This window comes from Streptomyces aureus (assembly GCF_000725495.1).
GTDB lineage: Bacteria > Actinomycetota > Actinomycetes > Streptomycetales > Streptomycetaceae > Streptomyces > Streptomyces aureus_B.
This window is the reverse complement of the sequence record NZ_KL647039.1, coordinates 86287-143957: the sequence shown is the minus strand read 5'-3', so window position 1 is coordinate 143957 and position 57671 is coordinate 86287. Positions and strand designations below refer to the sequence as shown.

The window sequence follows — 57671 nt, the reverse complement described above, 5'->3', positions numbered from 1 at the left end:
GGATCGTCAGTGAGCTGGTGCCCGCCCGGCCGCTGGCCGCGCTCCTCGCCGAGAGGCCGCTCAGCCCCTATCGCGCCGCCGAGGTCGCCGCCGACGTCCTGACCGCGCTGCGGGTCCTGCACGCCCACGGCTGGGTGCACCGCAACATCACCGCGCGCACGGTGCTCGTCTGCGACGACGGACGGGTCCTGCTCACCGGACTGGCGGCCGGGGCCGCCGAAGAGGCGCTGTGCGGATACGACCCCGTACCGGCGCCCGAGGAAGACGTCACGGCCGGTCCCCGCACCGGCCGGCCCGGGGACGGCGGCCCGGCAGCGGCGGGCACCGCTCCGGGTGCCTCCGCCGGTGCGCGCGGTCCCGCCGTCGGCGGGACCGGATTCGGGGGTGCCCCGCGCGGTGTCGCGGTGGCGGCCACGAGCGGCGCCGACGCCGAGGCGGCCCGGCGGGCGGCGATCGAGGCCCGCGCCGAGCAGGGAACACCCGTCCCCGGGGCACCGGTCCCCGGGGCCCCCGCGGCGGGCCGTGGCCCGCGCGCGCTCGAAGCCGCCGGTCCGGCGGTCCCCGGCGGTCCCGCGGGCGCGCCCGCGGCGGACGGCGGAGGGCGGACCCGTGAGGGCGGCGAGGACGCCGGGGACGACATCCGTGCCGCCCGCGCCGGAGCGATCGCCGCGTACCGCGCCGGAGCGCGGGCCGCCGCCCGGGTGCAGGGGGAGCGGCGGGGCGACCCGCTCGCCCTTCCGGCACCCCGTCCCGCGGCGCCCGGCGAGCGGACCGGCCAGGACGGCGGGTACGGCACCTCCCCGGGCACCCGGGCGCCCGTCCCGCCGCAGCTGCCCGCACAGACCGGCCACCCCGGCGGCACCGGTCAGGACGGCCGCCGGCACCCGGACGGCGCGCCCCCGGGCCAGATAGCCGACCCGTACGGGGTCGGCGGCACCGGCAGGTACGGAACGCGGCCGGGGCCCGCCGGAACCCTCGGCGGCGACGGCCGGACCCACCCGACGCTCCCCCCGGGACCCGGCGCCGGACCCGCGCCCGGGGACCCGCTGTACGGCCCCTCTGCGCTCGCACCCGGACAGGCCCCCCGCGGCCCGGGGCACGGCTCCCGTCCCGGTGTCCCCGCACCCGGGGGACCCTTCGGAGACTCCGGAGCCGCGGACGGCGGCCGGACCCACGGCGGATTCCAGGTGCCCGGCGGCACCCAGGTGCCCGTACCCCCCGGCGGTTTCGCCGACCCCGGGCACCGTCCGCCCGGCCTCTCCCCGGCCACCGGCCCCGCCCGGGCGCCGGGCGTCCCGGGAAGTCCCGTTCCCGCCCCGCACGGCTCCGGCCGCGGCGGCTGGGACGGCCCGGCCGCCGGGGCACCGCCGCGCCGGGGACCGGCCACCGCGCTCGCGGCCGAGCGGGCCCGGCAGGCGCGCATGGCCCTGGTCGGACCGGTCACCGAACGCTGGGCCCCGGAGCAGGCCGGACCGGTGCACGAGAACTGGCAGCTGGCCGCCCCGATCGGCCCGGCGACGGACCTGTGGGCGCTCGGCGCGCTGCTCTTCCGCGCCGTGCAGGGACACGCCCCCTATCCGGAGGAGAACACCGCCGAGCTGGTCCAGCTGGTGTGCGCGGAGCCGCCGGCCTTCGCCGAGGAGTGCGGGCCGCTGCGGCCCGTCGTCGAGTCGCTGCTGCGCCAGGACCCCACCGAGCGCCTGGACTTCGAGGAACTGCGCGGCTGGCTGCGCTCGTTGGTGCGCTCCGCGCCCGAGCCCGAGGCCGGGACGCACGTCGTGCCCGTGCCGCCCGTGGACCCGAGCCGGCTGCCGATCGTCAGGCGCCGGGGCGAGATCGTCCGCAGGCGCCGCGCCGGGCTGCCCGCGACCAGCCCGCACGCCCGCCACAAGCGGGCCCGGCAGGAGAACGAGGCCCCCCGCAGGCTGGGCCGGAACCTGCTCCTGCTGGTCCTGGTCCTGCTGGCCGCGGCGGTCGCGTACGCGGTCGTCTTCATGCCGAAGGCGGATCGCGACGGCGCCGCCGACGAGCGGACCGGCAACGCGGGGCAGGCGGGCCCCGCCTCGCCGTCCGGCGGGGACCCGTCGGCGAGCAGCGCGCCCTCCTCCGACCAGTCCTCGCCCGACCCCGGCACGAGTCCCTCGAAGACGGCCGGTTCGAGCTCGCACACCGCCTCCGACCCCGACGTCGCCCAGGGGTTCACGCTCCGCAAGGACCCGGAGGGCTTCCAGGTCGCGGTGGCGAGCGGCTGGACCCGCTCGCCGAAGAACGGGCGCGGCCAGGTCGTCTACTCCCAGGGGGACTTCGAGCTCATCGTCGTCCCCGGACGGGACGGGACGGCCACGTACGGCAGCGACCCGATGACCTACCAGCGCGAGAGCGAGAAGGAGTTGCAGCCCTTCCGCGACTCCACCTGGGCCACCTCCAGCGGGATGCGGCGCATCGACGTGGGCGGCAGGTCCATGGCCGAGGGCCAGTTCACCTGGCAGGACTCCGCGGGGCACTCGCTCTATGTGCGCAACCTCGCGATCCTCGTCTCCGGGCACTACCACGTGGTGCAGGTCCGCGGTCCGGACGCGGAGCGCGACGAGGTGACCCGGCTCTACGAACAGGCGTCGTCGACGTACCAAGTCACCCGCTGAACAACCGTTTTGCGCGCCGCAGGCCGTGTTTGGGCAGGCGGGGGCGCTTGAACACCAAACGGTTCCCTTCCGTAGAGGGAAGCGACAACCGTCACAGTGCGGTCTCCGTAGGACCCCGCTTGTTCCCAGGGTGGGTACCGCTCTTTAGTCTGACCCTGTCAAGACCATTGCGGGGAAACGTGAATCAGATGCAGGGCCTGCTCCTCGCGGGCCGCTACCGGCTTGTCGAATCCATCGGCAGCGGTGGCATGGGCCGGGTTTGGCGCGCCCATGATGAGGTGCTGCACCGCGCCGTCGCGGTCAAGGAGCTGACGGCCGCGCTGTACGTCGCCGAGAGCGACCTCGCCCGGCTGCTCGCCCGGACCCACGCCGAGGCGCGGGCGGCGGCCCGGATCAACCACTCGGCCGTCGTCACCATCCACGACGTGCTGGAGCACGACAGCCGGCCGTGGATCGTCATGGAGCTGGTCGAGGGCAACTCGCTGGCCGACGAGGTCAAGGAGCAGGGACGGCTCGAACCCGCCGAGGCGGCACGGATCGGCCTGTGGGTGCTGCGCGCGCTGCGCGCCGCCCACGCGGCCGGTGTGCTGCACCGCGACGTGAAGCCGGGCAACGTCCTGCTGTCGCCCGACCGCCGTGTCCTGCTCACCGACTTCGGGATCGCCCAGGTCGAGGGCGACACGACGATCACGCGCACCGGCGAGATCGTCGGTTCCGTCGACTACCTCGCCCCCGAGCGGGTCCGCGGCCACGACCCCGGCCCGTCCTCCGACCTCTGGGCCCTGGGCGCCACGCTCTACACGGCCGTGGAGGGCCGCTCCCCGTTCCGCCGCACGTCCCCCATCGGCACCATGCAGGCCGTGGTGGACGAGGAGCCCGCGGAAGCGGTCAACGCGGGTGTGCTGGCGCCCGTCCTCGCCGCGCTGCTGCGCAAGGATCCGGCCGAGCGGCCCAGTGCCGAGCAGGCCGAGCACATGCTCGCCGAGGCGGCGGAGGGACGGCTGCCGGGCGGGGTGCAGTCCTACGCGCCGACCGTGCGGACGCCGTACCGCGGCCCGGAGCGGAGGACCGGCACCGGTACCCGTGTGCAGACGGCCTCCGTCACGCCCTATCCGCCGGAGTCCTACGGATCCGTGACCGCTCCGCCCAAGCGGCACCGGTTGCGGACGTTCGCCCTGGTGGTCGCCCTCGCGGCGACCGTCGGCGGGGGTGTCGCGATCGCGCTCCAGCACTTCGGCACGGGCGGCCTCGGCGGTCCCGGCGACCCCGCCTCCTCCAGCGACTCCACCTCCGGATCCTCGACCCGCAGCGCCGACCCCAAGCCGAGCGGCAAGGGCGGTCAGGGGGTCCCCGCGGGCTGGGAACGCCGTGACGATCCGGTGGGCTTCAGCATCTCCCTGCCCAAGGGGTGGACCCGGTCCGTCTCCATCGACAAGGACGGCCTCCAGCAGGTCGACTTCACACCCGACAACGGCAAGCACCTCGTGCGGGTCGCCGTCGACACCGATCCGGACTTCAGCTCCTCGTACAAGCACATGGTCAACCTGGACGAGAAGCTTGCCGGGCGGCTGCGGGACTACAGCCAACTGCTCCTCAAGGAGGAACTCTTCCGCGACCAGCCGGGTGCCCGCTGGGAGTACACGTGGGACGCCCGGGCGCAGGACCCGCCGCACTACTTCGCGAGTCCCTACCACGCGATCGACGTCGGATACATGAAGAGCGACGGCACCGAGTACGCCGTCTACGAGTCCTCGCCGGCCGGTGAATGGACCGCCACCAAGAAGCAGTTCGACGTGATCCTGCGGAGCTTCCAGGAGGGCTGATCCGGGCCCGAACCCCGGAGCGTGCCACCGGCCGTCCTCGGCCGGCGGCACAGTTGGCCGGTCGGTGCCACGGAGGGGGTTCGTCCGGTGGGGCATGATGAGACCCATGGGGACCGAGGGGGAGAACGTCCGTGTGATCGCGGGGCGTTACCGGCTGGAGAGCAGGATCGGCCGGGGCGGCATGGGCGTCGTCTGGCGTGCCACCGACCAACTGCTCGGCCGCCAGGTCGCGGTGAAGGAGCTCGGCCTCGACGACTCGCTCTCGGGCGAGGAGTCCCGGCAGCAGCGCGACCGCACCCTGCGCGAGGCCCGGGCCGTCGCCCAGCTGCACCACCCGCACATCATCGTCGTCCACGACGTCGTCGAGGACGACGAACGCCCGTACATCGTCATGGAACTGATCGACGGCGGCTCCCTCGCCGAACGGATCTCCGCGAACGGTCCGGTCGACGCGCGCGAGGCCGCCCGGATCGGCATCGACCTGCTCGGCGCGCTGCGCCGCGCCCACGAGGCGGGGGTCCTGCACCGCGACCTCAAGCCCGCCAACGTCCTCGTCGAGGCGGGCACCGACCGCGTCGTGCTCACCGACTTCGGGATCGCCCAGGTCGCGGGCGCGACGACGCTCACCGAGACCGGTGCGTTCGTCGGCTCGCCCGAGTACACCGCCCCCGAACGGATGGCCGGGGCCCGCACCGGCCCCGAGTCCGACCTGTGGTCGCTCGGCGTGCTGCTGTGCGCGGTGCTGAGCGGGGCGTCCCCCTTCCGGCGCGACTCGCTCGGCGGCATCCTGCACGCCGTCGTTGTCGACGAGATCCGCCCGCCGGCCCAGGCCGCCCCGCTGCTGCCCGTCGTCCGCGGACTGCTGGAGCGCGATCCGGAGCGGCGACTCGACGCGGCGGAGGCGGAGCGGATGCTGCGCGCCTACCGCGACACCGGCCGCACCCCGCGGCTGCTGGTCCCGTACACGCCGACGCGCCGGGACGTGCCCAAGGTGTCCCTGCGCAGGCCCGCGCCGGAACCCTCGCCCGGCTCCGCCACCGCGGCGAACCCCCCGGCCCGGCAGTCCACGCGCGGCATCCTGGTCGCCGCCGCGCTGGTCGCGGCGATGGCCGGCGCGGGCGTGTCCGCCGCCGCGCTGCTGGTGGGCGGCGGGGACGGGCGACCCGCCGCGTCGGACACGCCCAGCACCCCGGGCACCTCCTCCTCCGCGGCCCCGGCGTCCGGCCCGCGGTCGGCGCCGCCCACCGCGGCCGGGCCCACGGTCACCGTGACCGGCGACCGCACACCGTCCGGCGGCGCCCGCACCGCGCCCTCGGGCTACCGCATCGCCTCCGACGCGAACGGCTTCTCGCTCGCCGTGCCCCACGGCTTCACCCGCGACCCGCAGGGGGAGCGGATCTTCTACATGTCGCCGGGGGACACCTTCCGCATCGGCATCAAGGTCGCCGATCCCGCGCCGGGCGGCCCGCTCGGCGTGATGCGGCGCTCGGACGCCTCCGGACCGGCCAACAACCCCGGCTACCGCGACGGCACGGTCGCCCGCACGGTGCACGACGGACACACCGCCGCCCTCTGGGAGTTCACCTGGAACGGCTTCAGCACGGCGGAGGGCCCCCGGCACACCTACGACCTGTGCTGGGAGCAGGGCGGCCGGATGTACGACGTCTGGGTCTCCGCGCCGGTGGGCCGGGTGACGGAGGCGAAGGAGTACTTCGACGTCGCCGTGGACACGTTCGCCGTCTCGTGACGGGGGACCGCGCAAAACGGGAGATAAGCGGGAGACGAGGAGTGCCCGCGTCACGGGTCTGTGACCGGTGGGCGCAGGGGCTGGTTGACGTGGCGTCCGCCGCGATACAGATGGACGCATGAGCGAGGACGGGGGAGTCCCTCACCGGGGCGACGAGCCTACGAGTTTCAGTCTGCAACCGCCGAGACCCGTGACACGGGAGCTGCCGCCGGAGGCCGTGGTGCCGGACCGGCCGGCGGAAACCCCGGTACCCGGGCAGCAGCCGGTACGGGGCCAGGCGCCGGGACGGCCGGCGGAGGGTCAGGCGTCGGGACGGTGGGCGGAGGGACCGGCGTCGGGACGGCCGGCGGAGGGCTTGGCGCCGGGACGGCCGGCGGAGGGACACGGGCGGGGCCGACCGCATCCGGCCGTCGGGCCCGACCGGGATCCGCGCATCCCGGTCGCCGTCCCGCACCCGGGCAACCCCTACGCCACGCCCGCCGCCACTGCCACGTCCGCTGCCGCCGCCGCGCCCGGAGTCCCCGCGTCGCCGGGTGCCACCGCCACGCCCGGCGTCACCACCTCGCCGGGTGTCACCGTCTCGCCGGGTGCCACCGTCCCACCCGGCGCCACCGCCACGCCCGGTGCCACCCTCCCGGCGTCCGGCCCTGTGCCGGCCGGGACCGACGCGACCGCGCCGGTGTCCTCTCCCGCGCCGGTGTCCTCGGACGAGCCGGGGGCGGGCCGGCTCGTCGCCGGGCGCTACCGCCTGCTGGCGCGGCTCGGACACGGCGGCATGGGCACGGTCTGGCGGGCCCGGGACGAGACCGTGGACCGCGAGGTGGCGGTCAAGGAGCCCCGGGTCCCGGACCACCTTCCCGAGCGCGAACGGGACAACGCCCACGAGCGGATGCGGCGCGAGGCACGCGCCGCCGCCCGGCTCGACCACCCCGCCGTGGTGACCGTCCACGACGTCGCCGTCGTGGACGGCCGGCCCTGGATCGTCATGGAGCTGGTGCGGGGCCGCTCGCTGGGCGACGCCCTCAAGGAGGGCACGCTCGGGAGCCGCGAGGCCGCCCGCGTCGGCCTGGAGGTCCTCGGCGCCCTGGAGGCGGCGCACGCGGCGGGCGTCCTGCACCGGGACGTCAAGCCCGACAACGTGCTGCTCGGCCCGCACGGCCGCGTCGTGCTCACCGACTTCGGGATCGCCCGGATCGAGGGCGACACGAGCCTGACGGACACCGGAGGCTTCGTCGGCTCGCCCGAGTACGTCGCCCCGGAGCGGGTGCTCGGCGTGCGCCCCGGTCCCGCCTCCGACCTCTGGTCGCTCGGCGTGGTGCTCTACGCCGCCACCGAGGGCGTCTCGCCGTTCCGGCGGAGCAACACGCCCGCCACGCTCCAGTCGGTCCTCAACGCGACCCCGGCGGCGCCCGCCTCGGCGGGCGCGCCACTCACGGAGGCGATCAACGGACTGCTCGCCAAGGAACCGTCCCACCGTCCCGCGGCCGCCGAGGTCCGGCGGCTGCTGGAAGAGGCCGCCCGGCCGCCGGCCCCGGCGCCGACCCGGGTCGTGGGGGCCGGGGACACGGGCCCCGGCGGAGCCGTGCCGTCCGCCGGCGGCATCCGGATCGGCCGCAGGACCCTGATCGGCCTCGCGGCCTCGGCCGCCGCGGTGGTCGTCGCGGCCGCGGTGGGGGCCTACCTGGTGATCGCGGACCCGTTCGCCGGTCCGCTCCCCGACGGCTGGAGGAAGCGGCACGTGGCGGACGTCGCCGCGACGCTGGCGGTGCCCGCCGAGTACGAGAAGGGGACGCCGGACCGGGCGTCGGACAAGGGGCACTGGGTCACGTACACCGACCCGAGCGGGAGCATCTCGATCGGACTGACCCTCGCCAGGAAGTCCGAGGACGCGGCCAAGGAGATCAAGGACTCGGCACGGGCCGAGATGTACGCGGACGACGGCGAGTTCAAGGCGAGCGGCGCCTACGCCCTGAACATGCCGGCGGGCCCCCGGACGGCGCCGGACGCCAGGACGACGTACCGCGGCAGGGAGTCCGCTCAGAACACGGTGGTCTACAAGACCGACGACAGCCAGAACCCCCGCCCCCGCGAGGTGAGGTTCTTCTACTACAAATCCAAGGCTGGTGACATGTACCGGCTCACGGTCGCCTATCCGGGCAAGGGCGACTTCACCGCGCGCGGCAGGGAGGTCGCCGAGGCCGCGATCGCCAACCTGGACATCGACACCCCGTGACCGGCCGGGAGGGCCGTACCCCGTGACGGGCGGCGGCCCTCATCCTCCCGGTCGACCGGACCGCCACCGAAAAAACGATCCCCCGGTGATCGTCGGACCGACAACGCCCTGATCAGCGCATTTGCTGCCAGTGATCACTGGCAGTGTGTGAGTACTCCGTGAAAGGCCATTACCGACGGGTACCCAAAGGGAGCGAGGGGGCATACCCTGCGGCTCATGACGGACTCGCAGGCCGCTGAGCAGGCCACGGACAGCACCGGCGCCGAAGAGACGGCCGGCACCGACGCGGCGGTCGGCACGGCCGCCGCGCCGGCCGCACTCGGCACCAACCCCCGCGCCGCCGCCCCGGCCGGCGCCCGTACCGCCGCCGACGTGGTCACCCCCGAGCTCGTCGCCCAGCTCACCAAGGGCGTGGCCGGGTCCGGGCGGACCGTCAACCACACGCCGTTCACCGGCGAGAAGCTCGCCGACGTGCCCGAGTCCACCCCGGAGGATGTCGAGAAGGCCTTCGAGCGGGCCCGCGCCGCCCAGGCCGCCTGGGCCGCCACCCCGGTCCGGCGCCGCGCCGCGGTCCTGCTGCGCTTCCACGACCTCGTGCTCGCCCGCCAGGCCGAGGTCCTCGACCTCGTCCAGCTGGAGACGGGCAAGACCCGGCTGCACGCCCACGAGGAGGTCCAGGCCGTCCTCGTTGCCGCACGGCACTACGGACTCAAGGCGCCCTCCTACCTGCGCCCCAAGCGCCACGCGGGCGCGATGCCCACGCTGACCAAGGTCACCGAGCTGCGCCACCCGCGCGGTGTCGTCGGGCAGATCGCGCCCTGGAACTATCCGCTGGAGCTGTCGGTCGGCGACGCGCTGCCGGCCTTCGTCGCGGGCAACGCGGTCGTCATGAAGCCCGACACCGAGACCTGTCTGACCGCCCTGTGGGCGCGCGACCTGCTGATAGAGGCCGGTCTGCCCGCGGAGGTCTTCCAGGTCGTCATCGGCGACGGCCCGGTCGTCGGACCCGAGATCGTCCGGCACGCCGACTACGTCTCCTTCACCGGGTCGACCCGCACCGGCCGCGAGGTCGCCCAGGGCGCCGCCGCCCGTCTGGTCGGCGTGTCCCTGGAACTCGGCGGCAAGAACGCCATGGTGGTCCTGGAGGACGCCGACCTGGAGAAGGCCGCCGCCGGCGCCGTCCGCGCGTGCTTCTCCTCCGCCGGCCAGCTGTGCATCTCCATCGAGCGGCTGTTCGTCCACGAGTCGGTCGCCGACGCCTTCATCGAGCGCTTCGCCGCCAAGACCCGGGCGCTGCGCCTCGGCACGTCCCTCGCGTACGGCGCGGACATGGGCTCGCTGGTCGGGGAGCGCCAGCTGGAGACCGTCACCCGGCACGTCGAGGAGGCCGTCGCCAAGGGGGCCCGGGTCGTCGCCGGCGGTGTCGCCCGGCCCGACATCGGCCCCTACTTCTACGAGCCCACCATCCTCGACGGAGTGGAGGCCCCGATGGCCGTCTGCGCCGAGGAGACCTTCGGGCCGGTCGTCTCCGTCTACCGTTTCAAGACCGAGGACGAGGTCGTCGAGCGCGCCAACTCCACGGCGTACGGCCTCAATTCCTCCGTCTGGACGAAGAACGGGCGGCGCGGCCGTGCCGTCGCGGCCCGGCTGCGGACCGGCACGGTCAACGTCAACGAGGGCTACGCGCCCGCGTACGGCAGCGTCCAGTCGCCGATGGGCGGCATGAAGGACTCCGGCCTCGGCCGCCGCCACGGCTCCGAGGGCATCCTCAAGTACACCGAGGCGCAGACCGTCGCCCACCAGCGGCTGCTGCCGATGGCGCCGTCCCTCGGCATGGACGACGAGAAGTACGCGGCGTTCATGAGCCGGAGCCTGAAGGTCATGAAGGCGATCCGGCTCCGGTAGGGCGTCCCCTCGCGGGCCCGCGCCAACGCCCCACGCATCCCAACCGGTTCTCGACGAGGAGAGCGGCACGTGTCACAGGAGAACTCTGTCCAGGAACAGCCGGACGAGGGAACGGACGAGGCGGTCCCCGAGGTGCCGGCCGCGGCGGCCGGCGCGACGCCGGACCAGGAGCCCGCGACCCGGGACCAGGTCGCGGGGGACGCCGACCAGCACGACTACGACTACGACGTCGTGGTCGTCGGCTCCGGCTTCGGCGGCTCCGTCACCGCCCTGCGGCTGACGGAGAAGGGGTACCGGGTCGGTGTCCTGGAGGCCGGCCGGCGCTTCACCCGCGACACGCTCCCGAAGAACTCCTGGGACCTCAAGAACTATCTCTGGGCCCCGCGGCTCGGCATGTACGGCATCCAGCGCATCCATCTGCTGGGCAACGTCATGGTGCTCGCCGGTGCGGGCGTGGGCGGCGGCTCCCTCAACTACGCCAACACCCTCTACGTACCGCCGAAGCCGTTCTTCGAGGACCCCCAGTGGAAGGACATCACCGACTGGGAGGAGGAGCTGCGGCCGTACTACGACCAGGCGCGGCGCATGCTGGGCGTGCGGCTCAACCCGACCATGACCCCGTCGGACGTGCACCTGAAGGCGGCGGCCGAGCGGATGGGCGTCGGCGACACCTTCCACATGGCCCCCGTCGGCGTCTTCTTCGGCGACGGGCAGGACGCGGACGGCAAGGCCGGGGCGAAGCCGGGCGAGGAGGTCGCCGACCCGTACTTCGGCGGTGTCGGGCCCGCGCGCAAGGCCTGCACCGAGTGCGGCGAGTGCATGACCGGCTGCCGTCACGGCGCCAAGAACACCCTCAACGAGAACTATCTCCACCTGGCCGAGAAGGCGGGCGCCGTCGTCCATCCCATGACGACCGTCGTGTCCGTCACCGACGACTCGCGCGGCGGCTACGCGGTCCAGACCCTGCCGACGGACGACCGGCGCAAGGGCCGGGGACGGACGTTCACCGCCCGCAGGGTCGTTCTCGCGGCCGGCACCTACGGCACCCAGACGCTGCTGCACCGCATGAAGGCCGGCGGGCAGCTGCCGTACCTCTCGCAGCGGCTGGGCGAGCTGACCCGCACCAACTCCGAGGCGCTGGTGGGCGCGCAGACCGACGACCGCCGCTACCGCCGGGCGCACGGGACGAAGGCCGACTTCACCCGGGGCGTGGCCATCACCTCCTCCGTCCACCCGGACGGGGACACCCACATCGAACCCGTCCGCTACGGCAAGGGATCCAACGCGATGGGCGGCATGTCCATCCTCCAAGTCCCTTACGCCGAGGGCTCGTCGAGGGTGGCCGGATGGGTCGCCAACGCGGCCCGGCACCCGATGCTCGTGCTCCGTTCGCTGTCCAACCGCCGCTGGTCCGAACGCACCATCATCGGTCTTGTGATGCAGTCCCTCGACAACTCGCTGACGACCTATCTCAAGCCGAAGGGCGCGGGCAAGGGATTGTTGACGGCGCGTCAGGGACACGGCGCGCCCAACCCCAAGCAGATCGAGGCCGCTTCGAGGGCCGCCTCGGCGCTCGCCGAGGAGATCAACGGCTTCCCGGGCAGCAACGTCGGCGAGCTGATGGGCACCCCGCTCACCGCGCACTTCCTCGGCGGCTGCCCGATCGGCGCCGCCGCCGACGAGGGGGTCATCGACCCGTACCACCGGCTCTTCGGCCACCCGGGCATCTCGGTCGTCGACGGTGCCGCCGTCTCGGCGAACCTCGGCGTCAATCCGTCGCTCACCATCACCGCGCAGGCCGAACGGGCCATGTCGTTCTGGCCCAACAAGGGCGAGGCCGATCCGCGTCCCGAGCCGGGGGCCTCGTACGAGCGGCTCGAGGCGGTCGAGCCGCACCACCCCGCCGTCCCCGCGGACGCCTTCGGAGCGCTGCGGCTGCCGTTCCTCGGCATGCCGTCGGTACCGCCGAAGAAGTAGCCCGCCGCGCGGACTGCGGTCCGGCACGAAGAAGGACCTGCGCCCCCCTCCGAGCGCAGGTCCTTCTCTTCGTACGGGAGCGACCCGGCGGAGGCCGGGTCCCACCGCGGTGTTACGCGTTCGCGCCGGACTTGCGGCGGCGGACGACGACCAGCGCACCGGCACCGGCGACCACGGCGATACCGCCCGCGAGGCCGATCATCGGCAGCGCGGAGCTGGAGCCCGTCTCGGCGAGGCTGCCGTCGACCTGCGGCGTGTTGCTCTTGTCGGCCGGCTTGTCCGAGACCGGGACCTTGCCGCCTTCCTGCGGCTTGGTGCCGTCGGTGTCCGTGCCGGACTTGACGATCTGGAACTTGTACGCGACCTCGCCGAAGCCGGTGCACTCCGCGTCGGCGTCGCCGTAGATGCTGGCGCCCAGCGAGAAGCCCGCGCCGACCGGTGCGTTGGAGTGCACGTTGATGCGCAGCGGGATGTCGACCTCGTAGTCGGGCTTCAGCTCGTCCGTGTAGCCGACGTAGCCGACCGCGTAGCCCTCGGAGTCGACGTCCTCCCAGACCTTGTCGTCCGGGTTGTAGGCCTGGAGCTGGACCTTCTTGCTCTCGAAGAGGTTCTCGCCGGCCTTGTCCGAGGACGCGCCGGCGAAGAAGCCGAGGTCGCTCAGGGTGGAGTCGGAGTTGTTCAGGACGTTCAGGGAGAACTTGTGCCATCCGCTGCCCGCCGCGATCTTGCCGGCCAGGCCCGTGATGGAGACGTCGACCTTGGAGTCCGAGCACTCGGAGGGCTCGGGGTCGGGGGACTCCGACGCGGACGCCGACGCCGAGGCCGACGCGGAGGTGCTCGGCGCGGGCGCCGACTCCGAGGCGGAACCGCTCGGGGCCGGGGCGGAGGCGGAGGTGCTCGGCGCGGGAGCCGACTGCGAGGCCGAGTTGCCCGGCTCGGGGTCCGACTCGGACGGGCTCGGCGACACCGACTCGGTGGCGGACTCGGACACGCTCGCACTCGGGGACGGTTCTTCCGCGAACGCGGCCGGCGCGACCGACAGCAACGCGAGCGGGGCTATGACAGCCGTCGCGGCCGCGGTGGCCATGGCACGGCGAAGCTTCATGAAGACCTCGGAAGTCCAGTGCGCCGTGAACTCGCGGCGCGATTATGGCGTTTGTGGGTGAGGCCGCCGCGTGGGGGCGCGGATGTGGCCGTTGGTTCTGCAGAGGAGACCGGCGGAGCCCGGAAATGGTTGTCCTGAACCTCACGCAATTCTTATGTGGGCTGGGTCACATCGATGTCCGGCTTGCGCACGTCCGTTCGAGCCGCCTAGAAATGGTGCTCGTGTCTGATCAACAGTCCGGGGAAGCCGGTGAGCCGACGGTTCCTGACGAGGTGTGGGAGCGGTTCGCGCGCGACAGTGAACGCGACATCCGCGCCTCGGCGCCCAAGGAACCCTCCGCCCGTGCCCGCATGGTGACGGAACGGCTGCGCCTGCAGGACCAGCGGGAGGCCGAGCAGGCCTCCCGCCGGGGCATCCGCAGGAAGGGCGCGCGGCCGGCCGTGCAGCCCGAGGGCTGGCGGACGGGCCCCACCCGGCACGAGGCCGACCGGCGGGCCGCCCGCCGCCGCAGGGTGTGGGCGTTCCTCGGGGTCCCGCTCGCGGTCGCCGTGGCCGTCGTCGCGATGAAGCCCTCCCTGCTCCCCGGCCACCTCTTCGGCGGCTCGGGCACGCCCGCCTCGGCCGGCCCCGAACTGCCCGCCGAGACCTCCGCCCCGACCACGCCGCCCTCCGCCCAGGCCTCCCAAGTTCCCACCCGGAAGCGGCCGTTCGCCGGATCGCCGGCCGAACGCTGGGCCGACGGCGCCGACGCGATCGTCGTCCCCGACGCCACCCCGGTCGGTGCGCTGACCAGGAAGCAGGTGGCCACCGCGCTGCGGGACACCAAGGACCTGCTCGTCGGGGCCAACCTCGACCCGGCGACCCTGCGCGGCGAGCGCCCCGTGGCGGCCATCGCCGTCCTCGACCCCCAGCAGCCCCACATGATGGACGACGTCGAACGCAAGCTGCGCGCGCCGGACGAGAAGCACGACCCGCTCACCCTGTTCAGCCGTTTCGACCCGCGCGAGGTGCGCCTGGTCGGGAACGTGGTCAAGACGCGCGGCCGGATCACGTTCGAGGCCGGCAAGGAAGGGTCCGTCGCCATCCATGCCGACTACACCTTCGTCTACCCGGTCTCCTCGGCGAAGGGGAACGCGGACGAGGTGACGCGCACCATCGTGCGCCGCGTCCTCGACATCGACTTCCTGAACCCGGGGAAATTCCGGGTCACGCCGGGCAAGGTGACGATCCGCCGCCACGAGCAGGAGATCGGCAACACGGCCTGCTACGTCCACGACGGTTTCCTGCACCCGCTGTTCGACTCGACCGCGTCCACCAGTGCGCCGCCGACCGGACCGACCACCGACCCGTACGACCGCAGCCGTGACATCCGGGACTCGCCCGCGGGAGAGTGCGGGGCGCTGTCCCGCACCTGACGGCGTCCGTACCCCCGCGTCCGCGCCCCGGGCACGGCGAAGGGCCCCGCGGGACGCGTGTCCGCGGGGCCCTTCCTGCGACGGCACCGGCGTCAGGGCGGGCCGGTGCCTCGAAGCGGCGTCGGGGGAGGGGCCGCCGGGCGTGCGCGCCGGCCCGCGGGAGCACGCACGGGGCGGCGGCCCGGAGAGGTTCCGTCGGACGGCCCCGGGCGTCCCCGGGGCCGACCGTTTCCTTCAGCGACCGGGCTGCTGTCCCCTGCCGTCCGGTCGCACGACCTGGAGCGAGGTCCCACGACGCACGGCACGATCCGTACGTCTCATCGCTCCAGTGAAGCCACGCGTGGTTCTTTCGGGCCCGCCCCTGGCTGACACGGACACCAGAAGAAACGAAGCCCGCGGCACCCGGGATGCGCGCCGTACGGGTGACAGGCGATGCGTACGTGCGTGCGCCGGGTCCGCCGGAGGCGCGGGGGTGCCGACGGCGGGACCGCTCGGCGTGCGGGGGTGTGCCGGTCAGATCCGGCCGCGGCACAGTTCGAGCAGCGTCATCGCCAGCGCGGTGCCCGGCTTGCCGAGCGCGTCCCGGTAGTGGCCGAGGACCTCCATCTCCCGGGAGAGGTTCACGCGGCGGCCGCCGGAGGTGATCCGCGCCTCCTGGATCACGGCCGAGACGGCCATCCGTTCCTGCACGAGGCCGATGATCCGGTCGTCGAGGGCGTCGATGCGCTCACGGGCACCGGTGATCACATCGGCGGCCTCGTCGGTGCGCGCGCCGGTCTTGTCGAGTACGTCGGCCATGGTGGGGCTCCTCTGCGGAAGGGGTGCCCCGGGGCGGCAGGGCCCGGAAACGGCAGACGCCCCGGGCCTTGTCGGCCCGGGGCGCCTGGGAAGTCGCTTGTCAGTTGCTCAAGCAGCACGACCATGGCAGCCGGTGGGCCGGTTGCCATAGGTAAACAGGAAGGTCGTCTGCGTGAGCATGACGGCAGTATGCACGCCCGCGGCCGGGCCGGCCAAGCCGGTTCGGATGGTGAGACCGGGGGCCGGAAACCCCGCGGGGGCCGGGCCCGCCGCGGCCCCCGGTAGAATCGGCCGTACACACCCTTTTGCTCACCGCCGGAAGGCAGACCGTGCCAGAAGCGTCCCCCGCCGCCCCCGACACCGTCCTGGTCGTCGACTTCGGTGCGCAGTACGCCCAGCTCATCGCCCGTCGCGTCCGTGAGGCCCGGGTCTACAGCGAGATCGTGCCGAGCACCATGCCGGTCCGGGAGATGCTCGCCAAGAACCCCGCCGCGATCATCCTCTCCGGCGGCCCCTCGTCGGTCTACGCCGAGGGCGCCCCGCGCCTGGACCGCGAGATCTTCGAGGCGGGCGTCCCCGTCTTCGGCATGTGCTACGGCTTCCAGCTGATGGCCACGACCCTCGGCGGCACGGTCGACAACACCGGCGCCCGCGAGTACGGCCGCACCCCGCTGCACGTCTCGAAGTCCGGCTCGACCCTGTTCGAGGGCACCCCGGACGAGCAGCCCGTGTGGATGTCGCACGGCGACGCCTGCTCCGCCGCCCCCGAGGGCTTCACCGTCACGGCCTCCACGGACGTCGTCCCGGTCGCCGCCTTCGAGAACGACGAGAAGAAGCTCTACGGCGTCCAGTACCACCCCGAGGTCATGCACTCCACGCACGGCCAGCAGGTGCTTGAGCACTTCCTGTACCGCGGCGCGGGTCTCACCCCGTCCTGGACCACCGGCAACGTCATCGACGAGCAGGTCGCCCTGATCCGCGAGCAGGTCGGCACCAAGCGCGCGATCTGCGGTCTGTCCGGCGGCGTGGACTCGGCGGTCGCCGCGGCCCTCGTGCAGAAGGCCATCGGCTCGCAGCTCACCTGTGTGTACGTCGACCACGGTCTGATGCGCCAGGGCGAGACCGAGCAGGTCGAGAAGGACTTCGTCGCCGCGACCGGCGTGCAGCTGAAGGTCGTGGACGCGGAGGAGCGCTTCCTCACCGCGCTCAAGGGCGTCTCGGACCCCGAGGAGAAGCGGAAGATCATCGGACGCGAGTTCATCCGCGTCTTCGAGCAGGCCCAGGCGGAGATCATCGCCGAGGCCGCCGAGGGCGAGGACGTCGCGTTCCTGGTCCAGGGCACGCTCTACCCGGACGTCGTCGAGTCCGGCGGCGGCACCGGCACCGCCAACATCAAGTCCCACCACAACGTGGGCGGTCTTCCCGAGGACCTGGAGTTCGAGCTCGTCGAGCCGCTGCGCAAGCTGTTCAAGGACGAGGTCCGGATGGTCGGCCAGGAGCTCGGCCTGCCGGAGGAGATCGTCCAGCGCCAGCCGTTCCCCGGCCCCGGCCTCGGCATCCGCATCGTCGGCGAGGTGACCAAGGAGCGTCTGGACCTGCTCCGCCAGGCCGACGCCATCGCCCGCGAGGAGCTCACCGCCGCCGGTCTCGACCGTGACATCTGGCAGTGCCCGGTGGTCCTGCTCGCGGACGTGCGCAGCGTCGGCGTCCAGGGCGACGGCCGGACCTACGGCCACCCGATCGTGCTCCGTCCGGTGTCCAGCGAGGACGCCATGACAGCCGACTGGTCGCGGCTGCCCTACGAGACGCTGGCGAAGATCTCGACCCGCATCACGAACGAGGTCGCGGACGTCAACCGCGTCGTGCTCGACGTGACGAGCAAGCCCCCGGGCACCATCGAGTGGGAGTAGCCCTCCCGACGGCGGGAGCGGCCCTCCCGCCTCAGGTCCGCTTGAGCGTGCGCACCGGCACGCCGGGCTTCCAGACCTGGACGACCAGATACGTGTCGTCCTCCACGTAGGTCCGTGTGACCTCCGTCAGCTCGGTGCGGAAGAGGTGGAACGGCTCCGGCGGTTCCACCTCTTTCACGTACACGGCCTTGGCGGGATCGCCGTCACCCACCTCGACGGCCCGCCCGCTGATCCGTACGTCGCCGCCGCCCATGTCCGTGCCCGCGCCCGGGTTCGCCTGGAGCGCGAACCGCGGGTCGCGGCGCAGGTCGAGCGCCTTGAGCGAGTCCGGCATCATGCCGAGCCACAGCTCACCGCCGAGGAAGCGCACCTCGATGCCACAGGTGCGGGGCGAGCCGTCCTTGCGGAGGGTCGCGAGGACGTGATGGGTGAAGGCGCCGAAGCGCCGTTCGACGGTGCCGGCGAGGTCCGGTTCGGTGGTGGAGAGCGCTGCCCAGTTCATGGCCCCGAGTCTGGCGGGTATACCCGACATCTCCTGTCCGGTATGGCCCGTGTCCGTCGTCCGGCCTGATTTTTCTCTCCCCGAACACCCCTGTTCTCCTGCGCTGACCCCGGGTAACTTCCGCTCGTACCGAACACGCCAGTGCTGGAGGACAGATGCACGGGCCCACTCCGCCGCTGCCCCGCCCCACCGACCAGCTGCGCTTCGCCATGCCGCCGATGCACGAGTCGACCGACGACGAACGGCGCCACCGCAAGGAGCGGCTGGCCGGCGCGCTGCGGCTGTTCGGACGGCTCGGCTTCGAGGACGGCGTCTCCGGGCACATCACGGCACGCGACCCGGAGTACAGCGACTGCTTCTGGGTCAATCCGTTCGGCATGCCCTTCAAGCACGTCACCGTGAGCGACCTCGTCATGGCCAACCAGGACGGGCAGGTGATCGAGGGTCGCTACCACGTGAACCAGGCCGCGTTCACCGTGCACTCACAGGTCCACGCGGCCCGCCCGGACGTCGTCGCCGTCGCCCACTGCCACTCCGTGCACGGCCGCGCCCTCGCCGCCCTCGGCGACCTGCTCGACCCGATCACCCAGGAGAGCTGCGCCTTCTACGAGGACCACGCCCTCTACGACGCATACTCCGGGGTCGCCGTCGACGCCGAGGAGGGGCGCAGGATCGCGTCCGCGCTGGGCAGCCGCAAGGCGCTGGTGCTGCGCAACCACGGGCTGCTGACCGTCGGGGACTCGGTGGACGCGGCGGCCTGGTGGTTCCTGTCCATGGAGCGGTCCAGTCAGGTCCAGCTCACCGCGAAGGCCGCGGGCCGGCCCGTCCTCATCGACCACAAACAGGCGGCCGCCACCCGTGAGCAGCTCGGCGGGGACCTGGTGGCGTGGATCAACTACCAGCCGCTGTGGCAGGACATCAGCCGCTCCGAGCCGGATCTGCTGAGCTAGGGGCGCGGGGGCGAGCTGTTCCGTCGGGCCGATGCGCTGTCGGGCCGATCTGCTGTCGGGCCGATCTGCTCCGTCGGGCTGCTGGGTGGTTGTGGGGGGGGCGGTGCGTCGGGGAGGGGCAGGCCGCCGGGGCCTGGTGCCGGTCGGTTGTGGTTTGGTCAATGCGGGGGCGCCTACTTCACTCGTACGGGGTCTACCTGGCGCATGGGAGCCCCGCTTCGTACGGCACAATTCGCTGTCATCACAGGAGAGTTGTCGGGTGGGGGCGCGGCAGCCGGATATTCATGACATCAACGGCTTTACGGATTCATTTCCGGCGCGGGAAGGGCGGCAGTGGGCGTGGCGGTGCAGGAGGCGAGACACGGTGCGGGGCACGGTGCCGGACCGGGGGCCGGTTCGGGCACCGGGCGGAGCGGTGTGTCCGGCGGCGGTCCGGGCGGCGAGCCCGGTGGGGGACCGGGGGGCCACGAGGGCAGCTGCACGTGCGGGGACTGTCCGCACGGGGCGCGTACGGGGCACCGGCGGGCCGTCGCCGCGTTCCTCGCCCAGCGTGACGCGCTGGCGGCCGGGCAGGGGCTGCCCGCCGGTCTCGCGCACTCCGCCTCCGCGTCCCGGCAGTGGGTCTCCGACGAGCTCACCCAGTCCGCGGACCTCGTGTCCGAGCGCGCCCGCCTGGAGGGCGGAGCATGGCTGGGCCGGCTGTGGCGCTACACCGCCTGCACCGTATGGGCCGCCGTCCTCGTCCTGCTGCTCGTCCAGGCGCTCACCGCGATCGGGACCGGCTGGACGGCCGCGCGGACCGCGGGGCTGCTGGCCGCGGTCGTCCTGGCCGGACTGGTGAGCGGGGCGGCGCGGCTGCACCGGGCGCGGGGCGGGGCCCTCGCGCCGGTCATCGGCGAGGACAACCGGCTCTCCACCTCCCGCGCGGTCGCGGCCGGCTGGGTGCTGCTCGTGGCGTACGCGGTGCTCGTGCTGGTGGGGCAGCTGGCGGTCGCCTCGGCGCACGGGCGCCGGGACGAGCTCATCGCCGGGCTCGAGCTCGCCCGGGCGGCCGGGGTCGTGACCGTTGTCGCTGTCGTCTGCGGGGTCGCCGTGCTGGTGCGGCGGGTGGTCGGGCTGAGGGTGCTGGGGCAGCGGCTTCAGAAGGTCCGGGCGGACCGGCCGCGGGCCGCGGATCTGCTGACCGACGACTCCGGGCGGGGTGCGTTCGCCGACATCCAGTACGTCGTGATCAACGGGGTCGCGCTCGTCTTCGCCGTGGTCCGGCTGGCCCGGCGGCCCGCGCAGCTGCCCGATCTTCCGTGGGGGCTGGCGCTGCTGGTGCTGGTCTCTGCCGCGACGTATCTCGCCGGGAAGTACGCCGAGGGCGGGCGGCCGGTGATCCTTTCCGTGGTCCGGTCCCGTGAGGCGGGTGACCTGGACGCGCCGATCCGGACCGGGGACGACATCGAGATCCGCGGGGCGGGGTTCGTGCCGGCGGGGGCGCAGGCTGCTGACCGGTTGTCGCGGATGGTCGTGCGGATAGGGGCGGTGCATGTGCATGTGCCGCTGGTGCCGGTGTCCGGGGGGTTCAGCAATCCGACGGACGCGGTGCTGGTCGTGCCGGTGCCGGTGGATGTGGAGCCGGGGCGGGTGGAGGTGCAGGTGGTGACGGCGGCGGGCGTCGAGACGAACCGGTACGAGATCGATGTGACCGACTGACCGTCCGTGCGGCGCCGGGTCCCGGCCGGTGGGTGGGTCGGGGCCGTGCCGGTGCATCAGCCCGTCGCCGTTGGACAGAGATGTGGACGTTAGTGGCGACGGGCATCGATGTACCGGCACGGCCCCTCGCGCCGAGTCCCGGGTGCGGGTGCGCTGTGGTTTGGGTTCCGTCCCTCACTGGCGTGACTTTCAGCCCCTCCGGCGTTTGAGGAGCGGGGGTCTGGGGCGGAGCCCCCGGTACGGGACGGGTAGGGGCGGAGGGGGCGGAAGAAGGCTGTGGTTGGGGGGACCGGGGCCTGGGGGAAGTGGGGAGGTCGCGGGGCGGAAAAGGGGTTCCCGGGGGTGAGTCGGGGAACCGATTCGTACGTATGGTCTGGTGAGTGGTCAACCACACGCGGCTGAGAGGTGGCGGAGAACCATGACTCACGGTATGCGGACGGATACTCACACCCAGTATCTGGAGGAGCGACGCGGCTGGCGGGAGATCGCCACGCGTTACTCCCTGTTGCCACTGCGGGTCTTCCTGGGTGTCACCTTCATCTACGCCGGCCTGGACAAACTCACGAACAGCGCCTTCATGAAGGACTCCGGCTCGGGCTCGATCGGCGACATGATGCGCGCGGTGCGCGACTCCTCCGCCATACCCGCCCTCGTCGACCTGTCCCTGAAGAACCCCGTCGGCTTCGGCTACGCCATCGCCTTCGGTGAACTGGCCGTCGGCATCGGCACCCTGATCGGCCTGCTGGCCCGCCTCGCCGCCCTCGGCGGCGCGCTGATCTCGCTCAGCCTGTGGCTGACCGTGAGCTGGGCGTCCGACCCGTACTACTACGGCAACGACCTCCCGTACCTGTTCTGCTGGACCCCGCTCGTGCTGGCGGGCGCGTCCTACTGGTCGCTGGACGCCGTGATCAGCCGACGGCGACGGCAACGGAGTGCCTACTAGGAGCTCCGGCTCGACCGGCGTCTGCGGACCGCGTGGTTCACGGACGCCGCCGCTCCGGCGAGGCACAGGCCGACGAACACCACGGGGATGATGGCGAACCACTCGGTCTCCCACCAGCCGCCCGCGTCACCGGCGTAGGCGATGCCCCCGGCGGTCAGGAACAGGCCCGCGACCAGCTTTCCGGGCTGGAACTCATGACGTGGCACGGGCCACCTCCGCCTGGCCGACGCCGACCTGAAGATCGAGATCCACGGTGCCGCCCTTCTCGACGCCCGCCGCCGGCGGCAGGGTCGCCTGTTCGTGCCTGTCCGGTGCCACGTCCACGTCCTTCTTGTCGTCGCCCGGCAGTTGGATGTCCCCGACGCCCACCTCGGCGGTCAGCCGCACGGTCACGTCCTTGGGGACGATCACCTTCAGCCGGCCGGCGCCCACCTCGGCGCTCGTCTTCAGGGTCTGCCCCTTGGCGAGATCGATCCTGCTGAGGTCGAGCGTGCCCACGCCCGTGCCCAGGTCGTATCTCGGCCTGACGTCGGCCGCGGTCGCCGGGGTCCAGTTCGTCCGGACCCAGTGCGTGCCGATGTCCTTCGGCAGGGCCGCGGAGGCCGCGAGGAGTCCGGCCGTGATCACCGCGAGGAAGACGGTGCCCGCGCCCGTGCGGCCGCGGAACGAGCTCACGGCGATCCCCAGGCCGAACACGATGAGCGCGGCGGCCAGTCCGGCCTGGAGGCTGGTGCCGAGCGCGTGGCCGTGCCAGTTCGCACCGGTGGTCAGGCCGCCCGCGAGGAGCGCGAGCAGGAAGATCCGGCCGCCGATCGGGCGGGGGCCGCGCGGTCCGCGCGAGCGTTCCGTGCGCGGGTCGGGGCGGGAGGTGCCGCGGGCGATGTTCAGGGCGGCGGCGACGTCCCGGTCGCGGGTCTCCACGGGACCCCACATGTAACCGGTGCCGCCGACGTGCGAACCGTCCTTGACGATCGGGTCCCGCCACCACGAGGGATAGGAGTCCGGGACGGGCGGGGCCTTCGCCTCGGGCGGCGCGTCCGCGGCGGCCTGCGCGGCCAGCGGGTCCGGGTCCGCGGCGCCGCGGTTCTGCGACCAGTAGCCCGCGCCCGCCAGGAGCAGCGAGAGGACCACGGCGAACGTCAGCACGCTGCCGTTCTTCAGCATGGACAGGAACACTCCGCAGCCGACCAGCGCGAACAGCACGGCCGTCAGCGCGGGGCCGTCGACCCGGCCGGTCAGCAGCTTGCGGACCTCGTTCTCCTCCTCGTCGTCGTACGGGACGAAGAGCCAGGCGAAGCCGTAGAAGATGAGGCCGATGCCACCGGTCGCGGCGAGCACCGCGAGCACGATCCGGAAGATCACCGGGTCCATGTCGCACTGCCGGCCGAGCCCCGCGCACACCCCGCCGAGCACCTTCTGCCGGCGGTCGCGCCGGAACCTGTGCGGCACGCCGGCGGGGGCGACGCCGTCGGCGTCCGCCCGTCCCGCCGTGGCCGGCTCCCCGGGAGCGCGCGGCTCGTCGCCCGGAGCGGTGTCCGGGTCCGGGCCCGCCGCCGCGTGCTGCTGATCTGTCATGCGTCCATGGTGACGGGCGGGGCGGCGCGGCGGCAGTCGGGATGACCCTGGCCGAACCCTGATATCCGCCCGGAGTCGGGGGCGGGGACCGTTCGAACGCCGATTCGTGAAGATCAGGGGAGTATCCGGGGGCGACCCTGATGCTCCGGTACGCCGGGCGTGTGAACATCGGTGGCATGCCGGAAGCCGCAGTCCTGCCCACTGACGACCCGAGGCCCCCGCGCAAGCTCTACCGCAGCAGCGACGGACGCTGGCTCGGTGGTGTGGCGCGCGGGCTCGCCGGGCACCTCGGCCTGCCCGTGGTCTGGGTGCGGCTGGTGTTCGCCGGCCTGTTCATGGCGGACGGTCTGGGCGCTCTGCTGTACGCCGCGTTCTGGTTCTTCGTACCGCTCGGCGTCGGCGGCGTCGGCTCCGGCCGCACCCCGGCGTTCACCACCGAGACCTCGCCCGACGGCCGGCGCCGGCTCGTGGCCCGCAAGCCGGACAAGGGCCAGATCGTCGCCCTCCTCCTCATGGTCGTCGTGGCCATGGTCTTCGTCGGCAACGTGAACCTCGGCGGCGGCACGAAGGCGTACCTGTGGCCGACGGTCCTCGTCGGCGCGGGCGTCGCCCTGGTCTGGCGCCAGGCGGACAACGCGCGGCGGGCCCGCTGGGCCGAGGTCGGACGCCGGCGCCGCACGCTCACGCTCCTGCGGTCCGCGGCGGGCGTCCTGCTCGTCACCGCCGGCGTCTCCGGGATCTTCGTCCTCCAGGGTTCCGCGGCCCATCTCGGCTCGGTGCTGCAGGCGGCCCTCGCGGTCCTCGTCGGCATCGCGCTGCTCGCCGGCCCCTATCTGATCCGCATGACCCAGGACCTGTCCGAGGAGCGCCTGATGCGCATCCGCGCGCAGGAGAGGGCCGAAGTCGCCGCCCACGTCCACGACTCGGTGCTGCACACCCTGACTCTGATCCAGCGCAACGCGGAGAACGCGAACGAGGTGCGGCGCCTGGCCCGCGCCCAGGAGCGCGACCTGCGGGCCTGGCTCTACAAACCGGACGGCAGCGGCAAGGAGGAGGACGAGGAGCCGGACACCGTCGCCGAGGCGGTCCGCGGTCACGCCGCCGAGGTCGAGGACAAGCACGGCGTCCCCATCGAGGTCGTCGTCGTGGGCGACTGCCCGCTCGACGACCGGCTGACCGCGCAGATGCAGGCCGCGAGGGAAGCGATGGTGAACGCGGCCAAGTACGGTGGCGAGGGCGGCGCCGTACAGGTCTACGCCGAAGTCGAGGGCAGGACGGTCTTCGTGTCCGTCCGCGACCGCGGCCCCGGCTTCGACCTCGACGCGATACCCGCCGACCGCATGGGCGTCAGAGAATCGATCATCGGCCGCATGGAGCGCAACGGCGGTACGGCGCGGCTGCGCGCGGTACCGGACGGCGGCACCGAGGTCGAGCTGGAGATGGAGAGGGCGGAGAAAACGTCATGAGCGACACGAACGAGCCTGTGGAGTCCGGCGGTTCGGCCGGGGAGACCCCCGCGGCCGGCGCCGAGGGCGGGCGCCGGGTGCGCGTCGTGCTCGTCGACGACCACCGCATGTTCCGTACGGGCGTCCAGGCCGAGATCGGGGAGACCGGGCGGACCGGCGTCGAGGTGGTCGGCGAGGCCGCGGACGTCGACCAGGCGGTCACGGTCATCACCGCCACCCGCCCCGAGGTCGTCCTCCTGGACGTCCACCTTCCCGGCGGCGGCGGGGTCGAAGTGCTGCGCCGCTGCGCCCCGTTGATGGCCGACGCCGAGCGGCCGGTCCGTTTCCTCGCGCTGTCCGTGTCGGACGCCGCGGAGGACGTGATCGGCGTGATCCGCGGCGGCGCCCGGGGATATGTGACCAAGACGATCACCGGCACGGATCTCGTGGACTCGGTCTTCCGGGTCCAGGACGGGGACGCGGTGTTCTCCCCGCGCCTCGCCGGGTTCGTCCTCGACGCCTTCGCCTCCACCGACGCCCCGCCGGTCGACGAGGACATGGACCGCCTCACCCAGCGCGAGCGCGAGGTCCTGCGCCTCATCGCCCGGGGGTACGCGTACAAGGAGATCGCCAAGCAGCTGTTCATCTCCGTCAAGACGGTCGAGTCGCACGTCTCGGCCGTCCTGCGCAAGCTCCAGCTCTCCAACCGCCACGAGCTGACCCGCTGGGCGACGGCGCGCCGGCTGGTGTGACCCGGGGTGCTGGGCGGTCCCGGTGATCACGCGACCCGGGTGGCCCCCGCGAAGGGCATCTCGCTGATCGGGGCCACCCGCACGGGCGCCGAGGGGTTCGGGGCGTGGATCATCTGGCCGTTGCCGATGTAGATGCCCACATGGGTGATGCCCGCGTAGAAGAACACCAGGTCGCCCGGCTGGAGTTCGGACTGGGTGACCCGCCGGCCCGCGTTGATCTGCGAGTAGGTCGTACGGGGCAGGGAGACGCCCGCGGAACGGTAGGCGGCCTGGGCGAGCCCGGAGCAGTCGAAGGCGTTGGGACCGGTGGCCCCCCACACATAGGGGCTGCCGAGCTTGGAGTACGCGTAGGCGACGGCCGCCGCCGCACGGGAGTTGGGGGCCGCGACGCCCGTGCCCCCGGAAGCGCCGGAGGACCCGGACGACGCGACCGGTGCGGGGTCGCGGGCCGTGTCGCGCGAGACGTGCTGCGTGTCGCCCGCGCCGCCCCGCTGCGCGTACTGCGTGCGCTGCGCCGGAGTGAGCCGGTCCAGCAACTGCCGTGCCGCGCCCAGCTTTTCGTTGATGGTCTTCTTCTGCTTCTTCAGCTCGGCCTGGCGCGACCTGAGCGTGGTCAGTTCGCCGTCCGCCGTGCTCCGGAGCTGGTCCAGCTCACGCAGTTGCTGCCGCACCCCGGCGATCTCGGCCGACTGCCGGGTGCCGACCCGCTCGGCGAACGCGGCCCCGTCCAGATACCGGTCGGGGTGGTCGGAGAGCGCGAGCTGCACCACGGGGTCGAGGCCGCCGCTGCGGTACTGCGCCGCGGCCATCGAACCTAGGGCGTCCCGGGCCGTGTTGAGCCGGTCCTCGCGACGGGCGGCCTCGTCGCGGAGCTTGCCCAGGCGGGCCTCCGCCTGGCCGGCCTTCTCCTTGGCGCCGTCGTACTTCTGGGTGGCGGCCTCCGCCTCCTCGTACAGCTTGTCGACCCGGGCCTTCACCTGCGCCGGGGACAGCTGGGGGTCGGCGTGCCCGACCCCGTCGAAGCCGGTGGCCGTCGCCGCGCCCGCGAGGGCGATGGTGACCGCTGTGCGTGCTGTGTTTCCGCCGATCGAGCGCTGTCTGGCCTTGCGGTGCGCTGCCACGAGGGCCCACATCCTTCCGTGCGACCGCCCTTGCGGTGCGGTCAAGCGGTGACACGTCCGGCGGCGGCTCACAAAGGGGGAGCGGCCGCCGCCGGACCTTCTCGGCGGTGGTGTCCGACTGCCGTCCCTGGCCCGGACGGTGGTGGGGAGCCGGCCACCTGGTGGAGGACGCTAAACCTGCGCATGCGCGGTTGGTAACGCTATGTACGGAACTATCTGGATTGGATCGTCGAGTGACCGTATGTGGTGGAGTTGCCGACCGGGTCGCGGCGACTTCACGGGGAGTGATGACCGATGCGGAGAATCCCGGACGTCACGCGCGATACCGGTGCTATGCGTGACACGCGAGGGCCGCGTGGAGAGAGAGTGACGGAGGGGTGACCCGGGCGGGAGGAGCCTCAGGGGGTGCGGTTAGGCTCCGGCCCCATGGGCGTACTCATCCATCTCCTCGTCGGCCTGCACATCATCGGCATCGCCGCGCTCCTCGGCGGCTTCCTCACCCAGATGAAGGCGATGGGCCAGGGCGCCGCCCGCTTCGTCCCCGCGATGCTGCACGGCGCCGCGACCATGCTGGTGACGGGCGTCGCCCTGGTCGGGCTCAACCAGGCCGACGGCAACACCGTGAACACGGTCAAGATCGGTGTGAAGCTGGCGCTGCTGATCGTGATCCTCGGACTCGTCTATGTGAAGCGTGACGACGAGACGGTCGACAAGCGCCTCTTCGGTCTGGTCGGCCTGCTGACCGTCGCGAACATCTTCATCGCCGTCCTGTGGACCTGAGTGCCTGAGGGCTCACGGGCCTGAGGGCCCAAGGGGCTGAGTATCCGAGGGTCCGGAGATCCGGGGGTCCGAGAGGCCGGTCAGCGGGCCGGGCGCCGTACGGCGGACCTGAAGGCGAGCACGGTGCCCACGACCGCCGCGAGCCACGCCGCCACCGCGATCCACAGGAGCACCTGTCCCGGCCCCCTGAGCCGGAAGACGTCGAGGGCGTCCGCGACCGCGAGCGTCGCCACCGCCGTCATCCCCATCGGAAACACGGACGACCAGCGCCGCACGTCGTAGCGCGGGCGCGGCCACACCAGCTCCGCGACGGCCAGCAGGACGTAGGAGACGAGGGCGAGCACCAGCAGCGCGCCGGTCGTGGCGCGCAGGACGCCCTGGTCGTCGTTGTTCCACAGGTACGGATCCACGTCGCGCGCCGCGACGAGTCCCGCCCCGGCCAGTGCCGAGATGCCGAGCGCCCCGGCCGCCACCCAGTGGTCCCCGGCCCCCCGCCGCACCTCCCGCAGGTCGAAGTTCGCGAACGAGACCACGTAGAGCGCGATCCCCACCCAGTACAGGGTCATGGCGGCGTGCGCGAGCCAGTCCGAGCCCGCCTCGGTGGCGATCGCCGACCCGAGGACCGAGAGCCCCTGCGTGGCCACGCAGACGAGGAACACGTCTCCGGCCATGCGGCGGCGCCAGTGCCGCAGGACGGCCGGCAGCAGGACCGGCCAGAGCACGGCCGACAGCGCGAGCAGGACCTCGGCGAGCCCCCTCCAGCCCAGGGCGGAGAACCGGGTGCCGAGCACGGTGGTCGCCGCCACGGCGTCGAGTCCGGCGGGAGTGCCGGCCCGGCGCGTCCACTGCTTCCGGTCGCCCACCAGCCGGGCGAGGAAGTCCGAGGCGAGCCCGACCCAGGCCAGCGACGCCAGGACCAGCGCGATCCGGGACAGGGCCTCGTGGTCGGTCAGGTGCAGCCCGATCGAGAGGATGCCGGTGGCCATGACGGCGGCCCCGACGGCGGGCGCCCACCCCGCCCACCAGGCGCGGAGCGGAATGGTGTCCGGCATGTCCGGTGTGTCTGGCATGCGCCCGATGCTAGGGACCTGTGGAGCGGTTGCGGGCGGGGCACGCTCGGGCGGGCCGAAAACGCGGGCACCCGCGCGGGAACGGGAACGAGGGGCGCGCGGGGTACGAGAGACGGGGAACGGGGCGCCGGGGAACGGGAATGAGGGGCGCCTGGGAATGGGAACGCGGGGCACGTGCGCGGGACCGGTGGCCCCGCGCACGTGGCCCGCGGGAGTGCGCGGTGTTCCGCACTACCCCGGGCGCACCACGCTGTGGATCGCCGACGTGCCGTCGTAGTAGATCGACTCCTCGCGGACGTACGCACCCGGCTTCGGCGCGTGGATCATCATGCCGTCGCCGATGTAGAGGCCGACGTGGCTGATGTCGTCGTAGAAGAAGACGAGGTCGCCGGGGCGGGCGTCGGCGAGGGAGACGGTCGTGCCGGCGTTCACCTGGTCGTAGGTGACGCGGGGGAGACTGACACCGGCGGCCTTCCAGGCGGCCTGGGTCAGGCCCGAGCAGTCGTAGGAGTCCGGGCCGGTGGCGCCCCAGACGTACGGCTTGCCGATCTGCGCGCGGGCGAACGCGAGCGCCTGGGCCGCCTTCGAGGAGTCCGTGGACGTCGACCCCGAAGTGGACTCGGACGTGGACCCGGAGGAGGACCCGGACGAGCCGGACGCGGTGCCCGACGAGGACTGCTGCTGGGCGGCCTTCTCCGCCGCGGCCTGCTGCCGCGCCAGCTCGGCGGCCTTGGCCGCGGCCTGCTCCTGCTTCTTCTTCTCGATCGCCGCCAGCCGCGCCTTGTCCTCGGCGTTCAGCTTCGAGAGCAGGTCGCGGGCCTCGGTGAGCTTCTGCTGCACGGCGGCCTTGGACGTCTTGAGCGCCTTCTGCGAGGCGGTCAGCGTCTCCAGGCTCTCGGTGGCCTCCGTCCGCTTCTTGGTGGTCGCGGCCTGCTCGGTGATGTAGTCGTCGACGGCCGCCTTCTGGCGGGTCGTCAGCCGGCTCATCAGCTGGGTCTGGTCGAAGTAGTCCTGCGGGTTGTCCGCGAGCAGCAGGGTCGCGGTGTCGGGCGCGGCGGCCCCGGTGCGGTACTGCGCCGCCGCGAACGAACCCAGCTCCTCGCGCGCGGTGTTGAGCTTGTCGGTGCGCCGGGCGACGTCGTCGAGCAGGGTGTCGACGCGCTTGCGCTGCTGGGCGGCCTTCTCCCGGGTCGCGTTGTACTTGTCCGTGGCCGTCTCGGCCTGGTGATAGAGGTCGTCGACCTTCTTCGAGACCTCTTCGATGCTGGGCCTCGGTTCGGCCGACGGGGCCGCGTTGGCCGTCTGGGAGAGCAGGGCGACGGATGTGAGGGCGGCCGTGGCGAGGGCCGGGGTCCGTATGCCTGCGACGCGCGTGCCCGAGGGACGCGCCTTGCGGTGTGACGCCAAGAGAGGCGACTCCTTCCGTCATCCGCCTACCGAGTTAGCTGTCGGGTTCGGGCGGACGGTTCCGGAAGGTTGCCCTACGGTCCGTGCCCCACAAGGCGGTTGGACCGATTCACCCCAAGGTCGGTGGGTCCCCGGCTCCGGCTGCCTCGCGGCGCACCGGACTCGGCGGAGGCCGCTCGGCCCGGCGAGGTTCGCCGGTTGTGGTCGAGCGGCCTTCCGGCACGCTAGCCAACGGGTGTGGCCCCTGTGAAGGTTGATGTGCGATATGCCCGATACATTTTCGTGACCTTTGCCTCGTGTTCCGCGCCGGACGGGTCGAGAGCGGTTCGAGAGCCGTGCGCGGCGGCGCGAGCGGACCTCGGACCCTCCGAGCCCGAACCCCCCGCCCGGCCGCTGGGCCCCGACCCTCCCGGCGCCCCGGCGTCGCCCCACGATCCGTCGATCCCTCCTCGCTCCCCGTGACCGCATGGGTGCTGTCGTCACGGACCGTGAGGCGTCAAGCGGTGGAGCGCTCTCCTTCCGGGGCCCGCCGCCGGGACCCTTGTCACACTTCCGGCGGAGTTCCCGAGGCGGGGGCGGGCTGTCGGTGGGGCGGCCTAGACTCGGAGAGCGATGAGCAGCCTCTTTGACGACAGCTTCCTGGCGAACCTCCAGCCCTCCGCGGCCCACGAGGACGAGCACCCGCCGCCGCCCGAGGACGATCACGTACCGGAGCCGGTTCCGGACGATCTGTTCGGCGGGAAGTTCGACGTGCCGCCGAGCCGCGACCCGTACTACCGCGACGGCGCGGCCCGGCCCGCCGTGGACCCCGCGGCCCTGCTGGACGGGCTGAACGAGAACCAGCGCGCGGCCGTGGTGCACTCCGGCTCCCCGCTGCTCATCGTGGCCGGCGCCGGCTCCGGCAAGACCCGGGTGCTCACCCACCGGATCGCGCACCTGCTCGGCGAGCGCGACGTCCACCCCGGCCAGATCCTCGCGATCACCTTCACCAACAAGGCCGCCGGTGAGATGAAGGAGCGCGTCGAGTCGCTCGTGGGCCCGCGCGCCAACGCGATGTGGGTGATGACCTTCCACAGCGCCTGTGTGCGCATCCTGCGCCGCGAAAGCAAGACCCTCGGCTTCACCTCCTCGTTCTCGATCTACGACGCCGCCGACTCCAAGCGTCTGATGGCGCTCGTCTGCCGTGACCTCGACCTCGACCCCAAGCGGTTCCCGCCGAAGTCGTTCAGCGCCAAGATCTCGAACCTGAAGAACGAGCTGATCGACGAGGAGGACTTCGCCGCCCAGGCCTCCGACGGCTTCGAGAAGACCCTCGCCCAGGCGTACGCGATGTACCAGTCGAGGCTGCGCGAGGCCAACGCGCTCGACTTCGACGACCTGATCATGACCACGGTCAACCTGCTGCGCGCCTTCCCGGACGTCGCCGAGCACTACCGCCGCCGCTTCCGGCACGTCCTCGTCGACGAGTACCAGGACACCAACCACGCCCAGTACGCGCTCGTCCGTGAGCTCGTCGGGACCTCCGAGCACCCCGTGGACGTACCGCCCAGCGAGTACGACCTGCCTCCGGCCGAGCTGTGCGTCGTGGGTGACGCGGACCAGTCGATCTACGCCTTCCGGGGCGCGACCATCCGCAACATCCTCCAGTTCGAGGAGGACTACCCGAACGCGACGACGATCCTCCTGGAGCAGAACTACCGCTCCACCCAGACGATCCTGTCCGCCGCCAACGCGGTCATCGAGCGCAACGAGTCCCGCCGCCCCAAGAACCTGTGGACCAACGCGGGCGCGGGCTCGAACATCACGGGCTACGTCGCGGACACCGAGCACGACGAGGCCCAGTTCGTCGCCGACGAGATAGACCGTCTCACCGACGCCGGCGAGGCCCGGGCCGGCGACGTCGCGGTCTTCTACCGCACGAACGCGCAGTCCCGTGTCTTCGAAGAGGTCTTCATCCGCGTCGGGCTGCCCTACAAGGTCGTCGGCGGCGTCCGCTTCTACGAGCGCAAGGAGGTCCGGGACGTCCTCGCGTACCTCAGGGTGCTGTCCAACCCCGAGGACTCGGTCCCGATGCGCCGCATCCTGAACGTGCCCAAGCGCGGCATCGGCGACCGGGCCGAGGCGATGATCGACGCCCTCGCGCAGCGCGAGAAGATCAGCTTCCCGCAGGCGCTGCGCCGGGTCGACGAGGCCTACGGCATGGCCGCGCGCTCCACCAACGCGGTCAAGCGGTTCAACACGCTCATGGAGGACCTCCGCACGATCGTCGAGTCCGGCGCGGGCCCGGCCACCATCCTGGAGGCCGTCCTCGAACGCACCGGCTATCTCGCCGAGTTGCAGGCCTCGACGGATCCGCAGGACGAGACCCGGATCGAGAACCTCCAGGAACTCGCCGCCGTGGCCCTGGAGTTCGAGCAGGAGACCGGAGAGGGCGAGACCCCGCCCGGGCTCGCCGCGTTCCTGGAGCGGGTCGCGCTCGTCGCCGACTCCGACCAGATCCCGGACGAGGAGGACGGCAACGGCGTCATCACCCTGATGACCCTGCACACCGCCAAGGGCCTCGAGTTCCCCGTGGTCTTCCTGACCGGCATGGAGGACGGCGTCTTCCCGCACATGCGCGCGCTCGGTCAGGTCAAGGAGCTGGAGGAGGAGCGGCGCCTGGCGTACGTCGGCATCACGCGGGCACGGGAGCGGCTCTACCTCACCCGGTCCTCGATGCGCAGCGCATGGGGCCAGCCCTCGTACAACCCGCCCTCCCGCTTCCTGGAGGAGATCCCGGCGACCCATCTGGACTGGAAGCGCACGGGGGCGATGGCCCCGGTGTCCGCCGGTCCGGTCTCCGGTGTCGCCGCCTCCCTCTCGTCCACGCGTTCACGGTCCGCGGCCTCGGGTGCCTCCGGGTTCGCGACCCGCCGCGGCGCGACCGAGAAGCCGGTGGTCGCGCTGGCCGTCGGGGACCGGGTCACGCACGACCAGTTCGGCCTCGGCACCGTGGTCGGGGTGAAGGGTACGGGCGCGAACGCGGAGGCGACGGTCGACTTCGGAGAGCCCAAGCCGAAGCGGCTGCTGCTGCGGTACGCGCCGGTCGAGAAGCTGTAGTCCCGTCCCGGGAGGCCGTCCGCGCGATCCGCTCGCGCGGCCGGTCTCGCGGTGCCGGGCTGCGTCGTTCCCGGCGGCCGTTCCGCTACGTGGGGTCCAGGCCGTGGCTGCGCAGCCACGGCAGCGGGTCGATCGCCGCGCCGCCGGCCGGGCGGACCTCGAAGTGCAGGTGCGGGCCGGTCGAGTTGCCGGAGTTCCCGGAGAAGGCGATCTGGTCACCGGCCTTGACGGTGGTGCCGGAGGGGACCTTGTACGTCGAGAGGTGGCAGTACCACGTCTCGGTGCCGTCCATCGCGGTCACGATCATCATGTTGCCGTAGGCGCTGTTCCACTGCGTCCGGACGGTGCCGTCGGTCGCGGCCATCACCGGAGTCCCGTAGGAGACGGGGAAGTCGATGCCCGTGTGCACGGACATCCAGTTGACGCCGGCCTGGCCGAAGTAGGCGCTCAGGCCCCGCTGTGTGACGGGGAGGACGAACTTCGGACGCAGCCGCTCCTTGCGGGCCGCCTCCTCTGCCGCCTTCTTCTTCTCCGTCGCCTGCGCGGCCTTGAGGTCGATACGTTCCTGCGTGCGGCTCGCCCGGTCGGCGAAGTCGTCCGCGCCCGCGGACAGGCTCTGGAGCTGGGAGTCGAGCTTGACGTTGGCGGCCGACGGCTTCACCGCGGTCGCGTCGGAGGCGCTGGCCGTCGTGTCCTTGGAGTCGTTCCCGCCGAGGCCGCCCACACCGCCCACGGAGGCCGCGGCGATACCGGCGACTCCCATCACACAGGCGGAGGGCACCGCGACCGTCAGCAGAGCGGAACGTTTCGCGGGGCTGCGGCGCCGGGAGCGGGAGCCCTTCCGGGGCGCGGGGCGCCGGACCGGGGTGACCTCTTCCACGCCGTCGAGCAGCGGCCGTTCGCCGTTCTCGTCGTACGGGTCGTACTCGCCGTCGTCCGGGCCGTCCGTGTCCGCGAAGTCCTCGGCGGCGTCGAACTCGTCCTCGTCCCCGTCGGGCCGGCCGTGCACCGCCTGGTCGAAGGTGGCGGTCGCCTGCTGGTCGAAGGGGACCGGCTCCGCCGCGTCGGCCGACGCCTCGTAGGTCCCGTCGACCGGGGCCTCGTACGTCATGTCGAGCTGGGTGAGGTCATGGCCGTACGGCGCGGGCTCCGTCTGCGGCTGCTGGTACGACTCGCCGTGCGCGTGCTCGTACGTCTCGCCCGTGGCGTGCTCGTACGTCTCGGTCACCGGGTGGTCGTAAGCCTGGTACGGGTCCGGCCCGCCGCTGTTCCACTGCGTCGCGTCGTACGCACCCGTGTCCTGGGCCGGCACGCTCCACTGCTGGGTTCCGCCGAGCGGCTGCTCGGGCTGGTTCCAGGCGTTCGCGTCCCACTGGCCCGAGGCGCCGGGGCCCGGGTGCTGCGCGGGGATGTCCGCGAGCTGCTGGTATCCGTCGGTCCAGCCGCCGGTCGCGGCGTGGGCGCCGTTGTCGTAGCCGGTGTGCTGCGCCGCGTACGGGTCGGGGCCCTGCTGCTGATAGCCGCCGTTCCACTGGGTGGCGTCGTACGAGCCGGTGCCCGCCCCGCCCGGCATGCCGCCGAAGAGCGGGTCGCCGGCGAAGTCCGTCTGGGGGTAGCCGCCCGCGCCGGTGCCCGGGTCGTAGGCCGTACCGGCGTAGTCGCCGTACGCGGTGAAGTCGCCGTACTGGGCTTCTTGCGCGCCATAGGGCGCGTAGAGCGCCGAGGCGGCGTCGGAAGCCGGGGCCGGGGGAGTCACGATCCCCGACGGGTGACGGTCGTTCACCAACTTCTCTTTCGCCTCGACAACAGGGGCTGGCAGAGCAGTGCGGCGACTGTACCCGGCGGTATGCGGGCGCGACAATCTTCGGCAGGTTTCCCCCGCACAGGAAACGGGCATTCGGCCGTGTTTCGGGGGCGGGCGGGCAAGGCCTTGGCCTGGCGTTCGATAAGTGTTCGAGATTTTGGGTCCCGGAAAGCGCCGGGGAGCGGCCGTCAGCCCTCCCGACGGCCGCTCCCCGGGCTGCTTCGTGCGGCCCTCACGCCACCGTGAGGCCGCCCCGCCGGGCCGCGGAACGCGAGTCCGGCATCTCGATGTCGAGCGCCTGCCGGATTCCGGTCGCGACGGCCGGGTGCACGGGCAGGGCCAGATGTCCGACACCGCTCACTCGCACGTTCTGGGCGAGCAGGTCGGGGTGCTCGACGCAGGCCGTCTCCAGCGGGTCCATCAGATGGTCCAGATCGCTCCAGAAGCTGACGAACTGCGTCCGGCAGCCCGGAGCGGGCCCGGTCAGTTCCTCGATCACCGCGGAACCGGGGCGCATCTGGCGCACGATCGGGTGCGCGTTCATCAGGGGCGCCACGCGGGTGCCCGAGTGCGGGGTGCCGAGCGTGACGAGGGTGCGGACGTGGGTGTCGCCGCCGAGGCACTGCACGTAGTAGCGGGCGATCAGCCCGCCGAGGCTGTGCCCGACGATGTCCACCCGGTCGTGCCCGGTGCGCTCGCAGATCTCCTCGATGTGCCGGCCGAGCAGCTCAGCCGCCGTACGGATGTCGCACGTCAGCGGCGAGTAGTTGAGGGACTCGACGTGCTGCCTGCCGTGCTGGGCGAGGTTGCGCCGCAGGAGGACGAAGACGGAGCGATTGTCGATGAAGCCGTGCAGCAGGACGACCGGGGGCTTGGCCTCGGTGGGCAGCGGGGCGGCGACATCGGGCGGGGGGAGCGGGTGTCCGGTGCGGCGTTCCTGGGTGATGCCGGAGGGATAGAGGAGGAGGTGCCCGGCGAGGATCGCCAGCTCCAGGGCCGTGGCCTTCAGGAGGGCCACCGAGAGCCCCGCCAGTTTCGTCGGAAACAGGCGCTGGCACAGGGGCAGAAAGGGCGACGCAGCCTCAGTGACCTTCATGGCCGACCTCCAGTCGGCACGCGGGAGGACCACTCCGTCCCCCGTGTGCCCTAGTGGAAAGCCGTGAGGTCGGCGACGGCGGCGGCCGACGGAGCGTCCGCGGCGTACGAGACCGGTGACGCTGTGGAGTGCTCGGCCGAAGGGCGCGGAATACGACGCCGACCCCGGCTCCCCGACGGTCCGCCGGGCTGGATGCGCCGGCCTCGCGTCGTGGCGTGGAGTCGCCTTCGTGTTCCCCGGTCCTCTTGTCCGGCCTAGCTCCCCGCTGTCGTGCCGTCGCCGCTGTGCCCCAGCACCCCGCCGTCCCGCTGACGACGCGATGGTGCGGCCACCTGGTCGCGGCTCTTCTTGCGCCCGCTCCGGCCGTGGCCCGTACGCCGCAGGTCGCTGCGGCGCCAGTGCCGCGGTACGGAACCGAGCGCGGCGAACTTGTCCCAGTGTGTGATTTCCCCCTCGGTCTCCACCGCGAAACTGCCGGTTGCGGGATGCTGGCGATAACGTTCGTTCACTTCCCGGGCCGAAAGGGTCCGGGACGCCTGCGCCGCTTGGCGCGATCGGTGATCGGGAGTGATCCGGTGTGGCGAGCGGAAAACTGAGCGATATGTGTCGATGGTCAGTAGTCGGCGCGGTCGGCGAGTGCCTGTTGGTGACAACGGGTAGTCGATACTGGTCAATCGGTGAACGAACGATCGGTCGTCGTCCGTCGTCCGCGGTGGTCGTCGCGGGCAGGTGTCGGCAGTTTTCGTCGGTTGCAGGTTGAAGTAGTCCGTTCATGGAGGCAGTGATGGGTGTGGCAGCCGGTCCGATCCGCGTGGTGGTGGCCAAGCCGGGGCTCGACGGCCACGATCGTGGGGCCAAGGTGATCGCGCGGGCGCTGCGCGACGCCGGTATGGAGGTCATCTACACCGGGCTTCATCAGACCCCCGAGCAGATCGTCGACACCGCGATCCAGGAGGACGCCGACGCGATCGGCCTGTCCATCCTGTCCGGTGCCCACAACACGCTCTTCGCGGCGGTCATCGCCCTGCTCAAGGAGCGCGAGGCCGAGGACATCAAGGTCTTCGGCGGCGGCATCATCCCCGAGGCGGACATCGCCCCCCTCAAGGAGAAGGGCGTCGCCGAGATCTTCACCCCGGGCGCCACGACGGTGTCCATCGTCGACTGGGTCCGGGCGAACGTCCGCCAGCCGGCCGGCGCCTGACCACAGCGCGTACCGCTGTACCGGAGGGGCGGGGCCCGGCCTGATTCCGGGACCCCGGCCCGCAGGCACGGGCCCGGCCTGGTTCCGGGGCCTCGTACCGCGGGCACGACGGTGGGGTGCGCCCTCCGGCGTGCCCCCGCGGCGCCCCTACGGCGTTGTCACGGCTCCCCCACGGCGTTGTCGCGGCTCCCTCGCGGCCGCCCTCACGGTGCCGCCGTCAGCTCGGCGGACATCGTCGCTCTCAGACGCAGGGTCGTGACCAGCCGCTGGAAGGCCTCGGCCCAGTAGTCCCCGGCCCCCGGCGCGGTGCGCTCGGACTCGTCGGGGACCGAGGTGAGACCTTCCAGCCGCCCGGCCTCCGCGGGGTCGAGGCAGCGCTCGGCGAGCCCCATCACCCCGCTGAAGCTCCACGGGAAGCTCCCCGCGTCCCGGGCGATGTCGAGCGCGTCGATCACCGCCTGCCCGAGACCCCCCGCCCAGGGCACCGCGCACACCCCGAGCAGCTGGAACGCCTCGGACAGCCCGTGCGTGCCGATGAAGCCGGCCACCCACTCGGCCCGCGCCCCGGCGCTCAGCGTGGCGAGCAGTTTGGCCCGCTCGGCCAGCGACACCGCCCCAGGCCCCCCGGCCTCCGGGGCGGAGGGCGTCCCGAGGAGGGCCCGCGACCACGCGGGATCGCGCTGGCGCACCGCCGCCCGGCACCAGGCCGCGTGCAGCTCCCCCTGCCAGCCGTCCGCCACGGGCAGGGCCACCACCTCTTCCGGCGAGCGCCCGCCCAGCCGCTCCCCCCAGGTGGCCAGCGGCGCCGCCTCGACCAACTGGCCGAGCCACCAGGACCGTTCGCCCCGGCCGGACGGCGGCTTCGGTACCACCCCGTCCCGTTCCATCGCCGCGTCGCACTCGTGCGGCGCCTCGACCGAGATCAGCGGTGTGACCCCGGTGTGGTCGACGGCCACGCACGACACCGCCCGGGCCGCCATCCTCGCGGCGAGAGCCGAGCCCGGCAGGGCGGACAGCAGCTCGGCGGCCGTCCCCCTCACATTGCGGCTGCGGTCGGACAGGGCACGCTCCAGGAACTCCTCGTCCTCGGCGCACAGTCCGGTCCGCAGCGAGTCCAGGAACATCAGCCGGTCCTCGGCCCGCTCCGTCGCCCAGGTCGCCACGAGCAGCTCCCGTCCGGCGGACGGATCCTTGGCCCGCACCGCCGTCAGGAGCGCGACCCGCTCCGCGAACAGGCCCTCCTGCCACAGCTGTCGGATCCGGCCGTCCTCCTCCGGCAGAGCGGCGGCGCCTCCCGACGAGGAGCGCAGCGCGAACCGCCACTCCGGATTCAGCCGGGCCAGCCACAGTGCCCTTGGCCCGGCGAAGGTGAGGGCCGCGGGCCGCAGGTCGGTACGTCCCCGGGCCGCGTCGAGGAGCGCCGGAAGGGACCCCGGAGGTGCCGCGAAGCCGCGCGCGTTCGCCAGGGCCAGCCACTGGGGCAGCAGCTCCATGAGGTCGGGCGCCGCACCCCTGCGGCCTCCGCCGCCCGCGCCGGGACGGTCCGCCAGCAGCGTCGCCAGCCTGCGGGCCGCGGCGGGCGGCAGCGGGGCTCTTTGGTCCGGCGCCGCGGGCTCGAGGCGGGCCGCCGCCCGGGCCGGCCGCGCTCCGGCCCGCCGTCGCACGGTCTCCACGGCCGCCGCGTCCAGCAGCGCCACCGGAGCCGCCCGGCCGGGCTGCTGCCCCGGGAGCGGGCGCCGGTCGGTGCCGAGCAGCGCCACGGTGACGAGTTCCTCCCAGGAACCGCCGACGGGCGGCGCACCCGAGGCCGGGGTCGTGTTCATGAGCGTCCTTTCCTTGCGGATCGCGTCAGCGGGGAACGGGAGATGACGGGTCGTGGGCTGTGGGCTGCGGCACGTGGGCCGCGTCGCGGCACCGCCCCGCCCGCGCCGGGTGCGCCGGCCGCCGTCAGCACAGCGGTATCGCCTCGCCCCCGTCCTGCGGCCAGGCCGTGAGCGGGGCGAAACCGCGGTGGCCGCACTCGCCGAAGACCGTGACCGGCTCCCCGCCGGACAGGGCGACCAGGCGCCACAGTTCGGGCCGGGACCGTGCGGCGGGGGTGATCGGCAGGGCCGACTCGCCTTCCGCGTCGGCGAGTTGCCAGGAGCCGCCGTCCGGGGTGGGGACGACCCGTTCCAGGGTGACCGGGCAGGAGCCCATCCAGGGATCGGAGTTCAGGGCCTCTCCATACCGGGCGGCGGCCTCGGCCGTGCTCAGCCCCGCGGGCCGCATCGCCGCGGGCGCGGGGGCGGTGAACCGCTCGCCCAGTGCCGCCCGCAGCTGCCCGGACCCCGGGTACGCGGACAGTTCCGCCTCGAACGCCAGCCCCACGGGCAGCGCCAGTTCGGGTGCCCGGCCCGCCGCGCCGTAGGACAGGAGCAGCGCGGTGCGGCCCGACTCGGCGCCGTACAGCCAGATCCTGCGGGTCGTCAGCCGGGCGTCCGCCGTGTCGTACTGCGCGAGGACCAGCCAGCGGTCGCGCAGCGGCGGGCCGTCCGCGGAACCGGGCAGCCCGACGCGGGAACGGACCGTGGCGGCCAGGCCGTCCGGCAGCCGCTCGCGCCGCAGCCAGCCCTGGTCGAGCAGATGCAGCAGTGCGCACTCCTCCAGCAGCCGCACGGGCCAGCCAGGACCCGAGGCCGGGATCGCCCCCAACTCCCGTACCCGCGCGGCCAGACCGGGTGCCTGCGCGTCGACCATCCGGGCCGCGGTCTCCTCCCACATCCCGTAACCGGAGCGCTCGGCGGAGGCGAGGCCGCCGCGCAGCAGGTCCGTCAGCCGCTGCTCCAGCTCGGACGCCCCCGCCGTGATCCGCTCGGCCCGCCGTTCCGCCCTGCGCCGCGCCGCCTCGGGATCACCCGCCGAGGAGGCTCCAGATCCCCCGCCCGCGCTGTTCCCGCCCTCGGCACGTCTGCGGCGTCCCTCCAGCCACTGGGCGGCCCAGTCCGGCGCCTGCCCGGACGGCACCGCCCCGTCGGCGCCCGCCCAGAGCAGCAGCAGCCCCAGCGCGTGCTTGCACGGGAACTTCCGGCTCGGGCAACTGCACTTGTAAGCGGGACCCGCCGAGTCCGCGATGTCCACGACCGTCTGATACGGCTTGCTGCCGCTTCCCCTGCACAGTCCCCATACCGTCCCCTCCTCCGTGCTGCCCGCCTCCGACCACGGTCCGGCCGTGCCGAGCTTGCTCCCCGCCTTGCGTGACGCGGCGTCAGGCGCCAGTGCCAGCACCTGATCCGCCGTCCAGCGCACCGCCTGCTGTGTCATGCGATCGAAGGTAGGACGCGCCACTGACAATCGGCCTTCGCGAGCGCGTCTGCGCAGGTCAGCGCCGATTGTCAGTGGTGTGGTGCACGGTGGAACCAGATCAGAACCGGCCGAGCTGGAGGGGGACCGAGGCATGTCCGTGTCCGTTGAACCGACGTCCGTTGACACACCCGCGGGAGAGCGGGGGGAGAGCCGGCCGGGCGAGGCGCTGCGACCGCACGCCGAGCACGCGTTCGCCGCCGAACTCGCCGCGCTCGCCGCCCAGGACGACCGGCCCCGACCGGAGCGCTGGCTGCTGTCGCCCTGGGCCGTGGCCACCTATCTGCTCGGCGGCACCCTGCCGGACGGCACCGTGATCACCCCCAAGTACGTGGGGCCGCGGCGCATCGTCGAGGTCGCCGTCACCACCCTCGCCACCGACCGGGCCCTGCTCCTGCTCGGGGTGCCCGGCACCGCGAAGACCTGGGTGTCCGAACACCTCGCGGCCGCGGTCAGCGGCGACTCCACCCTGCTCGTGCAGGGCACCGCCGGAACGCCGGAGGAGGCCATCCGGTACGGCTGGAACTACGCGCAGCTGCTCGCGCACGGCCCCAGCCGGGACGCGCTCGTGCCGAGCCCGGTCATGCGGGCCATGGCAGAGGGCATGACGGCCCGCGTCGAGGAGCTCACCCGCGTGCCCGCGGACGTGCAGGACAGCCTGATCACGATCCTGTCCGAGAAGACCCTGCCGATCCCGGAACTGGGCCAGGAGGTGCAGGCTGTCCGCGGATTCAACCTGATCGCCACGGCCAACGACCGCGACCGCGGGGTCAACGACCTCTCCAGCGCCCTGCGCCGCCGCTTCAACACGGTGGTGCTGCCGCTGCCGGCGAGCGCGGAGGACGAGGTCGACATCGTCGCGCGCCGCGTCGACCAGATCGGCCGTTCCCTCGACCTGCCCGCCGTGCCCGACGGCATCGACGAGATCCGCCGCGTCGTCACCGTCTTCCGGGAACTGCGCGACGGGATCACCTCCGACGGCCGCACGAAGCTGAAGTCGCCCAGCGGCACCCTGTCCACGGCCGAGGCGATCTCCGTCGTCACCAACGGCCTCGCGCTGGCGGCCCACTTCGGCGACGGTGTCCTGCGGGCGGGCGACGTCGCCGCCGGCATCCTCGGCGCCGTCGTGCGCGACCCGGCGGCCGACCGCGTCATCTGGCAGGAGTACCTGGAAGCGGTCGTCCGTGAGCGGGACGGCTGGAAGGACTTCTACCGCGCCTGCCGCGAGGTGAGCGCGTGAGCGCCGGACCGGGCGCAGGTCCCCCGCCCGCGCCGGGGGCCGGAGCGGGGGGCCGCGGCCCGGGGCCGCTGCTGCTCGGGGTGCGGCACCACGGACCCGGGTCGGCGCGGGCCGTACGGGCGGCGCTGGACGCGGCGGCGCCCCGGGTCGTGCTGATCGAGGGACCGCCCGAGGCGGACGCCCTCGTACCGCTCGCCGCCGACAAGGAGATGCGGCCCCCCGTGGCCCTGCTCGCCCATGTCACGGACGAGCCCGGACGCTCGGCCTTCTGGCCGCTGGCCGAGTTCTCCCCGGAATGGGTGGCGATCCGGTGGGCCCTGGAGCACGGGGTGGAGGCCCGCTTCATCGACCTTCCGGCCGCCCACACCCTGGCCCCGGAGAGCGAGGGGACGGACCCCGGGCAGGACGGCCCGGTGGACGCGCCCGCCGGCGCCGTGCCCCCGGCCGGTGACTCCGCGCCTCCCCCCGACGAGGCGGCCGCCGTGCGGATCGACCCCCTCGCGGTGCTCGCCGAGACGGCCGGTTACGACGACCCCGAGCGCTGGTGGGAGGACGTCGTCGAGCACCGGGGGCCCGCCGCGGACGACCCGTTCGCGCCGTTCGCCGTCCTGGAGGAGGCCATGACCTCGCTCCGCGAGGCGTACGGGGACGGGGGGCACAAGCGGGACCCGGTGCGCGAGGCGTACATGCGGCTCCGGATCCGGGCGGCACAGCGGGAGTTCGCCGACGACGTGGCCGTGGTGTGCGGAGCCTGGCACGTGCCGGCACTGCGGCGGCGGGCCACCGTCGGCGCCGACCGGGCGCTCCTCAAGGGACTGCCCAAGGCCAAGGTCCAGCTCACCTGGGTGCCCTGGACGCACCGCCGGCTGTCCCGCGCCAGCGGGTACGGGGCGGGCATCGATTCTCCGGGCTGGTACGGCCATCTGTTCAGCGCCCCCGACCGGCCGGTCGAGCGGTGGATGACCAAGGTCGCCCGGCTCCTGCGCGACGAGGACCGGGGCGTGTCCTCGGCCCACGTCATCGAGGCTGTGCGGCTGGCCGGCACGCTCGCCGCGATGCGCGGCCGCCCGCTGCCGGGGCTCACCGAGACCACCGACGCCGTCCGCGCCGTGATGTGCGAGGGCTCGGACGTCCCCCTCGACCTGGTGCGCGACCGGCTCGTGGTCGGCGAGGTGCTCGGGGAGGTGCCGGAATCCGCTCCGGCCGTGCCGTTGCAGCGGGACCTGGCCCAGGCGCAGCGGCGCCTCCGGCTCAAGCCCGAGCCGCTGGAGCGGGAGATCGAGCTCGACCTGCGCAAGGAGACCGACGCGGCGCGCAGCACCCTGCTGCACCGGCTGCGGCTCCTGGGCATCGCGTGGGGGGAGCCCGTGGTGTCCCGCGGCAGCACGGGAACCTTCCGCGAGACCTGGCGGCTGCGCTGGGAGCCGGAGCTCTCGGTGCGGGTCGCCGAGGCCGGGGTGTGGGGCACGACGGTCCTGGCCGCGGCCACGGCCAGGGCCGAGGCGGACGCCGTCGGCGCGCCCGCGCTCGCGGAGGTCACGGCACTCGCCGAGCGCTGTCTGCTCGCCGAGCTGCCGGACGCGCTGCCCGTGGTGATGCGGGTGCTCGCCGACCGGGCCGCCCTCGACACGGACGTGGGCCATCTCGCCCAGGCACTGCCCGCCCTCGTCCGCTCCTTGCGCTACGGCGACGTGCGCGGCACGGACACCCGTGCCCTCGCCGGCGTCGCGGCCGGTCTCGCCGAACGGATCTTCGTCGGTCTTCCGCCGGCCTGCGCCGCCCTCGACGGCGACGCCGCCGTCGAGATGCGCGGTCACGTCGAGGCCGTCCATGGAGCGGTGGGACTCCTGGCGGAGGCGACCGAGGGGGCCGCGGGGGCCGGCGGCGTCCGGGGCCGCTGGCACGCGGTGCTGCGGGTGCTCGCCGCGCGGGACACCGTGCCGGGGGTGGTCGCGGGCCGGGCGGTCCGGCTGCTCCTCGACGAGGGGGAACTGGCGCAGGAGGAGGCCGCACGGCTCATGGGCCTCGCCCTGTCGCCGGGGACGGAACCGGCGGACGGGGCCGCGTGGATCGAGGGATTCGTCGGGGGAGGCTCCGGCGGCGGCATGCTGCTCGTGCACGACGAGCGGCTGCTCGCCCTGGTGGACACCTGGCTCACCGGGGTGCCGGCGGAGGCGTTCACGGACGTCCTGCCGCTGCTGCGCCGCACGTTCTCGGCGTACGAGCCGGGCGTGCGCAGGACCCTGGGCGAGCTCGTCCGGCGCGGCCCCGCCCCGCGGACGAACGCCGAGGCGACCGGCTCGGGCCTGCCCGGTTTCGCCCCCGACCTCGACACCGGCCGCGCCGACGCGGTCCTGCCGCTGCTGAGCCTGCTGCTGGGGCTGGGCGATCCCGACGGCGAGCCCGGCACCACCGACACCGAGACCGACCCGCACACCGGGACCGTGACCGGCACCCACTCCGGTACCGGCGACGGGGACGCGCACACCGGGACCGGTACCGACAACGACGCGCACACCGGACCCGGCACCCGCGCGGACAGCGACAGCACCCGCGCGGACAGCGGCAGCACCGGCGCCGACAGCCACAGAGACAGCGACAGCCACAGCGACAGCGAAGACGATCTCGTGAGGATGGCTCCATGACCGAGGCGGCGGTGACCGTGGGGGACGAGCGGCTGCGGCGATGGCGGCTGGTGCTCGGCGGCGACGAGGCGGACGGCACCGGACGCGCGCTCTCCGGCCGGGACGCCGCGATGGACGGTGCCCTGACCGCGCTCTACGGAAAGGGGGACGGCGGGCGGTCCGGACGGGACCGTTCGGCGGGGCTCGGGGCGTCCGCGCCGTCGGTCGCGCGCTGGCTCGGCGACATCCGGACCTACTTCCCCTCCTCCGTCGTCCAGGTGATGCAGCGGGACGCCATCGACCGGCTCGGGCTCTCCTCGCTGCTCCTGGAGCCCGAGATGCTGGAGGCCGTGGAGGCCGACGTGCATCTGGTGGGCACCCTCCTCTCCCTCAACAAGGCCATGCCGGAGACGACGAAGGAGACCGCGCGGGCCGTCGTGCGCAAGGTCGTGGAGGACCTGGAGAAGAAGCTCGCCACCCGCACCCGGGCCACGCTCACCGGCGCCCTCGACCGCAGCGCCCGCATCAGCAGGCCCCGCCACCACGACATCGACTGGAACCGCACGATCGCGGCCAACCTGAAGCACTACCTGCCCGAGTACCGCACGGTCGTGCCCGAGCGGCTCATCGGCTACGGACGGGCCTCGCAGTCCGTGAAGAAGGAGGTCGTCCTCTGCATCGACCAGTCGGGGTCGATGGCGGCGTCCGTCGTCTATGCCTCCGTGTTCGGCGCGGTGCTGGCGTCGATGCGGTCCATCGCCACCCGGCTCGTCGTCTTCGACACGGCCGTCGTCGACCTCACGGATCAGCTCGACGACCCGGTCGACGTCCTCTTCGGCACCCAGCTCGGCGGCGGCACGGACATCAACCGGGCGCTCGCCTACTGCCAGTCGCAGATCACCAGACCGGCCGACACGGTCGTCGTCCTCATCAGCGACCTCTACGAGGGCGGGATCCGGGACGAGATGCTGAAGCGGGTCGCGGCGATGAAGGCGTCCGGGGTGCAGTTCGTGGCGCTGCTCGCGCTGTCCGACGAGGGAGCGCCCGCGTACGACCGCGAGCACGCGGCGGCGCTCGCGGCACTCGGCGCGCCCGCCTTCGCCTGCACACCCGATCTCTTCCCCGAGGTGATGGCCGCGGCGATCGAGAAGCGGCCGCTGCCGGTGCCGGACACGGCGTGAGCGTTTCCGTCCTGACCGGAGAGGGCCGGTTCGGGACGGTTCGCGAACTCGGACGGACGAAAGTCCCCGGATCCGCCAGGACGGGCTCCCGCGCCCCGGCCGGCCGGACCGCCCCGGGGGGTCCGTCGGGCCGTGCGGAGCCCTCAGCGGCTGCTCAGGGGGCCTCACGGGGCGCTCCCCGGCCTGGTGAGGGCCGGTCCGGGGCCCGTTCTGTGACAGGTATCACCGCTGTCGTGTGAGCTGCGATTTAGGGTCCCGTGCCCCACGGCGATAACCTGCGAGACGGACATGCCGCGCTCTCGGACACCGTGTGCGCCTCCCTTGTGACAGCGGACGTCACGTTGCCCTTCGCGGCACGCCCACGCATCCAACGAACCGCGAGATCACTGATAGGGACGGACGCGCGTGGACCTGTTCGAGTACCAGGCGAGGGACCTCTTCGCCAAGCACGGTGTACCGGTGCTGGCCGGTGAAGTCATCGACACGCCTGAGGCAGCCCGCGAGGCGACCGAGCGTCTTGGCGGCAAGTCCGTCGTCAAGGCCCAGGTGAAGGTCGGTGGCCGTGGCAAGGCCGGCGGCGTCAAGCTCGCCGCCACCCCGGACGAGGCCGTCGCCCGCGCGACGGACATCCTCGGCATGGACATCAAGGGCCACACGGTCCACAAGGTGATGATCGCCGAGACCGCGCCCGAGATCGTCGAGGAGTACTACGTCTCGTACCTCCTCGACCGCACGAACCGCACCTTCCTCGCCATGGCGTCCGTCCAGGGCGGCGTGGAGATCGAGGTCGTCGCGGAGGAGAACCCCGACGCCCTCGCGAAGGTGCCGGTCGACGCCAACGAAGGCGTGTCGATCGAGAAGGCCCGTGAGATCGTCGCCCAGGCGAAGTTCCCGGCCGAGGTCGCCGACCAGGTGGCCGAGATCCTGGTGACGCTGTGGGACACCTTCATCAAGGAGGACGCCCTCCTCGTCGAGGTGAACCCGCTCGCCAAGGTCGCCTCCGGCAAGGTCATCGCCCTCGACGGCAAGGTGTCGCTGGACGAGAACGCCGAGTTCCGTCAGCCCGACCACGAGGCGCTGGTCGACCACGCGGCCGCCAACCCCCTCGAGGCCGCCGCCAAGGCCAAGAACCTCAACTACGTCAAGCTCGACGGCGAGGTCGGCATCATCGGCAACGGCGCGGGTCTCGTCATGAGCACCCTGGACGTCGTCGCGTACGCCGGTGAGAACCACGGTGGCGTCAAGCCCGCCAACTTCCTCGACATCGGCGGCGGCGCCTCCGCCGCGGTCATGGCGAACGGCCTGGAGATCATCCTCGGCGACCCGGACGTCAAGTCCGTGTTCGTCAACGTCTTCGGTGGCATCACCGCCTGTGACGAGGTCGCCAACGGCATCGTCCAGGCGCTGCAGCTGCTCGCCGACAAGGGCGAGGAAGTCACCAAGCCGCTGGTCGTGCGTCTGGACGGCAACAACGCCGAGCTGGGTCGTCAGATCCTGTCGGACGCCAACCACCCGCTGGTCCAGCGCGTGGACACCATGGACGGCGCGGCCGACAAGGCCGCCGAGCTCGCGGCTGCGAAGTAAGGGACGAGGGACTAAACAGCCATGGCTATCTTCCTCAACAAGGACAGCAAGGTCATCGTCCAGGGCATGACCGGTGCCACGGGTATGAAGCACACCAAGCTCATGCTCGCGGACGGGACGAACATCGTCGGTGGCGTGAACCCGCGCAAGGCGGGCACCTCCGTCGACATCGACGGCAACGAGATCCCCGTCTTCGGCACGGTCGCCGAGGCCATGGAGAAGACCGGCGCCAACGTGTCCGTCCTCTTCGTGCCGCCGGCCTTCGCCAAGGCCGCCGTGGTCGAGGCGATCGACGCGGAGATCCCCCTCGCGGTCGTCATCACCGAGGGCATCGCCGTCCACGACTCCGCCGCCTTCTGGGCGTACGCGAAGTCGAAGGGCAACAAGACCCGCATCATCGGCCCGAACTGCCCCGGTCTCATCACCCCGGGCCAGTCCAACGCCGGCATCATCCCGGGCGACATCACGAAGCCGGGCCGCATCGGCCTGGTCTCGAAGTCCGGCACGCTGACGTACCAGATGATGTACGAGCTCCGTGACATCGGCTTCTCGTCCGCCGTCGGCATCGGTGGCGACCCGGTCATCGGTACGACGCACATCGACGCGCTCGCCGCGTTCGAGGCCGACCCCGACACCGACCTGATCGTCATGATCGGCGAGATCGGCGGCGACGCCGAGGAGCGCGCGGCCGACTTCATCAAGGCCAACGTGACGAAGCCGGTCGTCGGTTACGTCGCCGGCTTCACCGCGCCCGAGGGCAAGACCATGGGCCACGCCGGCGCCATCGTCTCCGGCTCCTCCGGCACGGCCGCCGCGAAGAAGGAGGCCCTCGAGGCCGCGGGCGTCAAGGTCGGCAAGACGCCGACCGAGACGGCCAAGCTGGCGCGCGAGATCCTTGCCGGCTGAGTCCTCGCACGACCGAACGCCGGTGGGCCCGCACCCTTTCGAGGGTGCGGGCCCACCGGCGTTCTCGCGTCACCGCCACTCCCGGCCGCGGGGGTCAGCGGTTCTCCGGGATCAGCCGCTCCGGACCGTGCATCTCCCGCGACCGCAGCCGGGCGCGCAGCTTGAGCTCCGCCGACGAGAGCGGGCCGGGAGCGGCCCGGGGCGGCAGGCCGTGGATCGTCTCCGGCGGCGCGAGCGGGGCCTCGTAGTGGTCCGGGGCGGTACCGAGCGTCAGGGCCGTCACCCCGATCAGCAGGGCCGTGAAGGCGATCGCGGCCCGGGTCCACTGCTGGGCCCGGCGCTCCCCGTACCAGCGGACGGTACGGGGCTTCGCCGCGCGCAGCCGCTCCGCGCTCGCCAGCTCCGTGAGCCGCCGGTGCAGGTCCCCCGGCGACGTCAGCTCCGGCAGCCGGGTGGCGACGGCCTCGCGCGCGTGCAGCACACGGTTGGCCGCCGCGGGCGTGCTCGCCTCCGTCTCGGCCGCAGTCTCCGGCAGCCCGAGCCCCACGCCGTCGAACAGCACGAGGGTGCGGCGGTACACCGGCGGCAGCTCGAGGAGCGCGTCGAGCAGGGCGCGGTCGGCGGGGGCCGTGGGCGGTGCCTCCGGGTGCCGGTAGCGGGGGCGCAGCCGGTGCCAGGGGGAGAGCGCGTACTCGTAGACCGTCGCGCGCACCCATCCGGCCGGGTCGGGGTCCACGGCCACCTCGGGCCAGCGGTACCAGGCCTGCTGGAACGCCCGTTCCACCGACTCGCGGGCCAGTTCGCGCCGCCCGGTCAGCAGATAGGCCTGGCGTACGAGGGCGGGGGCGCAGAACGCGTAGAGGGCGTCGAAGGCCTGAGCGGGCGTCAGCGAGGACTCCGCGAGCCCGGAGTCCCCGGCCGCGTCGAGCCGCTCCTCGGCGGGCCGTCTCCCGGGCCGGTTCCGCCCGGGCCGCTCCCCGGTACTGGCGGAACGTTTCCCTTCCGCGACCGGCCGCTCTCCTCGTACGGCCGTCCGGGCGATCTCGCGGGCCGGTGCCGCTCCCGTCCCCGCCCCCACCAGCTCGGGGGCGACGTCCTCCTGACGGGTGTTCATCTCCGCCCGGGCGGAGGCCGGATCGGTCAGGAGGAGTCTCGTGTACGCCTCCCGCATACGGCCGCGCGGGGCCGAACGGCCGGTCTCCCACGAGCGCACCGTCGCCCGGCTGACGCCGAGCCGGGTGGCCACGTCCGTCTGGGTGAGCGACCGGCTCTCGCGCAGACGCCGGCGCTCCTTGGGCGCCGGCAGCGGGGAGGCGGGGCTCTGTGTCAGATCGGGTTCCACAGACTGCCCCTTCGTACGAAAAAGTACATAACTGCATATTGAGCGACACATCCAGGGTTCGCCTGTTACGACGAGAAAGCGCGTGTCGTTGGGAGCATGAGGGTCGTGACCCAAATCACCGACCGCAGGCTCTCGTTGTCGCACCTGCTCACCCGGATGCGCGACCGATCACCCGGACTGGCCACGAGCCTCCTGGGCGGCGTCTTCGCCGCGGGGCTCGGACTCGCCTCGTTCGCCGTTCTCGCCATGGTGCTGTGGATCAGCTCGCCGTATCCGGACAGCGGGCCCGGCGGGGCGCTGCACGCCGCCGCCGCGCTCTGGCTGCTCGCCCACGGGGTGGAGCTGATCCGCACCGACACCCTGTCAGGGCTGCCGATGCCGGTGGGGGTGACGCCGCTGCTCCTGCTCGCCCTTCCGGTGTGGCTGCTCCACCGGGCCGCCCGGGAGGCGGCCGACGTCACGTCGGAGTCGTCACCGCGCACGGCCTGGGCCGGTGTCGTGGCCGGCTATCTGGCCGTCGGCGGGGCCGCCGCGGCGTACGCCTCCGGCGGCACGCTGCGCCCCTCCTGGGTGTGGGCGGCGCTCTGCCTCCCCCTGCTCGCGGTGACGGCCGCGGGAGCGGGGGTCTGGACGGCGCACGGGCGCCCGTGGGGCCCGAGGCCGGTGCGGGGGAGGCGGCCCGGGAAGCCGCTGCCGCTCCCCGGCGGACACCGGAGCGCCGGGACGGCTCCGGCTCCGGCCTCGGGGCGTCCGCTCCCGGCCGCGCGCCGTCTCGTCGGCGCCGACGACCGGGTGCTCGGCGCCGCCGCGCGGGCCGCCACGGCCGGGGTCGCGGTCCTCGTCGGCGGCGGAGCCCTGCTCGTGGCGGCGTCCCTCGTGTGGCACGGGGACACGGCGCGCGCCTCCCTCGTCCAGGTCGCCGGGGTGTGGTCGGGCCGCTTCGCCGTCCTGCTGCTGTGCCTGGTCCTGGTGCCGAACGCGGCCGTATGGGGGGCCGCCTACGGACTCGGTCCCGGAGTCGTCCTGAGCGCGGGTCATGTCGCAGGGCCGCTGACCGCCGCCGTCCCGGGGACGCACGCGCCCGCCGGTCCGCTCCCCGCGTTCCCGCTGCTCGCGGCCCTGCCGCAGGCGGGGTCCGGGGCGCCGCCGGCCTGGCTGAGCGGGCTGGTGCCGCTGGCCGCCGGGGTGACCGTGGCGTGGTGCGCGGTGAAGGCGGGGGCCGAACAGGGGAGCGCGGGCCGCGGGGAGCCCTGGCCGCTCGGGCGGACGGTGACCGTCGTGTCGATCGCCGCCGGATGGTGCGGGATCGCGCTCGGCGTGCTCGCCGGACTGGCCGGCGGGCCGCTCGGGGTCCACGCCCTGAGCCACTTCGGGCCGGTGTGGTGGCAGGTCGGGCCGGTGGCGGCGGTGTGGACGGCGGTCGTCGGCATTCCCGTCGCGGCGGGTGCGGCCGAGTGGAGGAATCGGGGGCGTGCGCTGGTCAGGGGCGCGTGGGCGCGCCCGAAGGCGCGCGGGACCTGGTCGGCTCCGCGGCCGTGGACCCGCCTGCGGATGCCGTGGCGCAGGGGTGCCGCCGTGCCGTCGGTGCCGACGCCGCTGCCGCTCCAGGGCTCCCCGTCCGGCGCCGGCCGGACCGGCCCCACGGTGCTGGAGTCGGTCGTCGAGAGCTTCGACCCGTACGAGGCCTACGACCCCGACGATTCCTACGACCCCTTCGAGCCGTACGACCTGCTGCCCGGGGAGGCTCCTGCGGGCGCCTGGTACGGGGACCTGTCGAGCGAGACCCGCCGGGAGACGTTGCGCAAGGCGGGCGGGGAGAGCACCCCTCCCGGGTCCGGGGACCCGCAGGGTCCGTCGGACGAGGAGCGGCACGACGGCCCGGAGGGCGGGAAGGACCGTGAGGGCCGGGAGGGCGGGGAGACGTCCGGGAACGCCGACGGGCGGGGTCCGCGGAGCGAGGACGGACCGGCCGCCCCGGAGGGCAGGTCGCCCCACTGAGCTGCGCTGACTTCCGTGCTGCCGGGCCGGGCGGGGTCCCCTGAGCTCCGGCTCCGGCTCCCGTCCTGTCGGGCCGGGCGGGGTTCCCGGGGCCCGGATTCCGCCCCGCCGGGCCGGGAGAGGTTCGCCGGGTCCCGGCTCAGCGGTCCGAGCGGGGGCGCGGTGAGCCGGTGGGTCTCTCGGGGAGTCCCTGGCCCTGCTGTGGCGGCCCCTGCGTCCGTGTCCCAGGGGCCCGTTCAGGACCGGCGGGTCGGCCTGGCGGGTCCGGGCACGACCGCGGGCGGGCCGGACGTGGTTCCGTCCGGCCCGGCGTGCAGGGCGGGGTCAGTCGTGGGTGCCCAGGAGGCCGCGGAGGTCCTTCGGGAGCAGGTCGTTGCAGGACTTCTTCGCGGCGTTCGTCAGGGCGTCGTTCGTGCAGGAGTAGTAGTCGCTGTAGACGAGGTGGGCGGTGAAGACCCCCGCGACCAGCACGATGGCCAGCGACGCGGTGACGATGCCGCTCACCGCGGCGGTCAGCTGCGGGCGGCTGTTCGCATCGGGCGCCGGGGCGTCCGGGTCCGGCGTCCGCGACCGGGAACGCAGCGCGCTGCCGCCCCAGTACAGGGCGAGCGCGCCGAGCAGCAGGGCCACGTACGGCCAGCCGAAGAGGACGAAGAAGAACGCCCACATACCGGAGAGCAGGGCGTAACGGGCGCGGCGCTGGGCCGGGTCCGTGGGGTCCCAGCGCATGCCGCCGCCGGGCGTGCCGCCCGGGCCCTCGGGACCGCCCTGCCCCTGCGGGGCGCGCGGCCGGTCGCCGAAGCCGCCGCCGCTGGACGGGCCGGGCTGCCGGTCGCTCCACTGGCTGCCCCAGGGGGAGGGGCCGTCCTGGCCGCCGTCCGCGCCGCCCTCGCCGGAGCCCTGTCCGGGCCGACGTGGCTGCCAGGGCCGGTCGGGCGTCCCCTCCGGCGGCGGTGCGAACGGGTTGTCGTCCTGGCCGGGAGGGGTGCCGGGCGTGTCGGGTCCGTGCCCGTCCGAGCCGCCGGTGCCCGCCGAGCCGCCGTTCCCGTCCGCGGAGCCGGGCTCGCCGGTGGAACCGTCGCCCGGCCTCGGCGGGGTGGACGAAGGGCGCCGCTCGCGCAGCAGGAGCGGAGGGAGTCGGAGACTGCGGTCCGGCATCAGGTGAGCGTCTTCCCCTTGGTGGTTCTGGCAGGCGGCGTGTCCACACGGTTTCGCCCGCGACGCGCGCCCCGGGCCGGTCCTTCCGGGCTGACGCCTCGGCCGGTCCGCCCCGGACCGACGCCCCGAGCTTTCGCACTCCGGACTCGCGCCCCGAGTTTCGTACCCCCCGGCACCCGCTCCGGAGGTCTCCGGGGCCCGTGCCGCAGGTGGTGCCGGGGCCACGCCCCGGACGTTCGTTCTCGTCCCAGGTCAACGTCCCGCGCGCACAGGGCGTTCCCCGTGCCGGAGGTGTTCCCGGGTGGATCCTCCCCAGACGCTACCTTCCGGCCTCGCCCCCGTCCCGTGGGGGCCGCCCGGTGTGCCGGTATCGTTGCTGACGGTCGGCCGGTTCGTAGACTTCCCCGTATCCCGGGGCGCGAAGCATTCGTACGACCGTACAAACGCTCCCCCGAGAAAGGGCCCCCTCGTGGCCAAGACCAAGCGCCTCGTCGTGCTGGTCTCCGGATCAGGTACGAATCTGCAGGCCCTGCTCGACGCCGTCGCGGAGGCGGGCCCGGCGGCCTACGGTGCCGAGATCGTGGCCGTCGGCGCCGACCGGGACGGCATCGAGGGGCTCGCGCGGGCCGAGCGGGCCGGGCTCCCGACCTTCGTCTGCAAGGTCAAGGACCACGCCGGCCGTGACGACTGGGACCGGGCGCTCGCCGAGGCGACCGCCGCGTACGAGCCCGACCTCGTCGTGTCCGCCGGGTTCATGAAGATCGTGGGGAAGGAATTCCTCGCCCGGTTCGGCGGGCGGTTCGTCAACACCCACCCCGCGCTGCTGCCCAGTTTTCCCGGCGCCCACGGCGTCCGTGACGCGCTCGCGTACGGAGCCCGGGTCACCGGCTGCACCGTCCACTTCGTCGACGACGGCGTCGACACCGGACCGATCATCGCGCAGGGCGTGGTGGAGGTCCGGGACGAGGACGACGAGAGCGCTCTGCACGAGCGCATCAAGGAAGTCGAGCGAAGGCTGCTCGTCGATGTCGTGGGGCGGCTCGCCCGCAACGGCTATCGCATTGAGGGACGAAAGGTAGTTATCCAGTGACCGCCGACAGCACAGTCACGGCCGACAGCACCGAGGGCACCAAGCGGGTCATCCGCCGCGCGCTGGTCAGCGTGTACGACAAGACCGGCCTCGAGGAGCTGGCCCGCGGGCTGCACGCCGCCGGCGTCGAGCTCGTCTCCACCGGGTCCACCGCCGCGAAGATCGCCGCGGCCGGGGTGCCCGTCACCAAGGTGGAGGAGCTGACCGGCTTCCCCGAGTGCCTGGACGGCCGCGTCAAGACCCTGCACCCCAAGGTCCACGCCGGCATCCTCGCCGACCTGCGTCTCGAGAGCCACCGGCAGCAGCTGGCCGAGCTCGGCGTCGAGCCCTTCGACCTGGTCGTCGTCAACCTCTACCCGTTCCGGGAGACGGTCGCGTCCGGCGCCACCCCGGACGAGTGCGTCGAGCAGATCGACATCGGCGGTCCCTCGATGGTCCGCGCGGCCGCCAAGAACCACCCCTCGGTCGCCGTCGTCACCAGCCCCGGCCGTTACGACGACGTCCTCGGCGCCGTGCGGAGCGGCGGCTTCGACCTGCGCACCCGCAAGCGGCTCGCCGCCGAGGCCTTCCAGCACACGGCCGCCTACGACGTCGCCGTCGCCTCCTGGTTCGCCTCCTCGTACGCGCCCGTCGACGACTCCCAGTTCCCCGACTTCCTCGGCGCCACCTGGGAGCGCGCGCACACCCTGCGCTACGGCGAGAACCCGCACCAGCCCGCCGCCCTCTACACCTCCGGCACGGGCGGCCTCGCCGAGGCCGAGCAGCTGCACGGCAAGGAGATGTCGTACAACAACTACACGGACACGGACGCCGCGCGCCGTGCCGCGTACGACCACGAGGACCCCTGCGTCGCGATCATCAAGCACGCCAACCCGTGCGGGATCGCCGTCGCGTCGAACGTCGCCGAGGCGCACCGCAAGGCGCACGCCTGCGACCCGCTGTCCGCGTTCGGCGGTGTGATCGCGGTCAACCGCCCGGTCACCAAGGAGATGGCCGAGCAGGTCGCGGAGATCTTCACCGAGGTCATCGTCGCGCCCGAGTACGAGGACGGCGCCCTCGAGGCCCTCACCAAGAAGAAGAACATCCGCGTGCTGCGGGCCCATCAGGCCCCGGCCGCCCCGGTCGAGATCAAGCCCGTCGACGGCGGCGCGCTGCTCCAGGTCACCGACCGCCTCCAGGCCGCCGGCGACAACCCGGCGAGCTGGACGCTGGCGACCGGTGACGCCCTGAGCGAGGGCGAGCTGGACGAGCTGGCCTTCGCCTGGCGCGCCTGCCGCGCGGTGAAGTCCAATGCCATCCTGCTCGCCAAGGACGGCGCCTCGGTCGGCGTCGGCATGGGCCAGGTCAACCGCGTCGACTCCGCGAAGCTCGCGGTCGAGCGGGCCGGTGCGGAGCGTGCCCGCGGTTCCTACGCCGCTTCGGACGCGTTCTTCCCGTTCCCCGACGGCCTGGAGATCCTGGCCGACGCCGGCGTCAAGGCCGTGGTCCAGCCGGGCGGTTCGGTCCGCGACGAGCTGGTCGTGGAGGCCGCGAAGAAGGCCGGCATCACGATGTACTTCACCGGTACGCGCCACTTCTTCCACTGATCGGGCTGAACGACGCGAGGGCCGTGTCCCCCTTCGACGGGGGGACACGGCCCTCGGCGCGTGACGGAACGGCCGGTACGCGACCGGACGGTCAGTAACGGGGACGGTTGAACCACGCGGCTCCGGACGGCGCGATCATCGCCGCCGCCATCACACCGCCGAAGCCGACCCACAGCAGCGCGAACACCAGCGACGCGGAGGACCCGACGTCCGCCGCGTTGATCAGGCCCAGGAAGCCCATCAGGGAGCCCAGGATGCCGTACACCATGGTGGTGATCCGGATGCCCTGGCCGCCTCTGGTGAACTTGACGCCCAGCGTGATCGACAGAGCCGCGAGGCCGAGGAAGATCAGCGCGATCACGAAGATGATGCCCGCGGAGGCGTGGCCGATGTCGGACAGGCCGTTGTTGCCGAAGGTGTCCTCGCCGGCGTTCGACGCGTCGTTGATCGTCGCGGCGCCGAAGATGGCGAAGATGCCGATCAGGATCTGGACGCCCGCCACGATGTACAGCAGCACGCGCGCGGTCGTCATCAGGCCCGGCATCGTCTGCGGCATCATGTTGCCGCCCGGGTAACCGGGGTACGCGGGCTGCTGCGGGTAGCCGTAGCCCTGCGGGGGAACGTTCGGCGGGGCCTGGGGGTACCCGTAGCCGGGAGCGGCCGGCGGTGCGGCGGGAGGCTGCTGCGGCGGGGGGCCGTAGGGGTTGTTCGGGTCGCCGAAACTCATGGCGGGTTTCCTCCGTTGCCTGGTGCGGGGACTACGCGCGGCACGGTTCGGAGGAATTTCTACAGAGCGGTCCGTCCCCCCGGTACTGCCCGCGACACTGTGTGTGCTCATCGTTCTTTAGCAGTCTCTTACTTGTCCAGCGCCATTCCGTATGTGTTGTCCAAGTGCAACATGACTGATCATGGCCTGATACGGGCGAATCGGGCATGCGGCGGCCGTCGTCGGGTGGCTGAAAGGCTGCTCCGGGGGCTGGTGCGGGGCTCGTGCGGGGCTGGTTCGGACTCGGTTCGGACCCGGATTGGAACCTGGGCCGCGTCATCCGGGAGGATGGGGGGCATGACCGCCCAGATTCTCGATGGCAAGGCCACCGCAGCCGCGATCAAGTCCGACCTGACCGTCCGCGTGGCGGCCCTGAAGGAGAAGGGCGTCACGCCCGGCCTCGGGACGGTCCTCGTCGGGGACGACCCCGGAAGCCAGAAGTACGTCGCCGGCAAGCACCGCGACTGCGCCCAGGTCGGCATCGCCTCCATCCAGCGCGAGCTGCCCGCGACCGCCACCCAGGAGGAGATCGAGGCGGTGGTCCGTGAGCTGAACGAGGACCCCGCCTGCACCGGCTACATCGTCCAGCTGCCGCTCCCCAAGGGCATCGACGAGAACCGCATCCTGGAACTGATGGACCCGGACAAGGACGCGGACGGCCTGCACCCGATGAACCTCGGGCGTCTCGTCCTCAACGAGCCCGCCCCGCTGCCCTGCACCCCGAACGGTGTCCTCACGCTCCTGCGCCGCTACGGCGTGGAGATCAAGGGCGCCGAGGTCGTGGTCGTCGGCCGCGGCGTGACCATCGGGCGGCCGATGCCGCTGCTGCTGACGCGGCGCAGCGAGAACGCGACGGTCACCCAGTGCCACACCGGCACCCGGGACCTCTCCGCGCACCTCAAGCGCGCCGACATCATCATCGCCGCCGCCGGGTCCGCGCACCTCGTCCGCGCCGAGGACGTGAAGCCGGGCGCCGCCGTCCTGGACGTCGGTGTCTCGCGCAGCGCCGAGGGCAAGATCGTCGGTGACGTCCACCCGGACGTGGCCGAGGTGGCCGCCTGGATCTCCCCGAACCCGGGCGGGGTCGGCCCCATGACCCGCGCCCAGCTGCTCGTCAACGTGGTGGAAGCGGCGGAGCGCAGTGTCGGCTGACGGCAACACCCACGAGTCCGAGGCCGGCACGGCCCGCGGCGGCGCCGAGTCGGCCGTGCGGGAGGCGGAGGGTGCGGGCGTCCCCGTCTCCGGGAGGGAGACGGGGTCCGGGGCGGAGTCCGGGGTCGAGGGGCTTCCGGAGGAGGAGACCGTGCGGGACGCGATCAGCGCGCCCGACGCCGAGGGCAAGCCCCGGCGCACCACGCGGCGCTTCCCGTTGTTCACCCGCGACACCGCGCGGCCCGAGGGCGGTGGCCGGGCAGCGCCCGGGGACGCCCCCGCGCCGGCGCGGCAGTGGCCCATCCTCACCGTGCTGTCCGCCGTCGCGCTCGGGCTGCTGCTCACCGCGCTCGACCTGTTCCGCGTCGGCACGATCCTGATCGGTGCGGCGCTGCTCGCGGGTGCCGTGATGCGGTGGATGCTGCCCAGCGTCGGCATGCTCGCGGTCCGCTCCCGCTTCACGGACATGGTCACCTACAGCGTCCTGGGGGGCGCCATCGTGGTGCTCGCGCTGATGGCCCAGCCCGGTCCTTGGCTCGAGATCCCGTTCCTCGACGACACCCTGCACTTCACGGTTCGCTGAATCGCGGCGCTCTTGCGTCGGGCCGTTCTCGGCCGTCGGGGCCCGTCCTCCTCATTCGGGAGGGCGGGTCTTGTCGTTTCTCGGGTTCGTGGGCTCGGGGCTGGGGGCTGGGGGGAGG

General features: G+C 73.2%; 41 protein-coding genes, 1 pseudogene and 1 riboswitch (1 of these 43 running past the window's edge). Of the genes and pseudogenes, 26 read left to right on the top strand and 16 right to left on the bottom strand.

Translation table 11 applies throughout. The features are described from left to right. From IO36_RS36830 to IO36_RS36805, 6 genes are all read left to right on the top strand, one after another. A protein-coding gene (locus IO36_RS36830) for a protein kinase (protein ID WP_037626831.1) crosses the window boundary here: on the top strand, positions 1-2642 show its 3' portion. It extends 358 nt beyond the left edge of the window; 2642 of the gene's 3000 nt are visible here — the last part of the coding sequence; its start codon lies off the left edge, out of view; it ends in the stop codon at positions 2640-2642. Positions 2643-2830: 188 nt separating this feature from the next. Beyond that, a complete protein-coding gene (locus IO36_RS36825) occupies positions 2831-4465 on the top strand; it encodes a serine/threonine-protein kinase (protein ID WP_037626830.1) in 1635 nt (544 codons plus the stop codon). A 106-nt stretch (positions 4466-4571) separates the two neighbouring features. Next, positions 4572-6212, top strand: a complete 1641-nt coding sequence (locus tag IO36_RS36820) for a serine/threonine-protein kinase (protein WP_037626828.1) — start codon at positions 4572-4574, stop codon at positions 6210-6212. A gap of 649 nt (positions 6213-6861) precedes the next feature. Next, complete coding sequence (locus IO36_RS36815) at positions 6862-8445, top strand: serine/threonine-protein kinase (protein ID WP_037627444.1); 1584 nt, start codon at positions 6862-6864, stop codon at positions 8443-8445. Positions 8446-8661: 216 nt separating this feature from the next. Next, positions 8662-10350 (top strand): succinic semialdehyde dehydrogenase, encoded by a 1689-nt coding sequence (locus IO36_RS36810; RefSeq protein WP_037626826.1) that lies wholly within the window; start codon positions 8662-8664, stop codon positions 10348-10350. Between the two features lie 69 nt (positions 10351-10419). Continuing rightward, positions 10420-12327 carry a GMC oxidoreductase gene (locus IO36_RS36805; protein WP_078943675.1) on the top strand — a complete coding sequence of 636 codons (1908 nt, stop codon included), beginning with the start codon at positions 10420-10422 and terminating at the stop codon, positions 12325-12327. 112 nt (positions 12328-12439) lie between these two features. Here the strand turns inward: IO36_RS36805 and IO36_RS36800 are convergent, their stop codons facing one another. Continuing rightward, entirely contained in the window at positions 12440-13432 is a 993-nt protein-coding gene (locus IO36_RS36800) for an LAETG motif-containing sortase-dependent surface protein (RefSeq protein WP_037626824.1), read from the bottom strand. A gap of 212 nt (positions 13433-13644) precedes the next feature. On the opposite strand from IO36_RS36800, the gene IO36_RS36795 reads away from it, so the two are divergent. Beyond that, positions 13645-14847: a hypothetical protein gene (locus IO36_RS36795; protein ID WP_037626822.1), complete on the top strand. Its 1203-nt coding sequence runs from the start codon at positions 13645-13647 to the stop codon at positions 14845-14847. A gap of 513 nt (positions 14848-15360) precedes the next feature. Here IO36_RS36795 and IO36_RS36790 read toward each other — a convergent pair. Next, complete coding sequence (locus tag IO36_RS36790; protein ID WP_037626820.1) at positions 15361-15645, bottom strand: chorismate mutase; 285 nt, start codon at positions 15643-15645, stop codon at positions 15361-15363. Between the two features lie 329 nt (positions 15646-15974). On the opposite strand from IO36_RS36790, the gene guaA reads away from it, so the two are divergent. Further along, positions 15975-17555, top strand: a complete 1581-nt coding sequence (gene guaA / locus IO36_RS36785; RefSeq protein WP_037626819.1) for a glutamine-hydrolyzing GMP synthase — start codon at positions 15975-15977, stop codon at positions 17553-17555. A gap of 31 nt (positions 17556-17586) precedes the next feature. Here the strand turns inward: guaA and IO36_RS36780 are convergent, their stop codons facing one another. Further along, the gene (locus tag IO36_RS36780) at positions 17587-18057 is read right to left on the bottom strand and encodes a pyridoxamine 5'-phosphate oxidase family protein (protein WP_037626818.1); all 471 of its coding nucleotides are present in this window, start codon (positions 18055-18057) and stop codon (positions 17587-17589) included. A gap of 155 nt (positions 18058-18212) precedes the next feature. On the opposite strand from IO36_RS36780, the gene IO36_RS36775 reads away from it, so the two are divergent. The 3 genes from IO36_RS36775 (at position 18213) to IO36_RS36765 (ending at position 21651) form a co-directional block, all read left to right on the top strand. Next, a complete protein-coding gene (locus IO36_RS36775; protein WP_037626816.1) occupies positions 18213-19007 on the top strand; it encodes a class II aldolase/adducin family protein in 795 nt (264 codons plus the stop codon). 339 nt (positions 19008-19346) lie between these two features. Continuing rightward, a complete protein-coding gene (locus IO36_RS36770) occupies positions 19347-20708 on the top strand; it encodes a hypothetical protein (protein WP_425535570.1) in 1362 nt (453 codons plus the stop codon). A gap of 418 nt (positions 20709-21126) precedes the next feature. Then, complete coding sequence (locus tag IO36_RS36765; protein ID WP_037626813.1) at positions 21127-21651, top strand: DoxX family protein; 525 nt, start codon at positions 21127-21129, stop codon at positions 21649-21651. Here IO36_RS36765 and IO36_RS36760 read toward each other — a convergent pair. Beyond that, positions 21648-21857, bottom strand: a complete 210-nt coding sequence (locus IO36_RS36760; protein ID WP_037626811.1) for a hypothetical protein — start codon at positions 21855-21857, stop codon at positions 21648-21650. The genes IO36_RS36765 and IO36_RS36760 overlap by 4 nt on opposite strands. Beyond that, positions 21844-23226 carry a PspC domain-containing protein gene (locus IO36_RS36755; protein WP_037626810.1) on the bottom strand — a complete coding sequence of 461 codons (1383 nt, stop codon included), beginning with the start codon at positions 23224-23226 and terminating at the stop codon, positions 21844-21846. Before IO36_RS36755 ends, IO36_RS36760 begins: the two co-directional genes overlap by 14 nt. 176 nt (positions 23227-23402) lie before the next feature. Here IO36_RS36755 and IO36_RS36750 point away from each other — a divergent pair, with 176 nt between their 5' ends. Both IO36_RS36750 and IO36_RS36745 read left to right on the top strand, forming a co-directional pair. Then, on the top strand, positions 23403-24692 hold the full coding sequence (locus IO36_RS36750; protein WP_359027482.1) for an ATP-binding protein: 1290 nt from the start codon (positions 23403-23405) through the stop codon (positions 24690-24692). After that, positions 24689-25423, top strand: a complete 735-nt coding sequence (locus IO36_RS36745; protein WP_037626806.1) for a LuxR C-terminal-related transcriptional regulator — start codon at positions 24689-24691, stop codon at positions 25421-25423. Before IO36_RS36750 ends, IO36_RS36745 begins: the two co-directional genes overlap by 4 nt. A gap of 26 nt (positions 25424-25449) precedes the next feature. Here the strand turns inward: IO36_RS36745 and IO36_RS36740 are convergent, their stop codons facing one another. Continuing rightward, positions 25450-26544, bottom strand: coding sequence for a C40 family peptidase (locus IO36_RS36740; protein ID WP_037627439.1), 1095 nt, complete (start codon positions 26542-26544; stop codon positions 25450-25452). Positions 26545-26970: 426 nt separating this feature from the next. On the opposite strand from IO36_RS36740, the gene IO36_RS36735 reads away from it, so the two are divergent. After that, positions 26971-27324: a hypothetical protein gene (locus tag IO36_RS36735; RefSeq protein WP_037626804.1), complete on the top strand. Its 354-nt coding sequence runs from the start codon at positions 26971-26973 to the stop codon at positions 27322-27324. Positions 27325-27404: 80 nt separating this feature from the next. Here IO36_RS36735 and IO36_RS36730 read toward each other — a convergent pair whose 3' ends face one another. Continuing rightward, complete coding sequence (locus tag IO36_RS36730) at positions 27405-28394, bottom strand: tellurite resistance/C4-dicarboxylate transporter family protein (protein WP_245173615.1); 990 nt, start codon at positions 28392-28394, stop codon at positions 27405-27407. Positions 28395-28625: 231 nt separating this feature from the next. Further along, positions 28626-29801, bottom strand: coding sequence for a C40 family peptidase (locus IO36_RS36725; RefSeq protein ID WP_037626801.1), 1176 nt, complete (start codon positions 29799-29801; stop codon positions 28626-28628). Positions 29802-29809: 8 nt separating this feature from the next. Beyond that, positions 29810-29979: riboswitch (cyclic di-AMP (ydaO/yuaA leader) on the bottom strand. A gap of 434 nt (positions 29980-30413) precedes the next feature. Here IO36_RS36725 and pcrA point away from each other — a divergent pair. Next, positions 30414-32900, top strand: a complete 2487-nt coding sequence (gene pcrA, locus IO36_RS36720) for a DNA helicase PcrA (protein ID WP_037626799.1) — start codon at positions 30414-30416, stop codon at positions 32898-32900. Positions 32901-32985: 85 nt separating this feature from the next. On the opposite strand, the gene IO36_RS36715 is transcribed toward pcrA, so the two are convergent. The 3 genes from IO36_RS36715 to IO36_RS47215 form a co-directional block, all read right to left on the bottom strand. Next, positions 32986-34797: a M23 family metallopeptidase gene (locus IO36_RS36715; protein WP_078943674.1), complete on the bottom strand. Its 1812-nt coding sequence runs from the start codon at positions 34795-34797 to the stop codon at positions 32986-32988. A gap of 139 nt (positions 34798-34936) precedes the next feature. Then, complete coding sequence (locus tag IO36_RS36710; protein WP_037626796.1) at positions 34937-35800, bottom strand: esterase/lipase family protein; 864 nt, start codon at positions 35798-35800, stop codon at positions 34937-34939. Positions 35801-36054: 254 nt separating this feature from the next. Continuing rightward, positions 36055-36309 carry a hypothetical protein gene (locus tag IO36_RS47215; protein WP_158997724.1) on the bottom strand — a complete coding sequence of 85 codons (255 nt, stop codon included), beginning with the start codon at positions 36307-36309 and terminating at the stop codon, positions 36055-36057. A 275-nt stretch (positions 36310-36584) separates the two neighbouring features. On the opposite strand from IO36_RS47215, the gene IO36_RS36705 reads away from it, so the two are divergent. Continuing rightward, positions 36585-37001, top strand: a complete 417-nt coding sequence (locus IO36_RS36705) for a coenzyme B12-dependent isobutyryl CoA mutase small subunit (RefSeq protein ID WP_037626795.1) — start codon at positions 36585-36587, stop codon at positions 36999-37001. Between the two features lie 203 nt (positions 37002-37204). On the opposite strand, the gene IO36_RS36700 is transcribed toward IO36_RS36705, so the two are convergent. Together IO36_RS36700 and IO36_RS36695 are read right to left on the bottom strand one after the other, a co-directional pair. Next, a complete protein-coding gene (locus tag IO36_RS36700) occupies positions 37205-38824 on the bottom strand; it encodes a DUF5691 domain-containing protein (RefSeq protein ID WP_037626794.1) in 1620 nt (539 codons plus the stop codon). Between the two features lie 124 nt (positions 38825-38948). Further along, on the bottom strand, positions 38949-40304 hold the full coding sequence (locus IO36_RS36695) for an SWIM zinc finger family protein (protein WP_037626793.1): 1356 nt from the start codon (positions 40302-40304) through the stop codon (positions 38949-38951). A 133-nt stretch (positions 40305-40437) separates the two neighbouring features. On the opposite strand from IO36_RS36695, the gene IO36_RS36690 reads away from it, so the two are divergent. From IO36_RS36690 to sucD, 5 genes and pseudogenes are all read left to right on the top strand, one after another. Then, on the top strand, positions 40438-41583 hold the full coding sequence (locus IO36_RS36690; RefSeq protein ID WP_037626792.1) for an ATP-binding protein: 1146 nt from the start codon (positions 40438-40440) through the stop codon (positions 41581-41583). Beyond that, a pseudogene (locus IO36_RS36685) lies at positions 41580-43973 on the top strand (DUF5682 family protein); the annotation flags it as partial. The gene IO36_RS36690 and the pseudogene IO36_RS36685, both read left to right, overlap by 4 nt. Before the next feature lie 251 nt (positions 43974-44224). Next, complete coding sequence (locus IO36_RS36680; protein ID WP_037626790.1) at positions 44225-45388, top strand: VWA domain-containing protein; 1164 nt, start codon at positions 44225-44227, stop codon at positions 45386-45388. Between the two features lie 405 nt (positions 45389-45793). Beyond that, positions 45794-46972: an ADP-forming succinate--CoA ligase subunit beta gene (gene sucC, locus IO36_RS36675; RefSeq protein WP_037626788.1), complete on the top strand. Its 1179-nt coding sequence runs from the start codon at positions 45794-45796 to the stop codon at positions 46970-46972. A 21-nt stretch (positions 46973-46993) separates the two neighbouring features. Continuing rightward, complete coding sequence (sucD, locus tag IO36_RS36670; protein WP_037626785.1) at positions 46994-47878, top strand: succinate--CoA ligase subunit alpha; 885 nt, start codon at positions 46994-46996, stop codon at positions 47876-47878. A 94-nt stretch (positions 47879-47972) separates the two neighbouring features. Here the strand turns inward: sucD and IO36_RS36665 are convergent, their stop codons facing one another. Continuing rightward, entirely contained in the window at positions 47973-49208 is a 1236-nt protein-coding gene (locus tag IO36_RS36665; RefSeq protein ID WP_037627436.1) for a helix-turn-helix domain-containing protein, read from the bottom strand. 108 nt (positions 49209-49316) lie between these two features. Between IO36_RS36665 and IO36_RS36660 the strand changes: the two genes are divergently transcribed. Next, positions 49317-51218, top strand: a complete 1902-nt coding sequence (locus tag IO36_RS36660; RefSeq protein WP_063764942.1) for a cell division protein PerM — start codon at positions 49317-49319, stop codon at positions 51216-51218. 324 nt (positions 51219-51542) lie between these two features. On the opposite strand, the gene IO36_RS36655 is transcribed toward IO36_RS36660, so the two are convergent. Continuing rightward, positions 51543-52376 carry a hypothetical protein gene (locus tag IO36_RS36655; protein WP_037626783.1) on the bottom strand — a complete coding sequence of 278 codons (834 nt, stop codon included), beginning with the start codon at positions 52374-52376 and terminating at the stop codon, positions 51543-51545. A gap of 469 nt (positions 52377-52845) precedes the next feature. On the opposite strand from IO36_RS36655, the gene purN reads away from it, so the two are divergent. Continuing rightward, positions 52846-53466 carry a phosphoribosylglycinamide formyltransferase gene (gene purN / locus IO36_RS36650; protein ID WP_037626781.1) on the top strand — a complete coding sequence of 207 codons (621 nt, stop codon included), beginning with the start codon at positions 52846-52848 and terminating at the stop codon, positions 53464-53466. Continuing rightward, the gene (purH, locus tag IO36_RS36645) at positions 53463-55052 is read left to right on the top strand and encodes a bifunctional phosphoribosylaminoimidazolecarboxamide formyltransferase/IMP cyclohydrolase (RefSeq protein WP_037626779.1); all 1590 of its coding nucleotides are present in this window, start codon (positions 53463-53465) and stop codon (positions 55050-55052) included. The genes purN and purH overlap by 4 nt, the downstream gene beginning before the upstream one ends. Positions 55053-55143: 91 nt before the next feature. On the opposite strand, the gene IO36_RS36640 is transcribed toward purH, so the two are convergent. Next, positions 55144-55779, bottom strand: coding sequence for a hypothetical protein (locus IO36_RS36640; protein ID WP_037626777.1), 636 nt, complete (start codon positions 55777-55779; stop codon positions 55144-55146). A gap of 336 nt (positions 55780-56115) precedes the next feature. Between IO36_RS36640 and IO36_RS36635 the strand changes: the two genes are divergently transcribed. Together IO36_RS36635 and IO36_RS36630 are read left to right on the top strand one after the other, a co-directional pair. Beyond that, complete coding sequence (locus IO36_RS36635) at positions 56116-56970, top strand: bifunctional methylenetetrahydrofolate dehydrogenase/methenyltetrahydrofolate cyclohydrolase (protein ID WP_037626775.1); 855 nt, start codon at positions 56116-56118, stop codon at positions 56968-56970. A 151-nt stretch (positions 56971-57121) separates the two neighbouring features. Beyond that, positions 57122-57553 carry a DUF3017 domain-containing protein gene (locus IO36_RS36630; RefSeq protein ID WP_051901258.1) on the top strand — a complete coding sequence of 144 codons (432 nt, stop codon included), beginning with the start codon at positions 57122-57124 and terminating at the stop codon, positions 57551-57553. Positions 57554-57671 lie beyond the last annotated feature (118 nt).

Coding starts and splice junctions, on each gene's coding strand:
- IO36_RS36690 (WP_037626792.1), top strand. CDS start 40,438: ATGTCCGTGTCCGTTGAACCGACGTCCGTTGACACACCCGCGGGAGAG.
- sucD (WP_037626785.1), top strand. CDS start 46,994: ATGGCTATCTTCCTCAACAAGGACAGCAAGGTCATCGTCCAGGGCATG.
- IO36_RS36750 (WP_359027482.1), top strand. CDS start 23,403: ATGCCGGAAGCCGCAGTCCTGCCCACTGACGACCCGAGGCCCCCGCGC.
- IO36_RS36800 (WP_037626824.1), bottom strand. CDS start 13,432: ATGAAGCTTCGCCGTGCCATGGCCACCGCGGCCGCGACGGCTGTCATA.
- IO36_RS36790 (WP_037626820.1), bottom strand. CDS start 15,645: ATGGCCGACGTACTCGACAAGACCGGCGCGCGCACCGACGAGGCCGCC.
- IO36_RS36700 (WP_037626794.1), bottom strand. CDS start 38,824: ATGAACACGACCCCGGCCTCGGGTGCGCCGCCCGTCGGCGGTTCCTGG.
- pcrA (WP_037626799.1), top strand. CDS start 30,414: ATGAGCAGCCTCTTTGACGACAGCTTCCTGGCGAACCTCCAGCCCTCC.
- IO36_RS36680 (WP_037626790.1), top strand. CDS start 44,225: ATGACCGAGGCGGCGGTGACCGTGGGGGACGAGCGGCTGCGGCGATGG.
- IO36_RS36710 (WP_037626796.1), bottom strand. CDS start 35,800: ATGAAGGTCACTGAGGCTGCGTCGCCCTTTCTGCCCCTGTGCCAGCGC.
- IO36_RS36795 (WP_037626822.1), top strand. CDS start 13,645: ATGGTGCTCGTGTCTGATCAACAGTCCGGGGAAGCCGGTGAGCCGACG.
- IO36_RS36745 (WP_037626806.1), top strand. CDS start 24,689: ATGAGCGACACGAACGAGCCTGTGGAGTCCGGCGGTTCGGCCGGGGAG.
- IO36_RS36820 (WP_037626828.1), top strand. CDS start 4,572: ATGGGGACCGAGGGGGAGAACGTCCGTGTGATCGCGGGGCGTTACCGG.
- IO36_RS36705 (WP_037626795.1), top strand. CDS start 36,585: ATGGGTGTGGCAGCCGGTCCGATCCGCGTGGTGGTGGCCAAGCCGGGG.
- IO36_RS36695 (WP_037626793.1), bottom strand. CDS start 40,304: ATGACACAGCAGGCGGTGCGCTGGACGGCGGATCAGGTGCTGGCACTG.
- IO36_RS36775 (WP_037626816.1), top strand. CDS start 18,213: ATGCACGGGCCCACTCCGCCGCTGCCCCGCCCCACCGACCAGCTGCGC.
- IO36_RS36655 (WP_037626783.1), bottom strand. CDS start 52,376: ATGCCGGACCGCAGTCTCCGACTCCCTCCGCTCCTGCTGCGCGAGCGG.
- IO36_RS36735 (WP_037626804.1), top strand. CDS start 26,971: ATGGGCGTACTCATCCATCTCCTCGTCGGCCTGCACATCATCGGCATC.
- IO36_RS36825 (WP_037626830.1), top strand. CDS start 2,831: ATGCAGGGCCTGCTCCTCGCGGGCCGCTACCGGCTTGTCGAATCCATC.
- IO36_RS36730 (WP_245173615.1), bottom strand. CDS start 28,394: ATGCCAGACACACCGGACATGCCGGACACCATTCCGCTCCGCGCCTGG.
- IO36_RS36755 (WP_037626810.1), bottom strand. CDS start 23,226: ATGACAGATCAGCAGCACGCGGCGGCGGGCCCGGACCCGGACACCGCT.
- IO36_RS36765 (WP_037626813.1), top strand. CDS start 21,127: ATGACTCACGGTATGCGGACGGATACTCACACCCAGTATCTGGAGGAG.
- IO36_RS36640 (WP_037626777.1), bottom strand. CDS start 55,779: ATGAGTTTCGGCGACCCGAACAACCCCTACGGCCCCCCGCCGCAGCAG.
- IO36_RS36715 (WP_078943674.1), bottom strand. CDS start 34,797: ATGCCCGTTTCCTGTGCGGGGGAAACCTGCCGAAGATTGTCGCGCCCG.
- IO36_RS36635 (WP_037626775.1), top strand. CDS start 56,116: ATGACCGCCCAGATTCTCGATGGCAAGGCCACCGCAGCCGCGATCAAG.
- IO36_RS36660 (WP_063764942.1), top strand. CDS start 49,317: ATGAGGGTCGTGACCCAAATCACCGACCGCAGGCTCTCGTTGTCGCAC.
- IO36_RS36810 (WP_037626826.1), top strand. CDS start 8,662: ATGACGGACTCGCAGGCCGCTGAGCAGGCCACGGACAGCACCGGCGCC.
- IO36_RS36780 (WP_037626818.1), bottom strand. CDS start 18,057: ATGAACTGGGCAGCGCTCTCCACCACCGAACCGGACCTCGCCGGCACC.